The sequence below is a fragment of the Pseudomonas sp. 32A genome, assembly GCF_052682255.1.
Genome location: NZ_JBQYLY010000001.1, coordinates 2,975,925 through 3,033,595, shown reverse-complemented (window position 1 = coordinate 3,033,595; position 57,671 = coordinate 2,975,925). Strand labels below are relative to the sequence as shown.

The 57,671-nt window shown below is 60.9% G+C and carries 47 protein-coding genes (2 of these 47 cut by a window edge); 26 read left to right on the top strand and 21 right to left on the bottom strand.

Features of this window, described 5'->3' with window-relative positions:
• From tssH to ACUN0G_RS13700, 5 genes are all read left to right on the top strand, one after another.
• Positions 1-109 carry the end of a type VI secretion system ATPase TssH gene (tssH, locus tag ACUN0G_RS13720; RefSeq protein ID WP_421523259.1) on the top strand. 2,564 nt of this gene lie to the left of the window's left edge, so 109 of the gene's 2,673 nt are visible here — the last part of the coding sequence; its start codon lies off the left edge, out of view; the stop codon is at positions 107-109.
• A gap of 158 nt (positions 110-267) precedes the next feature.
• Positions 268-2,214, top strand: a complete 1,947-nt coding sequence (locus ACUN0G_RS13715; RefSeq protein WP_445573665.1) for a type VI secretion system Vgr family protein — start codon at positions 268-270, stop codon at positions 2,212-2,214.
• 15 nt (positions 2,215-2,229) lie between these two features.
• Positions 2,230-2,664, top strand: a complete 435-nt coding sequence (locus ACUN0G_RS13710) for a DcrB-related protein (protein ID WP_017476738.1) — start codon at positions 2,230-2,232, stop codon at positions 2,662-2,664.
• A 14-nt stretch (positions 2,665-2,678) separates the two neighbouring features.
• On the top strand, positions 2,679-7,037 hold the full coding sequence (locus tag ACUN0G_RS13705; protein ID WP_445573664.1) for an RHS repeat-associated core domain-containing protein: 4,359 nt from the start codon (positions 2,679-2,681) through the stop codon (positions 7,035-7,037).
• A gap of 24 nt (positions 7,038-7,061) precedes the next feature.
• Positions 7,062-7,508: a hypothetical protein gene (locus ACUN0G_RS13700; RefSeq protein WP_445573663.1), complete on the top strand. Its 447-nt coding sequence runs from the start codon at positions 7,062-7,064 to the stop codon at positions 7,506-7,508.
• 614 nt (positions 7,509-8,122) lie between these two features.
• Here ACUN0G_RS13700 and ACUN0G_RS13695 read toward each other — a convergent pair.
• The 3 genes from ACUN0G_RS13695 to ACUN0G_RS13685 all read right to left on the bottom strand — a co-directional run bounded on the left by ACUN0G_RS13695 (position 8,123) and on the right by ACUN0G_RS13685 (position 9,954).
• A complete protein-coding gene (locus ACUN0G_RS13695; RefSeq protein ID WP_003213368.1) occupies positions 8,123-8,398 on the bottom strand; it encodes an HU family DNA-binding protein in 276 nt (91 codons plus the stop codon).
• Positions 8,399-8,589: 191 nt separating this feature from the next.
• Entirely contained in the window at positions 8,590-9,738 is a 1,149-nt protein-coding gene (locus ACUN0G_RS13690; RefSeq protein ID WP_017476745.1) for an NAD(P)/FAD-dependent oxidoreductase, read from the bottom strand.
• Between the two features lie 48 nt (positions 9,739-9,786).
• On the bottom strand, positions 9,787-9,954 hold the full coding sequence (locus tag ACUN0G_RS13685; protein WP_003213373.1) for a rubredoxin: 168 nt from the start codon (positions 9,952-9,954) through the stop codon (positions 9,787-9,789).
• Between the two features lie 196 nt (positions 9,955-10,150).
• Between ACUN0G_RS13685 and ACUN0G_RS13680 the strand changes: the two genes are divergently transcribed.
• Positions 10,151-10,714, top strand: coding sequence for a chorismate--pyruvate lyase family protein (locus tag ACUN0G_RS13680; RefSeq protein WP_421523254.1), 564 nt, complete (start codon positions 10,151-10,153; stop codon positions 10,712-10,714).
• Positions 10,714-11,604, top strand: a complete 891-nt coding sequence (gene ubiA / locus ACUN0G_RS13675; RefSeq protein ID WP_445573662.1) for a 4-hydroxybenzoate octaprenyltransferase — start codon at positions 10,714-10,716, stop codon at positions 11,602-11,604. The genes ACUN0G_RS13680 and ubiA overlap by 1 nt, the downstream gene beginning before the upstream one ends.
• A gap of 38 nt (positions 11,605-11,642) precedes the next feature.
• On the opposite strand, the gene ACUN0G_RS13670 is transcribed toward ubiA, so the two are convergent.
• Positions 11,643-12,023 (bottom strand): COG4315 family predicted lipoprotein, encoded by a 381-nt coding sequence (locus ACUN0G_RS13670; protein ID WP_445573661.1) that lies wholly within the window; start codon positions 12,021-12,023, stop codon positions 11,643-11,645.
• Between the two features lie 152 nt (positions 12,024-12,175).
• Between ACUN0G_RS13670 and phoB the strand changes: the two genes are divergently transcribed.
• From phoB to ACUN0G_RS13655, 3 genes are all read left to right on the top strand, one after another.
• Entirely contained in the window at positions 12,176-12,865 is a 690-nt protein-coding gene (phoB, locus tag ACUN0G_RS13665; RefSeq protein ID WP_003195617.1) for a phosphate regulon transcriptional regulator PhoB, read from the top strand.
• Positions 12,866-12,908: 43 nt separating this feature from the next.
• Positions 12,909-14,231: a phosphate regulon sensor histidine kinase PhoR gene (gene phoR / locus ACUN0G_RS13660; RefSeq protein ID WP_375378882.1), complete on the top strand. Its 1,323-nt coding sequence runs from the start codon at positions 12,909-12,911 to the stop codon at positions 14,229-14,231.
• Positions 14,232-14,355: 124 nt separating this feature from the next.
• The gene (locus ACUN0G_RS13655; protein WP_076013189.1) at positions 14,356-15,696 is read left to right on the top strand and encodes a hemolysin family protein; all 1,341 of its coding nucleotides are present in this window, start codon (positions 14,356-14,358) and stop codon (positions 15,694-15,696) included.
• A gap of 117 nt (positions 15,697-15,813) precedes the next feature.
• Here the strand turns inward: ACUN0G_RS13655 and ACUN0G_RS13650 are convergent, their stop codons facing one another.
• From ACUN0G_RS13650 to ACUN0G_RS13615, 8 genes are all read right to left on the bottom strand, one after another.
• Entirely contained in the window at positions 15,814-16,464 is a 651-nt protein-coding gene (locus tag ACUN0G_RS13650) for a M23 family metallopeptidase (RefSeq protein WP_445573660.1), read from the bottom strand.
• 236 nt (positions 16,465-16,700) lie between these two features.
• Positions 16,701-17,600, bottom strand: coding sequence for a response regulator (locus tag ACUN0G_RS13645; protein ID WP_258342868.1), 900 nt, complete (start codon positions 17,598-17,600; stop codon positions 16,701-16,703).
• Between the two features lie 124 nt (positions 17,601-17,724).
• Positions 17,725-18,486, bottom strand: coding sequence for a phosphate signaling complex protein PhoU (gene phoU, locus ACUN0G_RS13640; RefSeq protein WP_063033814.1), 762 nt, complete (start codon positions 18,484-18,486; stop codon positions 17,725-17,727).
• A 72-nt stretch (positions 18,487-18,558) separates the two neighbouring features.
• Positions 18,559-19,392, bottom strand: a complete 834-nt coding sequence (gene pstB / locus ACUN0G_RS13635) for a phosphate ABC transporter ATP-binding protein PstB (protein WP_076013195.1) — start codon at positions 19,390-19,392, stop codon at positions 18,559-18,561.
• A 139-nt stretch (positions 19,393-19,531) separates the two neighbouring features.
• Entirely contained in the window at positions 19,532-21,202 is a 1,671-nt protein-coding gene (pstA, locus tag ACUN0G_RS13630; RefSeq protein WP_258342869.1) for a phosphate ABC transporter permease PstA, read from the bottom strand.
• Between the two features lie 15 nt (positions 21,203-21,217).
• Positions 21,218-23,251, bottom strand: a complete 2,034-nt coding sequence (locus ACUN0G_RS13625) for an ABC transporter permease subunit (RefSeq protein ID WP_258348678.1) — start codon at positions 23,249-23,251, stop codon at positions 21,218-21,220.
• Between the two features lie 430 nt (positions 23,252-23,681).
• Positions 23,682-24,671, bottom strand: a complete 990-nt coding sequence (locus ACUN0G_RS13620; RefSeq protein ID WP_076013198.1) for a phosphate ABC transporter substrate-binding protein PstS — start codon at positions 24,669-24,671, stop codon at positions 23,682-23,684.
• 330 nt (positions 24,672-25,001) lie between these two features.
• A complete protein-coding gene (locus tag ACUN0G_RS13615) occupies positions 25,002-26,291 on the bottom strand; it encodes an MFS transporter (RefSeq protein ID WP_258342870.1) in 1,290 nt (429 codons plus the stop codon).
• A 456-nt stretch (positions 26,292-26,747) separates the two neighbouring features.
• On the opposite strand from ACUN0G_RS13615, the gene ACUN0G_RS13610 reads away from it, so the two are divergent.
• Both ACUN0G_RS13610 and ACUN0G_RS13605 read left to right on the top strand, forming a co-directional pair.
• Complete coding sequence (locus ACUN0G_RS13610; RefSeq protein WP_003176975.1) at positions 26,748-27,152, top strand: acyl-CoA thioesterase; 405 nt, start codon at positions 26,748-26,750, stop codon at positions 27,150-27,152.
• Positions 27,153-27,210: 58 nt separating this feature from the next.
• Positions 27,211-28,110, top strand: coding sequence for a D-hexose-6-phosphate mutarotase (locus tag ACUN0G_RS13605; protein WP_445573659.1), 900 nt, complete (start codon positions 27,211-27,213; stop codon positions 28,108-28,110).
• A 120-nt stretch (positions 28,111-28,230) separates the two neighbouring features.
• On the opposite strand, the gene ACUN0G_RS13600 is transcribed toward ACUN0G_RS13605, so the two are convergent.
• The 5 genes from ACUN0G_RS13600 to ACUN0G_RS13580 form a co-directional block, all read right to left on the bottom strand.
• A complete protein-coding gene (locus ACUN0G_RS13600) occupies positions 28,231-28,764 on the bottom strand; it encodes a DUF3299 domain-containing protein (protein WP_201140735.1) in 534 nt (177 codons plus the stop codon).
• A 78-nt stretch (positions 28,765-28,842) separates the two neighbouring features.
• The gene (locus tag ACUN0G_RS13595) at positions 28,843-29,088 is read right to left on the bottom strand and encodes a GlsB/YeaQ/YmgE family stress response membrane protein (protein ID WP_445573658.1); all 246 of its coding nucleotides are present in this window, start codon (positions 29,086-29,088) and stop codon (positions 28,843-28,845) included.
• A gap of 103 nt (positions 29,089-29,191) precedes the next feature.
• Positions 29,192-30,277 carry a 5-(carboxyamino)imidazole ribonucleotide synthase gene (locus ACUN0G_RS13590; protein WP_445573657.1) on the bottom strand — a complete coding sequence of 362 codons (1,086 nt, stop codon included), beginning with the start codon at positions 30,275-30,277 and terminating at the stop codon, positions 29,192-29,194.
• 12 nt (positions 30,278-30,289) lie between these two features.
• Positions 30,290-30,781 (bottom strand): 5-(carboxyamino)imidazole ribonucleotide mutase, encoded by a 492-nt coding sequence (purE, locus tag ACUN0G_RS13585; protein WP_003195648.1) that lies wholly within the window; start codon positions 30,779-30,781, stop codon positions 30,290-30,292.
• Between the two features lie 331 nt (positions 30,782-31,112).
• Positions 31,113-32,021 carry a LysR substrate-binding domain-containing protein gene (locus ACUN0G_RS13580; RefSeq protein ID WP_003213413.1) on the bottom strand — a complete coding sequence of 303 codons (909 nt, stop codon included), beginning with the start codon at positions 32,019-32,021 and terminating at the stop codon, positions 31,113-31,115.
• A gap of 181 nt (positions 32,022-32,202) precedes the next feature.
• On the opposite strand from ACUN0G_RS13580, the gene aspA reads away from it, so the two are divergent.
• The 7 genes from aspA (at position 32,203) to ACUN0G_RS13545 (ending at position 44,515) form a co-directional block, all read left to right on the top strand.
• Positions 32,203-33,627, top strand: coding sequence for an aspartate ammonia-lyase (aspA, locus tag ACUN0G_RS13575; RefSeq protein WP_003213415.1), 1,425 nt, complete (start codon positions 32,203-32,205; stop codon positions 33,625-33,627).
• A 392-nt stretch (positions 33,628-34,019) separates the two neighbouring features.
• Positions 34,020-35,471 (top strand): alanine/glycine:cation symporter family protein, encoded by a 1,452-nt coding sequence (locus ACUN0G_RS13570; protein ID WP_258342877.1) that lies wholly within the window; start codon positions 34,020-34,022, stop codon positions 35,469-35,471.
• Positions 35,472-35,548: 77 nt separating this feature from the next.
• Positions 35,549-36,526, top strand: a complete 978-nt coding sequence (locus tag ACUN0G_RS13565) for an asparaginase (protein ID WP_445573656.1) — start codon at positions 35,549-35,551, stop codon at positions 36,524-36,526.
• 75 nt (positions 36,527-36,601) lie between these two features.
• On the top strand, positions 36,602-41,194 hold the full coding sequence (locus tag ACUN0G_RS13560; RefSeq protein WP_445573655.1) for a hypothetical protein: 4,593 nt from the start codon (positions 36,602-36,604) through the stop codon (positions 41,192-41,194).
• A gap of 53 nt (positions 41,195-41,247) precedes the next feature.
• Positions 41,248-42,240 (top strand): AraC family transcriptional regulator, encoded by a 993-nt coding sequence (locus ACUN0G_RS13555; RefSeq protein ID WP_445573654.1) that lies wholly within the window; start codon positions 41,248-41,250, stop codon positions 42,238-42,240.
• Between the two features lie 152 nt (positions 42,241-42,392).
• Positions 42,393-43,427 (top strand): histone deacetylase family protein, encoded by a 1,035-nt coding sequence (locus tag ACUN0G_RS13550; RefSeq protein WP_445573653.1) that lies wholly within the window; start codon positions 42,393-42,395, stop codon positions 43,425-43,427.
• On the top strand, positions 43,424-44,515 hold the full coding sequence (locus ACUN0G_RS13545) for a polyamine ABC transporter substrate-binding protein (protein WP_093203570.1): 1,092 nt from the start codon (positions 43,424-43,426) through the stop codon (positions 44,513-44,515). Before ACUN0G_RS13550 ends, ACUN0G_RS13545 begins: the two co-directional genes overlap by 4 nt.
• Before the next feature lie 21 nt (positions 44,516-44,536).
• Here ACUN0G_RS13545 and pdxR read toward each other — a convergent pair whose 3' ends face one another.
• A complete protein-coding gene (gene pdxR, locus ACUN0G_RS13540) occupies positions 44,537-46,096 on the bottom strand; it encodes a MocR-like pyridoxine biosynthesis transcription factor PdxR (protein ID WP_445573652.1) in 1,560 nt (519 codons plus the stop codon).
• Positions 46,097-46,186: 90 nt separating this feature from the next.
• Here pdxR and ACUN0G_RS13535 point away from each other — a divergent pair, with 90 nt between their 5' ends.
• From ACUN0G_RS13535 to ACUN0G_RS13525, 3 genes are read left to right on the top strand one after another with little or no spacing between them, the layout of a single operon-like run.
• The gene (locus ACUN0G_RS13535; RefSeq protein ID WP_258342895.1) at positions 46,187-46,822 is read left to right on the top strand and encodes an FMN-binding negative transcriptional regulator; all 636 of its coding nucleotides are present in this window, start codon (positions 46,187-46,189) and stop codon (positions 46,820-46,822) included.
• Complete coding sequence (locus ACUN0G_RS13530) at positions 46,819-47,265, top strand: GNAT family N-acetyltransferase (protein WP_177048318.1); 447 nt, start codon at positions 46,819-46,821, stop codon at positions 47,263-47,265. Before ACUN0G_RS13535 ends, ACUN0G_RS13530 begins: the two co-directional genes overlap by 4 nt.
• Before the next feature lie 13 nt (positions 47,266-47,278).
• Positions 47,279-47,950: a GNAT family N-acetyltransferase gene (locus ACUN0G_RS13525; protein ID WP_445573651.1), complete on the top strand. Its 672-nt coding sequence runs from the start codon at positions 47,279-47,281 to the stop codon at positions 47,948-47,950.
• 218 nt (positions 47,951-48,168) lie between these two features.
• On the opposite strand, the gene ACUN0G_RS13520 is transcribed toward ACUN0G_RS13525, so the two are convergent.
• Positions 48,169-48,444 carry a helix-turn-helix domain-containing protein gene (locus ACUN0G_RS13520; protein ID WP_087694596.1) on the bottom strand — a complete coding sequence of 92 codons (276 nt, stop codon included), beginning with the start codon at positions 48,442-48,444 and terminating at the stop codon, positions 48,169-48,171.
• 87 nt (positions 48,445-48,531) lie between these two features.
• On the opposite strand from ACUN0G_RS13520, the gene ACUN0G_RS13515 reads away from it, so the two are divergent.
• The 3 genes from ACUN0G_RS13515 (at position 48,532) to ACUN0G_RS13505 (ending at position 54,055) form a co-directional block, all read left to right on the top strand.
• Positions 48,532-51,504 (top strand): autotransporter outer membrane beta-barrel domain-containing protein, encoded by a 2,973-nt coding sequence (locus ACUN0G_RS13515; RefSeq protein ID WP_445573650.1) that lies wholly within the window; start codon positions 48,532-48,534, stop codon positions 51,502-51,504.
• A 109-nt stretch (positions 51,505-51,613) separates the two neighbouring features.
• Positions 51,614-52,870, top strand: coding sequence for an autotransporter outer membrane beta-barrel domain-containing protein (locus ACUN0G_RS13510; protein ID WP_445573649.1), 1,257 nt, complete (start codon positions 51,614-51,616; stop codon positions 52,868-52,870).
• 111 nt (positions 52,871-52,981) lie between these two features.
• Positions 52,982-54,055: a hypothetical protein gene (locus ACUN0G_RS13505; protein ID WP_445573648.1), complete on the top strand. Its 1,074-nt coding sequence runs from the start codon at positions 52,982-52,984 to the stop codon at positions 54,053-54,055.
• Positions 54,056-54,129: 74 nt separating this feature from the next.
• Here ACUN0G_RS13505 and oadA read toward each other — a convergent pair whose 3' ends face one another.
• Together oadA and ACUN0G_RS13495 are read right to left on the bottom strand one after the other, a co-directional pair.
• Entirely contained in the window at positions 54,130-55,938 is a 1,809-nt protein-coding gene (gene oadA, locus ACUN0G_RS13500) for a sodium-extruding oxaloacetate decarboxylase subunit alpha (protein ID WP_445573647.1), read from the bottom strand.
• An 11-nt stretch (positions 55,939-55,949) separates the two neighbouring features.
• Positions 55,950-57,365 carry an acetyl-CoA carboxylase biotin carboxylase subunit gene (locus ACUN0G_RS13495; protein ID WP_003213442.1) on the bottom strand — a complete coding sequence of 472 codons (1,416 nt, stop codon included), beginning with the start codon at positions 57,363-57,365 and terminating at the stop codon, positions 55,950-55,952.
• Between the two features lie 196 nt (positions 57,366-57,561).
• Here ACUN0G_RS13495 and ACUN0G_RS13490 point away from each other — a divergent pair, with 196 nt between their 5' ends.
• On the top strand, positions 57,562-57,671 hold the 5' portion of the coding sequence (locus tag ACUN0G_RS13490; protein WP_445573646.1) for a LysR family transcriptional regulator. Its footprint extends 865 nt past the window's final position; only the first 110 of its 975 coding nucleotides appear in the window; its start codon is at positions 57,562-57,564; the stop codon falls past the right edge of the window.

The following is a 57,671-nucleotide window of genomic DNA, read 5'->3' as shown; positions in this document are numbered from 1 at the left end:
GCCGGACATGAGTCGCGAATTCCTCACCCGCATGCTCGAAGGCAAGGCGCTGGCGGGGGTTCGGATCAGCACGCGGGATAACGAATTGCACTACGACTTCAACGATTGACCTGACGGAATGCGATCAAAACTGTGGGAGCGGGCTTGCTCGCGAACGCGGCGTATCAGTTGATGCATCCGGTGACTGATTCACCGCGTTCGCGAGCAAGCCCGCTCCCACAGTTGGAGCCGGTTCCTACAGTTATTACGCAATTTACGGGTTAACCGATGTTATTCAACCAATCGTCACGCCTGGCCAAGATCACCAGCCCACTGGGGCCGGATGTGCTGCTGCTCAATGAAATGGGCGGCGGTGAAGAGCTGGGCCGCCTGTTCAACTATGAGCTGCAACTGACGTCCCTGGACGCCAACATCGACCTCAACCAGTTGCTGGGCAAGCCCATGAGCGTGGGTCTGCAACTGGCGGACGGCGGCGAGCGGCATTTCCACGGCATCGTCGCGCGCTGCAGCCAGAACATCGATCAGGGCCAGTTCGCCAGTTACCAGGTGACGTTGCGCCCCTGGCTGTGGCTGCTCAGCCGTACGTCCGACTGCCGGATTTTCCAGAACCTGAGCATCCCGCAGATCATCAAGCAGGTGTTCCGCGACCTGGGCTTTTCCGACTTCGAAGACGCTCTGAGCCGGCCGTACCGCGAGTGGGAATACTGCGTGCAGTACCGCGAGACCAGCTTCGACTTCGTCAGTCGCCTGATGGAACAGGAAGGCATCTACTACTTCTTCCGCCACGAACAGGACCGCCACGTGCTGGTGCTGGCCGATGCCTACGGTGCCCACGCCAACGTACCCGGCTACGCCTCGGTGCCTTACTACCCCAAGGACGAGCAGCAACGCGAACGCGACCATATGCACAACTGGCACCTGGCGCAGGAAGTGCAACCGGGCTCCCTTGAACTCAACGACTACGACTTCCAGCGCCCCAGCGCCAGCATCGACGTACGCTCGGCCATGCCGCGCCCGCACACCGCCGGCGACTACCCGCTGTACGACTACCCCGGCACCTACGTTAAAAGCGAAGACGGCGAACACTACGCCCGCACCCGCATCGAAGCCCTGCAAACCCTGCATGAACAAGTGGAGTTCAGCGGGAATGCGCGGGGCCTGGGTTCCGGCCACCTGTTCAGCCTCACCGGCTTCAGCCGCCGCGACCAGAACCGCGAATACCTGATCGTCGGCGCCCGCTACTACATCTCCCAGGAAAGCCTCGAAAGCGGCGGTGGCGCGCCTTCGGCCCAGTTCGAAAGCACCCTCACCTGCATCGACGCGCAACAGAGTTTCCGCCCACTGGCCAACACCTACCGGCCCATCGTCAAAGGCCCGCAGACGGCGCTGGTGGTGGGGCCCAAGGGCGAAGAAATCTGGACCGACCAATATGGCCGGGTCAAGGTGCATTTCTATTGGGACCGCCACGACCAGTCCAACGAAAACAGCTCGTGCTGGATTCGCGTGTCGCAATCCTGGGCCGGAAAAAACTGGGGCTCGATGCAGATTCCACGGATCGGCCAGGAAGTGATCGTGAGCTTCCTGGAAGGTGATCCCGACCGGCCGATCATCACCGGGCGGGTGTACAACGCCGAACAGACCGTGCCTTACGACTTGCCGGAAAACGCCACCCAAAGCGGGATGAAAAGCCGCTCCAGCAAAGGCGGCACACCAGCCAACTTCAATGAAATCCGCATGGAGGACAAGAAGGGGTTGGAGCAGTTGTACATCCATGCCGAGCGTAATCAGGACATCGTGGTGGAGGTGGATGAAAGTCATTCGGTGGGGCATGACCGGAACAAGAGTATTGGGCATAACGAGACGGTGACGATTGGCAGTAACCGCCTGCGGGTTGTGCGCAACAACGACACCGTGATTGTGGGCGGGGCCAAGTCTGACAGTGCCGCCACGACCTACACCGTCGAGGCTGGCGACAGTATTCGCCTGGTGTGCGGCGCCAGTGTGATTGAGCTCAAGGCCGGTGGAGACATCAACCTGACCTGTGGCTCGTTCAACCTGTTTTCCACCGGCAGCAGCAAGATCCAGACGAAGGGCAAACTGGATATCAACCTGGGCAGTGACAAGGGCACGGTGCCCGGTGCCCAAGGCGTGCAAAGCACGATCAAGTCCGCCGTCGAATCAAAATTCCCTGGCAAGCCCGGCGCTGGTCAATAACGAGATTTATCCACCATGAATTACCTGATCAACGAAGCCCAATTCACCCTGCCCGATGCAGAGGTGCAGGACACCTCGATCAACATTCTCAAGTTCGCCAAGCTGGGCACCACCCTGGTGGTGAGTCGCAGCCCCTTGGCAGATGGCGAGACCTTGCAAAACAACTTCGAGGGCCAGCTGAAAAAGCTCGAACAGCAGGTCAAGGACCTTCGTTATTCGCCGGCGCAAGCCATCAAGGTGGGGCCAGCGCAGGACATCGACGCCTTTGAAGTCCAGAACCGTTTCAACAAAGGCAGCGACAATATTTACCAATATCAGTTGGCAATGCAGATACCCGGCACACGCAACCTGATCGCCTTGAGCTACGTCAAGACTCAGCCCCTGGGGCCTGCCGAGGCGGCACATTGGGCAACGCTCAAGAACACGCTCAACTTTGCCGTCACCCCCTGAGCAGAGTCTGAACAATGAGTGAAGACCTCTGGGCTGCCCGCGAAGGCGACGCGCTGCTGCACACCTCGGTGATGGCCGATATTCTCGGCGGCGTGCTGGAAGTGGCCGCCTATGCCGCACTCACTACTGTGGGCTGCCTGGCCGTTGCAGGGGCGGTTTTCCTCGCGACCGGTGCGACCATCGCCACAGGCGGCGTTGCATTGGTTTTGGTAGTGGGGGCAGTCATTGGGATCACTGCGGGGCTTACAGGGGCCGACCTGAAAATATCCAGTTGGTGCGAGTCCGCCGCCAACTGGGTGTTCCCGCCGGTGATTGATGCCTTCATCACCAGCGGTTCGGACGACGTCTTCATCAATGGCAAAAAAGCTGCCCGCGCTGCCGGCAAGATGACTGCTGTTCCGGTCGCACCCAGCGAGCCGCCGGCCCCCAGCTTCCTGGACATGGCAGGCGAGTTTTTCTCGCAGATGTGGCGCCCGACTGTCGCCTCGCCTGCGCCCGGCACCGAACCTTGTCAGCTGGATACCGTGGCATGCAACAAGCATCCACCCACGCCGCTGCAGTTCATTGCCGAGGGTTCCAGTTCGGTATTCATCAATGGTCAGCCGGCGGCACGCAGCGGGGATCGCAGTACCTGCGATGCGAAGATTGGGACGGCTGAGGGCCTGATTTCGCCGGATGTGCGCATTGGTGGCGAGACCATCGTGGTGCAGGAGATTCGTAGCGGGAAAACGCCAGGAGTGGGGCTGGCGATTGCCGTGGTGATGGCGTTGCGGGGCAATGTGAAGTGTTTTTGGACCAAGCTGCCGTGCATGATCGGAAGTGCGCTGGTGGGGGGAGCGATCTCTTATGGAACTGCCAAGGTCACCTCCGCCCTCAAGAGCGCCATGAATGGCTCGCCCAACCCGGTGCACAGCGCGACGGGGGCCAAGGTACTGGGCGAAGAGGAGGAGCTGGATTTTGTTCTGCCCGGCCTGCTCCCTATCGATTGGCAACGTTTTTATAACAGTCTCGATACACGCTGCGACGGCCTCTTCGGCGCTGGCTGGAGCGTCGACTATGAGGTGTCGGTCGAAATAGATGCCGACGAAAACCTGTTCTATATCGATGAGCAGGGACGCCGCCTGGAGATCGGTTATATCCCGTTGTCCGGTGGATCGTTCGATCCGGGCGAAGGCCTCGCGGTGAGACGCAGCGGTGAAGGCGCGGTATTGATCGAGAGCATCGACGGTCTGTATCGGCTGTTCGAAATCGACCCACAGAACAACTCACGGATGCGCTTGCACCTGCTGGGTGATCGCAATGAAGGGCGGATCTTTCTCGATTACGATGCCCAGGGAAGGCTTCACCGCTTGCGTGACACCCATGATTTCATGCACGTCGAGTTGAGTTATACAACCCAGCATCCGCGTCGTGTGAGCCACATCGAGCGGCGATACCTGCGCCAGGACCATTTCGATGCACGCAGCGATGTACTCGTCAGTTATCGCTATGACAGCAATGGCGATCTTGCCGAGGTCTTGGACGCACAAGGCACAACCCTTCGACGCTTTGCCTACGACAGCGGCAGGCGCATGGCCGAGCACCAATTGCCGAGCGGTTTGCGCTGCTTCTACCAATGGGCTGAAGTACCTGGGCCAGGCGGCGCGGAATGGCGCGTCAGTCGTCACTGGACAGATGCTGGCGATGAATACAGCTTCGATTACGACCTCGATGCCGGTATTACCCGCGTGACCGACGGCCTGATGCGGGTCAGCACGCGGCATTGGAACCCGCAGTACCAGATCAGTCGTTACATCGATAACCTGGGCCATACGTGGCAGTTTGAGTGGAGCGAAGATCGCCAGTTGCTCGGCGCAATTGACCCGCAAAACGGACGGTGGCGCTTCAATTATGACGCGTCCGGCAACTTGAGCGCCGTCATCGATCCGCTGTCCAGAACCCGTGGCACGCAGTGGCTGGCAAATTGGGCATTGCCCCAAGTGGAAACCGATCCGGCGGGCAACAGTTGGCATTATCGCTACGACCAGCGTGGCAATTGCATCGAAGAAATCGACCCCTTGGGAAACCGTACGCGGTACGTCTATGACGGTTTCGGTCAACCGGTGCAAATCATCGACGCCACGGAAAAGACCAAAACGTTGCATTGGAACGAATGGAGCCAACTGGTCGAAGAAGTGGATTGCTCGGGTTATCCGACCCGGTATCAGTACGACGCCTTTGGCAATCTGGTGGTGCAGACCAATGCGGAAGGTGAGTCGGTGCGCTACCGATACGGACCTCAGGGACTATTGCTGGAATGCCAGCTTCCGGATGGCCGCGTGGAACAGTTCCAGCGCAGCGCCAGCGGTTACCTGACGGCCCATGTCGACCCGGCCGGTAGCACCACGCGCTATGCTTATGACTTGCGTGGTCTAGTCAAACAGCGCTGGGATGCGCACAACCGCACGGTCATGTTCGACCATGACGCCTATGGCCGACTGCGCAGGCTGACCAATGAGAACGGTGAAAGCTATCGCTTTGAGTGGGATGCAGCAGATCGCTTGGTGCAGCAGCAGGACCTGGATCAAAGCCGGCGCAGGTACACCTACGATCCGCTGGACGACGTTATCGCCGTAGACTACCTGCCGGGAGTCGAAGGCGAGCCAGTTGCCCCACTGTTACACCAGTTTCAGCGAGATGCAGTTGGGCGCCTGGTCAGCAAAATAACTGCGGACGGTACCACCATCTACGAGCACGACCTCAACGACCAACTGGTCGGTGTTACTTTCACGGCGCCTGATGGTAGTGAGCAATCACTTGGCTTCAGCTATGACGCCATGGGGCAGCTCCTTGAGGAGAAAAGCTCGGCAGGGTCTGTGCAGCATCGTTACGACGAACTGGGAAATCTGATTCAAACCGGCTTGCCCGACGGTCGATGGCTGAACCGCCTGTATTACGGCAGTGGCCACCTGCATCAGTTGAATCTCGATGGAAAGGTTATCAGCGACTTCGAGCGTGATCGCTTGCATCGCGAAGTGCAGCGTACTCAGGGTCAACTCAAGACGAGTAGTGCTTACGACCGGACCGGAAGGGTTCGGTCCCGACAGCGTCGCAGCATCGACCAACCATGGCAGCTACCACCATTGGTAGAGACCGACTATAGCTACGATCCCAGCGACAACGTGATTGGACGTCATCGCGTCGATCGCGGGCACGATCATCAAGAGCATCTGGGTTACGACAGTACCGAACGGATTCTTGTCAGCCACCAGGCAGGACGGAGCGAAACCTGCGCCTATGATGCCGCAGCCAACCTGCTCGATAGTTCACATCAGGGTGGCCTGGTAAAACATAACCGGCTGCTGACCTATCAAGATAAGCGTTACCGGTACGACGCCTTGGGTCGCATGGTCGAAAAGCGCAGTGCCTCTCGCGGTTTACAGCGCTTTGTCTACGATGCGGAAAGTCGTCTGGTTGAAGTACGAAATGATAGCGGCAACAGGATAAGGATGACCTATGACCCCCTGGGGCGTCGCATTGAAAAAGCCGAGTATGGCAGCGATGGCTATCAGTTGGGGATGACACGCTTCCTCTGGGACGAGCTGCGTCTCTTGCAGGAATCCAAGCATAGTCAGTCCAGCCTTTATATCTATGAAGATGAAGGCTACAAGCCCGTAGCCCGGGTCGACGGCACGGGGCCTCTGCAAAAAATCCGTCACTACCATAACGACCTCAATAGCCAGCCGGAGCAGCTAACCGAAGAAGGCGGCGAAGTCATCTGGCGGACCAGTTATCGAATGTGGGGCGGTACGGTGGAGGAAGTGCGCGAGCCTACCTACATCGAAGAGCAGAACTTACGGTTTCAGGGGCAATATCTAGATCGAGAAACCGGACTGCATTTTAATACATTCCGGTTTTACGACCCGGATATCGGGCGGTTTACCACACCGGATCCTCTTGGGTTGGCGGGAGGGATCAATCTCTATCAATATGGGCCGAACCCGATCACCTGGATCGACCCGTGGGGCTGGAAATGTTGGAGCACAGCAAGGAAAGGCGTTTGGAAAGCCGAGGCTGCCAATGCCCGGCCAGGTCAGTACTCAACTAGAAACCTGGCTCGAATGGCCCTAGGCAAAGCACCGCGGATGAAAATAGAGGTTCGTTATCGTAATACTCCGAGAAGCCGACTAAAGGGACGTGTTGGCACGACCAAGGAAATCACAGTGTCGATGGAACTGAATCATCAATACATTCCACAACGCGCCGGATCAAAAGTGGCTCATGAAGATTGGAACTTGACCAAGGCGACGCCTTGGGGACATGAGTCAATGGACAAGTATCGCCATACCGGCTGGGATTTGGTGAGGATTGTAAAAACCACAGGGCAATGGTAAAGAACCCTTTCAGGAGCAGCAGACATGAGTGAGTTGACTGATTTTCACGTTTTCTGGGGCACGGCAATGACTGTCGCGGAAAAAAAATCCGCCTCGATGGAAGACGAAAGCGCGGAGGATTTTGCTCACAAGCTTTACGAAGAGTATGTAGCGCAAGGCTCACCAAAAAATAAAAAAAAATGGCTAACGGAGCGACTCGATAACGAATACCTTTGCATGAAGGATAAACCCGTGTGGGTAGGAGAACCTGCCTGGCTTTATCATCAGGGTCACCCTATGGTCTTTTTGCATCAATTCTTGGTACCCCCTACAGCGCAGCACATCAAAGAAAAGATATCTCTAGGTGAAACTGTTTATGTATTTGGTGCAAAACACCTTATTAAAAGGCCAACAGGGGATATATGCACCGATATCTATCGGATGACTGTCCAAACTTACGAGGGGGAAACAACGACGGAAATCTTCAAGTAACCTCAAGGTTTTATTTCTACGCCAGTAAGACGCGCCTGTATATTTTGCTCCTCCGTCGCGGCAAGATCTACAGTGCCCGTCGTGCCGTCTGATTTCTTTACTTCTGTTCCAGGCATCGTTGCCTGTGCTTCAATCCTTTCCTCTAGACCTTTGGACACGAAATGCTGCCCCCCGGTAAAACCGCTGTTGACCAAATTACCGGTACCTGAGCTTAGAAGCGCATCACGTATGATAACCGCCACCGACGGCGACTTGATCTCCGTCGTTTTTTGGTGGGCTAACGGTGTGAGCAATGGAACACTGGGCTAATCGAAGACTTGCATATATACGCCTCTAAAAATTAGTTTAGAGCGCGCGCCCTGATGCCCCATGCCATATATGTCACATGTGCACCGACATAGTTCCACATCAACTATATAATTCGATTTATTTCAATAAAAACTCACTACAACTCAGCTTCCACCTCAACCATTAAGAATTCTGCAAGAGACAACTACTTATATTCCCCACTACCATTTTTTCATCCCCAACAAAAATGGGCACCCGACCCAGTCGGCGTGCCCATTTTTTATCCCGCGCTCGCACTCGCATGTGCGTAGCGCAGGCTTCTTTACTTACGGATTGACGCTGTCTTTAAGCGACTTGCCTGGCTTGAACGCAACGGTGTTGCTCGCCTTGATTTTCACCGGCTCGCCGGTTTGCGGGTTTTTGCCGGTGCGGGCGCCGCGGTGGCGCTGCAGGAAGGTGCCGAAGCCCACCAGGGTGACGCTGTCCTTGCGATGCAGCGCGCCGGTGATTTCTTCGAGTACGGCGTTGAGTACGCGGTTGGCCTGTTCTTTGGTCAGGTCTGCTTTTTCAGCAATAGCGGCTGCGAGTTCTGGTTTACGCATAAGTGAAGCCTCTTTGACGGTTTTTTGTTGTTATGTCCGTGCTGCTCTCTTTCGGAGCAGCGCCCAAGGCGCCGCAGGCTCTACTCTGCGGCAGACGGGAGTGAGGATGGCATGCCATCGGGGCCTGCGCCAGTCTCACGGCGACCTTTCTACGGTCAAAATGATGCTTATTCCGACAGAACGACCAGCATTTACGCCAGCAGCGGCGGAAGTTCTTTGTTAAGGGCCAGTTTTTCCATCACGGCCGTGCCGGTCAGGGCGTAACCCAGCAGGCGGCCGCTGGCGTCGCGGCACAGGGCCTTGATGTCGCCGCCCTGCCCTTCGACGCTCCACACACCTTCGGTGCCCCGTGGCGGTGGCGAGACGACCAGCGGGCAGACCGGGGTTTTTACTGTGACAGGCATCGGCCCGTAGCTGACAGCGGTCGCGTTGCCCGCCAGCGTCTGCGCCAGGGCGCGGGCGCAGTTCATCAGCGGCATCACGTACAACAGGTTCAGGCCATCGACCTCGGCGCAGTCGCCCAGGGCGTAGATATTGGCATGGGAGGTCTTGAGGTGGCGGTCGACCATGATCCCACGGTTGATCTGCAAGCCGGCGGCGGCGGCCAGATCGACACGGGGGCGCAGGCCGATGGCAGACACCACCAGGTCGCACTGGATCACTTCGCCATCAGACAGGTGGGCTTCCAGGCCGTCAGCGTTGCGCTGCAGGCGATTGAGCACCGGGCCCAAGTGGAAACGCGCCCCCAGGCCTTCGAGGCCGGCCTGCACCGCTGCGGCGGCTGCCGGGTGCAGCAGGGTCGGCATGACTTGCTCGCACGGCGCCACCAGGTCGATCTCGTAGCCGCCGAGGATCAGGTCGTTGGCGAACTCGCAGCCGATCAGCCCGGCACCCAGCAAAAGCACCCGGCGTTTTCCGGCCGCAGCGGCACGAAAGCGTGCGTAGTCTTCGAGGTCGTTGATCGGGAAAATCAGCTCGGCGGCGTCGCCCTGTACCGGCACCCGCACGGTTTCTGCGCCCCAGGCCAGGATCAGGTCGCGGTAGATCACCGCTTCCTCACCGATCCACAGGCGCTTGTGGCCCGGGTCGATGCCGCTGATGCGGGTGTGGGTACGCACTTCGGCCTTCAATTGCTCGGCCATGGCGCCCGGTTCAGCCATGCTCAGGCCATCGGCTTCCTTGTTCTTGCCAAAACCGGTGGAGAGCATGGGCTTGGAGTAGGAGCGCCCGTCATCTGCGGTGATCAGCAACAGCGGGGTTTCGCTATCGAGCTTGCGAAACTCCCGAGCCAGGTTGTAACCGGCCAAACCCGTGCCGACGATCACGACAGGTGCGTTCATTCCTTTCTCCTTGTAGTACGTTTCTTGAATTGCGATTTAAATCAGCAATCAGCCGATTTCGATCATTTCGAAATCCATTTTGCCCACGCCGCAGTCCGGGCACAGCCAGTCTTCGGGGACGTCCTGCCACAGGGTGCCCGGGGCGATGCCGTCATCCGGCCATCCATCTTTCTCGTCGTAGATCAGCCCACAGACGACACATTGCCACTTCTTCATCACTTGCTTCCTCAGGGTCCAGGCGTACTGGCCGACGGTCGATAGATTCAGCCTTGCCGTGCGGCTCAGGGCGTTTTGTACTGATCAGCAGGCGCAGATGCAAGCTTGATCGACGCATGGGCCTGGCGCGCTCCGGCAAAAGTCCAGGGCACCATGGTAAGCTCGCCGCCTCATTAACTGCCAATAATGACCCTCCGTGCCGCATTCAAACGCCCTTCCCGATGCTTGCCGATGGCTGAGCCAGAGCCTTCTGAGCCCACTGCCCGCGCCGCTGACACTCAACTGGCTGTTCGATGAAGGTTCCCTGACCCGGCGCCTTACACGGCTGTCCAGTGATGGCTTCAGCGTGACGCCGCTGTTCGAAGGCTGGCAACCACTGCGAGACGACGAATGTGCCACCCTGGAGTTGCCCGCCGCCAGTATCGGCTGGGTACGCGAGGTGTATTTGCGTGGCCATGGCCAGCCGTGGGTGTTTGCCCGCAGCGTGGCGGCCCGCAGCGCCTTGCAGGGCGACGGTTTGCACATGGATGAGTTGGGCAGCCGGTCACTGGGGGAATTGCTGTTTTGTGACCATGCCTTCACGCGCCAGGCCATCGAGGTGTGCCGCTATCCACGGGAATGGCTGCCCACCGCCGATCAGGCCGATAACCTGTGGGCGCGTCGCTCGCGCTTTGATCGCGGGCCGCTGAGCGTGCTGGTGGCGGAAATTTTCCTGCCGACCCTGTGGCAAGCCGTGCACGACCATCCGGAGAATTGCTGATGTACCAGCGCCTGCTCAAGTCCATGAATCGCTTGAACCCCAGGGCCTGGGACTTCATCCAGTTGACCCGCATGGACAAGCCCATCGGCATCTATTTGCTGCTATGGCCCACGCTGTGGGCGTTGTGGATTGCCGGCAAGGGTTCGCCATCGCTGCTCAATATCGCGATCTTCGTGCTCGGGGTGATACTCACCCGGGCCGGTGGTTGCGTCATCAATGACTGGGCTGATCGCAAGGTCGACGGTCACGTGAAGCGCACCGAACAGCGGCCGCTGGTGAGCGGCAAGATCAGCTCGAAGGAGGCGCTGGTGTTCTTCGCGGTGCTGATGTTCATCAGTTTCCTGCTGGTGCTGCTGACCAATTCCATGACGATCTGGCTGTCCCTGGGCGGCCTCGCGCTGGCGGCCAGCTACCCGTTCATGAAGCGCTACACCTATTACCCGCAGGTGGTATTGGGCGCGGCGTTTTCCTGGGGCATGCCGATGGCGTTCACCGCCGAGACGGGCAGCCTGCCCGCCGCTGCCTGGCTGCTGTACATCGCCAACCTGTTGTGGACGGTGGGTTACGACACGTACTACGCCATGACCGATCGCGATGACGACCTGAAAATCGGGGTCAAATCCACCGCCATTCTGTTTGGCGAGGCCGACCGGGTGATCATCCTGACGTTGCAGGGCCTGGCGTTGGCTTGCCTTTGGCTGGCGGGGATGCGCTTTGAGTTGGGTGGCTGGTTCCACCTGGGCTTGCTGGCGGCGGCCGGGTGTTTTGCCTGGGAGTTCTGGTACACACGGGACAAGGACCGGCTCAAATGCTTCAAGGCGTTTTTGCACAACCACTGGGCCGGGTTGGCGATTTTTGTCGGGATTGTGGCGGACTACGCCTTCAAGTGATCAAGGGCGAGGGGCACGTCCCCTCGCCACCGCCGTGATCAGGGTTTGATGACGTGCCAGACGTCGCCTTTACCGTCTCCAGACTTGTCGCCTGCCGCTTTGTCATTCTTGAAGGTATAAACCGGCTTGCCTTCATACGCCCACTGACTGGTCTGATCCTCACGGGTGATGACCTTCCATTTGCCGGCCGGTTTATCCGTGGATTCCGCCTTCAGGGGCGGCCAGTTGGTTTCGCAGGGGTCTCCGTTGCAGTTGGACTTGCCATCCTTGTCTTTGTCGAAGGTGTAAAGGGTCATGCCCTTGTGGTCCACCAGCATCCCGCCCTTCGCCATCCCGGGCTCCGCCGCAACCGCCAGTGTCGGCAGCGTCAACGCGGCCGTTACCAGCAGGGCTTTCCAGGAAAAAGTACTGTGAGTCATGGGAACCTTCCTTTTGTGGTTGTCAGGATTCGGACCCAAAGCGTAGTCCAGAGAGGCGCCGATTGCCCGAGCGACTAAATTACTGTCACACGACTGCAATAATTCCGTTATCTAATGCGGCGCAAGACAGTTAAATGACAAGAGGATTTAGCATGGTTGGCAGGAGCATTCTGATCGTTGACGACGAAGCGCCCATTCGCGAAATGATCGCCGTTGCGTTGGAAATGGCCGGCTATGACTGCCTGGAGGCGGAGAACTCCCAGCAGGCCCATGCCATTATCGTCGACCGCAAGCCGGACCTGATCCTGCTGGACTGGATGCTGCCCGGCACCTCTGGTATCGAATTGGCCCGCCGTCTCAAGCGTGACGAGCTGACCGGGGATATCCCGATCATCATGCTCACCGCCAAGGGCGAAGAGGACAACAAGATCCAGGGCCTGGAAGTCGGCGCCGATGACTACATCACCAAGCCCTTTTCCCCACGGGAACTGGTCGCCCGTCTGAAAGCCGTTCTGCGCCGTGCCGGCCCAACCGATGGCGAAGCGCCTATCGAAGTCGACGGCCTGATTCTGGACCCGATCAGCCACCGTGTGACCATCGACGGCAAACCCGCCGAGATGGGCCCCACCGAATACCGCCTGCTGCAATTCTTCATGACCCACCAGGAGCGCGCCTACACCCGCGGCCAACTGCTGGACCAGGTCTGGGGCGGCAATGTGTATGTGGAAGAGCGCACCGTCGACGTGCATATCCGCCGCCTGCGCAAAGCCTTGGGCGACGCTTACGAGAATCTGGTACAAACCGTGCGCGGCACCGGCTACCGGTTTTCCACCAAAGGCTAAGCCAGCCCGAACTGCCCAGACAGCTGAAAGGACGCGTGTTTAAGTGAACCAAAACTGGTATGGCACCCTGATCCGCCACATGCTCCTGTTGATCACTGGCTGCCTGCTGGTGGGCCTGGTCAGCGGCTATTACGGCTGGAGCCTGGCCGTCGGCCTGGGCGTTTACCTGGGCTGGACCCTCAAGCAATTGCTGCGCCTTCACGAGTGGCTGCGCCAGCACAAACCTGATGAAGCACCACCCGACGGTTACGGCCTGTGGGGCGAGGTGTTCGACAGCATCTACCACCTGCAACGCCGCGACCAACGCGTACGCGGGCGGCTTCAGGCAGTAATCGATCGGGTCCAGGAGTCCACCGCTGCGCTGAAAGACGCCGTCATCATGCTCGACAGCGACGGCAACCTGGAATGGTGGAACCGCGCCGCAGAAACCCTGCTGGGCCTCAAGACGCCCCAGGACAGCGGCCAGCCGGTGACCAACCTGGTGCGCCACCCGCGTTTCAAGGAGTACTTCGAGCAGGACAACTTTGAAGAAGCCCTGGAAATTCCGTCGCCTACCAACGACCGCGTGCGCATCCAGCTGTACCTGACGCGCTACGGCAATAACGAACATTTGATGCTGGTGCGCGATGTCACGCGCATCCATCAGCTGGAACAGATGCGCAAGGACTTCGTCGCCAACGTCTCCCACGAACTGCGCACGCCGCTGACGGTGATCTGCGGTTATCTTGAAACGCTGCTCGATAACGTTGAAGACGTGAACCCGCGCTGGACCCGTGCCCTGCAACAGATGCAGCAGCAAGGCGGGCGCATGCAAACTCTGCTCAACGACCTGCTGTTGCTGGCCAAGCTGGAAGCCACCGATTACCCCTCGGACAACCATCCGGTGCCGGTGCAAAGCCTGTTGCAGACCATCAAGAGCGACGCCCAGGCATTGTCCGGGCAGCGTGAGCAGCAGATTACCCTCGAAGCCGACCCGTCGATCCTGCTCAAGGGCAGCGAGGGCGAGCTGCGCAGCGCGTTTTCCAACCTGGTGTTCAACGCCGTCAAATACACCCAGGACAAGGGCAACATCCGCATCCGCTGGTGGGCCGATGACCAGGGCGCGCACCTCAGCGTGCAGGACTCCGGGATGGGCATCGACGCCAAGCACTTGCCGCGCCTCACCGAGCGCTTCTATCGCGTCGACTCCAGCCGCAACTCCAACACCGGCGGCACCGGGCTCGGCCTGGCCATCGTCAAGCATGTGTTGCTGCGCCATCGCGCGCGGCTGGAAATCAGCAGTGTGTTGGGCCATGGCAGTACCTTTACCTGCCATTTCCCGCCGGCACAGATGACACGTTCACGGGTCATTCATCAGGACGAGTGACCCTCCACCCGGCAGCCGCCACTAGGCAAGCGCCCCGTCAGCCGCTACATTGGCGGACTTGCGCCTGCCTTTCAGGCCCACCTGCTCACCCTTTTTGATTAGACGGAACCCGCAAAACCCCATCATGGACCCTTCCCCTGGCATCACCCTCGCGACACTCTTCGCCGACTTCGGCATGATTCTTTTTGCACTGATCCTGGTACTGCTCAACGGCTTTTTCGTTGCGGCGGAGTTTGCCATGGTCAAACTGCGCTCGACCCGGGTCGAGGCCATTGCCCACAAAAACGGCTGGCGCGGGCAGATCCTGCGCACCGTACACAGCCAGCTCGACGCGTATCTGTCGGCCTGTCAGTTGGGTATCACCCTCGCCTCCCTGGGCCTGGGCTGGGTCGGTGAGCCGGCCTTCGCGCACATCCTCGAGCCGTTGCTGGGCGCGATCGGCGTGCAATCGCCGGAAGTGATCAAGGGCGTGTCGTTCTTTGCCGCCTTCTTCGTCATCTCGTACCTGCACATCGTGGTCGGCGAGCTGGCGCCCAAGTCCTGGGCCATTCGCAAGCCTGAGTTGCTGTCGCTGTGGACCGCCGTTCCGCTGTACCTGTTCTACTGGGCCATGTACCCGGCGATCTACCTGCTCAACGCCAGCGCCAACGCCATTCTGCGCATCGCCGGCCAGGGAGAGCCTGGCCCGCACCACGAGCACCATTACAGCCGTGAAGAACTGAAACTGATCCTGCACTCCAGCCGTGGCCAGGACCCGAGCGACCAAGGCATGCGTGTATTGGCCTCCGCCGTGGAAATGGGCGAGCTGGAAGTGGTCGACTGGGCCAACTCCCGGGAAGACCTGGTGACCCTGGACTTCAACGCCCCCCTCAAGGAAATCCTGGCGCTGTTCCGTCGCCACAAGTTCAGCCGCTACCCGGTGTACGACGCGGTGCGCAACGAGTTTGTCGGCCTGCTGCACATCAAGGACCTGCTGCTGGAGCTGGCGGCCCTCGACCACATTCCCGAGTCGTTCAACCTGGCCGAGCTGACCCGCCCGCTGGAGCGCGTATCGCGCCATATGCCGCTGTCGCAATTGCTCGAGCAGTTCCGTAAAGGCGGCGCGCACTTCGCCCTGGTGGAAGAAGCCGACGGCAAGATCATCGGCTACCTGACCATGGAAGACGTGCTGGAAGTGCTGGTAGGTGACATCCAGGACGAACACCGCAAGGCCGAGCGCGGCATCCTCGCTTACCAGCCGGGCAAACTCCTGGTGCGTGGCGACACGCCACTGTTCAAGGTGGAGCGCCTGCTGGGTGTCGACCTAGACCACATCGAGGCCGAAACCCTGGCCGGGCTGATCTACGACACCCTGAAACGGGTGCCGGAAGAGGAAGAAGTGCTGGAAGTCGAAGGCCTGCGGATCATCATCAAGAAGATGAAAGGGCCGAAGATCGTGTTGGCCAAGGTGCTGTTGCTCGACTAGGGCACACCCCCTGTAGGAACGAGCTTGCTCGCGAAGGACGTTAACGATAACGCTGGGACCCTGACACCCGGCAGCGCCCTCAGGTTTTTCGCGAGCAAGCTCGCTCCTACAAAAGCCTTATCGCGTGCCCAATGCAAAATTGGGCAACGCCTGCACCGGCTGGCTGAATTCATAGGGAATCGACACCAGCCCCAACGCCGTCGTGCGTTGCACCACAAAATGCAGATGTGGCCCGCTGCTGTTGCCGGTATTGCCCGACAACGCCAGCGGGCTGCCCACCGCCACTCGCTGCCCTTCCCTGACGCTGACCGAACCTTGCTTGAGGTGCAGGTACACGCCTTGCGTGCCGTCATCGTGCTGGACCCGCACGAAATTGCCCGATGGGTCACTGCCGCGCCCGGATTGGGTGTTCTCGGTTTTCAGCACCACACCTGCGCGTGCCGCAATGATCGGTGTGCCTTCGGGCATGGCGATGTCCATCGCGTAGCGGCTTTTGATCTCGGAGTGGCTGAAGGTGCCATTGGGGCCTTGGGTGAGACGGAACGGGCCGCCACGCCAGGGCAAGGGATAACGATATGAAGTGGGTTGCGACGGATATACAGGCTTGGGAATCACCCGATCCTGATACACAAACGCCTGCGCCCCGGGCGTGTACCGGTCGCTGAAGACCACAGCGCCGTCCGGGTCGATGGATTTGTAGAGGGTCATGGACATCGCCGGCATGACGACGGCGAACAGTCCACAGAACAGCAGTAAGCGCACGAGCATCGGGTTGGCCTGCCAGGGACGACTGGATGGCAGGCTAACAAGGGATCATGACAGTGCTATGTGAACCAAACACTAACCCTGTGGCGAGGGGGCTTGTCCCCCGTTGGGCTGCGCAGCGGCCCCAGTAGAGTTATCGCGCAGGGTCAGGCAGAACTCAATTACAGGGTTTGGGGCCGCTACGCAGCCCAACGGGGGACAAGCCCCCTCGCCACAGGTTTTTTGGAGACCCCATCAAGTCACGCACCCGGCACAAAATGCTTCTGTGCAGTCCCGCGGGCGATCAGCCGCGAAATGTAGTCGAGCTTCTGCGCATCCTGGTCGATAAACCGGAAGGTCAGCTGCAGCCAGTCACTGTCAGGCTTGGGCTCGTAGGCCACGACGGCGTGCAGGTAGCCATTGAGACGGGCCACCTCGGCATTTTCGCCCTGCTCCAGGTCGAGCACTGCGCTTTCCAGTACCTGAGGCAGGATTTCACCGCGACGCACCACCAGCAGCGCCTCCTTGATGCTCAGGGCCTTGATCACGCATTGCTGGGTGCCGCTGGACAGGCGTAACTGGCCCTGGCCACGACCACCGGCTGGCGATGCCGTCGCAGCAGCCTGCACCGGCTGGCTGTTGAGCAGGCCTTTGCTCGGTGCGGCCACCGGAGCCGGCTTGAGCGCTTCAGGCTTGCCGCCGGTCAGGGCGCTCAGGGAGTCATTGCCGAACGCCGAGTTCATCTTGGTCGGCGCGCTGGCGATCAGCGCGTCGAGGCGGCCGATCTTGTTCAGCGCCTGCTTGACCTTGTTCAGCAACTGCTCGTTGGTAAAGGGCTTGCTGACGTAGCCGGAAACCCCGGCCTGGATCGCCTGCACCACGTTTTCCTTGTCGCCACGGCTGGTCACCATGACAAACGGCATGGCTTTGAGATGAGGCTGCTCACGGCACCAGGTCAACAGTTCCAGGCCGGACATTTCCGGCATTTCCCAGTCGCACAGCACCATGTCGAAGGTTTCGCGCATCAGGATGGCCTGGGCCTTTTTGCCGTTCACCGCGTCTTCGATCTTGATACCCGGGAAGTAGTTACGCAGGCACTTCTTCACCAGGTCGCGAATAAACGAGGCGTCATCCACCACCAATACACTGACTTTGCTCATCGACCCTTCATCCTATAAAAACCCCGGCAAGCATAACGCTTCGCTGATGGCGTTTTGCCAAAAATTCCAACGCCACAAACGAAAACGCCCGACCAAAGGCCGGGCGTTTATTTCTCGGGCAATCTTACTTATCGTCAGGAACGCCCGGAACATTAGGGATTTGATCGGTTGTGCCTTCAACTTCTGCTTTCATGCGCTTGAGGCCCATGTGCCGCACGTCGGTACCACGGACCAGGTAGATCACCAGTTCCGAGATATTGCGCGCGTGATCACCGATACGCTCCAGCGAACGCAGCACCCAGATGATGCTCAATACCCGCGAGATAGAACGCGGGTCTTCCATCATGTAGGTCGCCAGCTCGCGCAGGGCGGTCTTGTACTCACGGTCGATGATCTTGTCGTACTGGGCCACCGACAACGCCAGCTCGGCGTCAAAGCGGGCAAACGCGTCGAGGGCATCGCGGACCATGTTGCGCACCTGGTCACCGATGTGGCGCACTTCGACATAACCACGCGGCGCTTCGCCTTCTTCGCACAACTGGATGGCCCGGCGGGCGATCTTGGTGGCTTCATCGCCGATGCGCTCCAGGTCGATCACTGACTTGGAAATGCTGATGATCAAACGCAGGTCGGACGCCGCCGGCTGACGACGGGCCAGGATGCGCAGGCATTCTTCGTCGATGTTGCGCTCCATCTGGTTGATCTGGTCATCGATCTCGCGCACTTGCTGGGCCAGGCCGGAGTCGGCCTCGATCAGCGCGGTGACCGCGTCGTTGACTTGCTTCTCCACCAGACCGCCCATGGCCAGGAGGTGGCTGCGCACTTCCTCAAGCTCGGCGTTGAACTGCGCGGAGATGTGATGGGTAAGGCCTTCTTTGCTAATCATGTTGGCGTCCTTGGAACGTCCAGTAAGGTGCGGTCGACCGCAGCATCAGTTCAGTGAGCAACCAGCCACCTGCTAGCCGTAGCGACCGGTGATGTAGTCTTCGGTCTGCTTCTTCGCCGGGTTGGTGAACAGGGTATCGGTGTCGCCAAATTCCACCAGTTTGCCCATGTACATGAACGCGGTGTAATCGGAAACCCGCGCCGCCTGTTGCATGTTGTGGGTCACGATGACGATGGTGAACTTGGACTTGAGTTCGTAGATCAGCTCTTCGACTTTCAGCGTGGAGATGGGGTCGAGTGCCGAGCAGGGTTCGTCGAGCAGCAGCACTTCCGGCTCCACGGCGATGGTGCGGGCGATCACCAGACGTTGCTGCTGGCCACCGGACAAACCGAGGGCCGACTCGTGCAGGCGGTCCTTGACCTCGTCCCACAGTGCCGCGCCTTTCAAAGCCCATTCAACGGCTTCGTCGAGGATGCGCTTCTTGTTGATGCCCTGGATGCGCAGGCCGTAGACCACGTTTTCATAGATGGTCTTGGGAAACGGGTTGGGCTTCTGGAACACCATGCCCACCCGGCGACGCAGCTCGGCCACGTCTTCGCCCTTACGGTAGATGTTGGTACCGTACAGATTGATCGCGCCCTCGACGCGGCAGCCGTCCACCAGATCGTTCATCCGGTTGAAGGTGCGCAGCAGGGTCGACTTGCCGCAACCGGACGGGCCGATGAAGGCGGTCACGCGCTGCTTCGGGATGTTCATGCTGACGTCGAACAGCGCCTGCTTGTCGCCGTAGTACAGGCTCAGGCTCGGGACTTCGATCGCCACGGTTTCCTGGGCCAGGCTCAGGCTCTGCTTGTCGCGACCCAGGGCTGACATGTTGATGCCGTGGGAATGGGTTTCATGTTGCATGGGATGCTCCCTGTGCTACCAATTCGTTTTGTGGGAGCGGGCTTGCTCGCGAAGGCGTCAGGTCAGTTGACCCATGTATGACTGATACACCGCATTCGCGAGCAAGCCCGCTCCCACATTTAGTCCGCGTTCACTTCAATTAACTGTCCAACGCTTTGTATTTTTCGCGCAGGTGGTTACGAATCCACACCGCCGACAAGTTGAGCGTGGCGATCACCAGCACCAGCAGCAAGGCAGTGGCGTACACCAGCGGCCGTGCGGCTTCGACGTTAGGGCTCTGGAAGCCGACGTCATAAATATGGAAGCCCAGGTGCATGATCTTCTGGTCCAGGTGCAGGTACGGGTAGTTGCCATCCACCGGCAGCGACGGCGCCAGTTTCACCACACCTACCAGCATCAGCGGCGCCACTTCACCGGCGGCGCGGGCCACGGCGAGGATCATGCCGGTCATCATCGCCGGGCTGGCCATCGGCAGGACGATCTTCCACAGCGTTTCCGCCTTGGTCGCGCCCAGTGCCAAAGAACCTTCACGTACGGTGCGAGGGATCCGCGCCAGGCCTTCTTCGGTGGCTACGATCACTACCGGTACCGCCAGCAGCGCCAGGGTCAGGGACGCCCAAAGCAGGCCGGGCGTACCGAAGGTCGGTGCCGGCAAGGCTTCGGCGAAGAACAGCCGGTCGACCGAGCCGCCCAGCACGTAGACAAAGAAGCCGAGGCCGAACACGCCGTAAACGATGGCGGGTACACCGGCCAGGTTGTTCACCGCGATGCGGATGATCCGCGTCAGGGTGTTCTGCTTGGCGTATTCACGCAGGTACACCGCCGCCAGCACACCGAACGGGGTCACGATCATCGCCATGATCAGGGTCATCATCACGGTGCCGAAGATCGCCGGGAAAATCCCGCCTTCGGTGTTGGCTTCCCGTGGGTCGTCGCTGAGGAACTCCCAGATCTTGCTGAAGTAGAAGCCGATCTTGGTCATGTAACCCATCGCGTTCGGCTGGTAGGCATGCACCACCTTGCCGATGCCGATTTCGATTTCTTTGCCGTTGGCATCGCGGGCGGTGAGGCTGTCGCGGTTGAACTGGGTGTGCAGGTCCGCCAGGCGGGCTTCGATGTCCTTGTAGCGGTTGTTCAGTTCGGCGCGACCGCTGTCCATATCGGCTTGAGCGGTGGCGTCCAGCTTGCCTTCCAGCTCCAGCTTGCGACCGTGCAGGCGGATGCGTTCGAGGCCGGCGTTGATGGCGCCGATATCGGTTTTCTCAAGGGTCTTGAGCTGGGCCGCGAGCTTGTTGACGCGGTCGACGCGGGCTTGCAGTTCCGGCCAGGCCGCCTCGCCTTCAGCGATGACCTTGCCGTCCTGCTTGACGTTGACCAGGGTGCCGTAGAAGTTGCCCCACTCACGACGTTCGATGGCCATCAGTTCGACCGGCTTGGTCTGGTTGGTCAGCCACTCGCCGACGATCCAGGTGAAGTCGTTGCCGTTCAAGTCACGGTTGCCGACCTTGATCAGCTCGCGGGTCATGAACTCCGGGCCTTGGTCCGGCACCGGCAAGCCAGCGCTTTTCAGACGCTCGCGGGGCACCTCTTCTTTCTGCACCACTTCGCCGACGACGATATGGTTTTCCTGGCCCGGCACGTTGTAGCTGGCCTGGATCAGGTCGGCCGGCCAGAAGTGGCCCAAACCACGCACGGCAATCACGGCCAACAAACCAATGGTCATGATGACCGCGATGGACACCGCGCCACCGCTGATCCAGACGCCCGGGGCGCCGCTCTTGAACCATCCATTCAGGGAGTTCTGTTTCACAGACTTCTACCTTTCTTAAAGCGACGAGTATTTCTTGCGCAGACGCTGACGAATCAGCTCGGCGAGGGTGTTCATGACGAAGGTGAAGAGCAGCAGCACCAGCGCCGAGAGGAACAGCACGCGGTAGTGGCTGCCGCCGACTTCCGATTCGGGCATTTCCACCGCGACGTTCGCTGCCAGGGTGCGCAGGCCCTCAAACAGGTTCATCTCCATCACCGGCGTGTTACCAGTGGCCATCAGCACGATCATGGTTTCACCGACCGCGCGGCCCATGCCGATCATCAGTGCCGAGAAGATGCCCGGGCTGGCGGTCAGGATCACTACGCGCGTCATGGTCTGCCATGGCGTGGCACCCAGGGCCAGGGAGCCCAGGGTCAGGCCGCGCGGCACGCTGAATACGGCGTCTTCGGCGATGGAGTAGATGTTCGGGATCACCGCGAAACCCATGGCCAGGCCGACTACCAGGGCGTTGCGCTGGTCGTAGGTGATGCCCAGGTCGTGGGAGATCCACATGCGCATGTCGCCGCCGAAGAACCAGGTTTCCAGGTACGGGCTCATGTACAGCGAGAGCCAACCCACAAACAGGATCACCGGGATCAGGATCGCGCTCTCCCAGCCATCCGGGACCCGCAGGCGGATCGACTCAGGCAGGCGACTGAAGATGAAGCCGGCCACCAGGATGCCAATCGGCAGCAGCATCAGCAGGCTGAAGATCCCCGGCAAATGCCCTTCGACATACGGCGCCAGGAACAGGCCGGCGAAAAAGCCGAGGATTACCGTCGGCATCGCTTCCATCAACTCGATCACCGGCTTGACCTTGCGGCGCAGGCTCGGGGCCATGAAGTAGGCGGTGTAGATTGCAGCGGCGACGGCCAGTGGCGCGGCCAGCAGCATGGCGTAGAACGCGGCCTTCAGAGTACCGAAGGTCAGGGGCGCCAGGCTCATCTTGGGTTCGAAGTCGGTGTTGGCGGCGGTCGATTGCCAGACGTATTTAGGCTCGTCGTAGTTTTCGTACCAGACCTTGCTCCACAACGCGCTCCAGGAGACTTCCGGGTGCGGGTTGTCCAGCAGCAGCGGTTGCAGCTTGCCACCGGCTTCGACGATCACCCGGTTGGCCCGTGGCGACATGCCGAAGATACCGGTGCCATCGACCACCTGGTCCACCAGCAACGTGCGGTGGGCGGTGCTGTGGAACACGCCGAACTTGCCGGAGGCGTCGAGGGCAGTGAAGCCTTTGCGACGTTCTTCGGCGGTGATTTCAACGATAGGCGCGGTGCCCATCTGGAAAGTACGAATCTGCTTCAGGCGTTGTTCGCCGTCCGGGTCGCGGGCCATGAACCACTGCGCCAGGCCACCGCTGGAGTTACCGATGATCAGCGAGATGCCGCCCACCAGCTGGGTGCTGGCCGTGACTTGCGCCACGCCGTCGTCCAACAATTTGTAGCGACCGTTGAGGCTCTTGTCCCGCAGGCTGAACACATCGGCCTGGGCGCGGCCGTTGATCACGTACAGCCACTGTTGGCGCGGATCAACGAAGATGGCCTTCACCGGCTCGGCCATTTGCGGCAGTTCGATGCGCTTCTGCTCGGTGGTGACTTCCTCGGTCATCATGTTTTCTTCACGGCTGATGGACAGCACGTTCAGATGAGCTCCGCTGGAACCGGCCACCACCAGCGTCGAGTCGGTCGCGTTCAACGCGACGTGCTCAAGGGAGCGGCCTTGTTCGTCGAGGACGATCGGCGTTTCGCCATAAGGGTATTCGACGGCGGGCGAGATGGTCTTCTTGCCGTCCGGGTACGACACTTTATAAGTGTGGCGGAACACCAGCGACTGGCCGTTGGACAGGCCGAGGACCACCAGCGGGCTGCCGGGCTGGTCTTCACCGATGGAGGCGACGGTCACACCGGCCGGCAATGGCAGGTCAACGCGCTTGAGTTCGGCACCCGTGTCAACGTTGAAGAACAGCGCCTGGCCCTTGTCGGAAACCCGCATGGCGACCTGGTTCTGTTCTTCCATGGAGATCATCAGCGGTTTGCCGGCGTCCTGCAGCCAGGCAGGCGCGAGGGCGTCTTCCTTGGTCAGGTTGGCGCCGTGGAACAGCGGGGCGACCACGTAGGCGAGAAAGAAGAAGATCAAGGTGATAGCGCCCAGGACGGCAAGGCCGCCCACCAGCACGTACCAACGGGTCAGGCGGTCCTTGAGCGCGCGGATGCGGCGCTTGCGTTGCAGCTCAGGCGTATTGAAATCAATGCGCTTGGGGGGAGAAGTCGTCGTCATGGTGGAATTGGCCAGATCATTCATGCGCACACCCTAGCGATCCTGTATGACAGAAAGATGACAATGCAGTGACGCAAGAAATCCGCCGCGTAGCAGGGCTGGCAGCGGATTAAAAAATGGGAGGCGAGGTCCAGGTCTTACAGACCCCGCCCAGGCCTTGAACCGTGGGTAAACCCCGGTTCAAGGCAGGTTTACCGGAGGCTTATTTGCCACCTTCTTTCAAGCCCAGGTCAGCCAGTGCCTTGGCGGCAACTTTGGCTGGCAGCGGGATGTAGCCGTCTTTCACTACAACTTCCTGGCCCTGTTTGGACAGAACCAGCTTCACGAACTCGGCTTCCAGCGGGGCCAGAGGCTTGTTCGGGGCTTTGTTGACGTAGACGTAGAGGAAGCGCGACAGCGGGTATTTGCCGTTCAGGGCGTTTTCTTCGGTGTCTTCGATGAAGTCAGTGCTGCCTTTCTTGGCCAGGGCCACGGTCTTCACGCTGGCGGTTTTGTAACCGATGCCCGAGTAACCGATACCGTTCAGCGAGGAGCTGATGGACTGCACAACCGACGCCGAACCGGGTTGTTCGTTCACGTTAGGTTTGTAGTCGCCTTTGCACAGGGCTTCTTCTTTGAAGTAGCCGTAGGTGCCGGATACCGAGTTACGGCCGAACAGTTGCACTGGCTTGTTGGCCAGGTCGCCGGTCACGCCCAGGTCGCCCCAGGTTTTGACGTCAGCTTTGGCACCGCACAGGCGAGTCGAGGAGAAGATCGCGTCGACTTGCTCCATGGTCAGGTGCTGGATCGGGTTGTCCTTGTGCACGAACACGGCCAGGGCGTCCACGGCAACCGGGATAGCGGTTGGTTTGTAGCCGTACTTCTGCTCGAAGGCAGCCAGTTCGGTGTCCTTCATCTTGCGGCTCATCGGGCCCAGGTTGGAGGTGCCTTCAGTCAGCGCAGGAGGAGCAGTGGCGGAGCCGGCGGCCTGAATCTGGATGTTGACGTTCGGGTATTCCTTTTTGTAACCCTCAGCCCACAGGGTCATCAGGTTTGCCAGGGTATCGGAACCAACGCTGGACAGGTTGCCCGACACACCAGTGGTCTTCACGTAAGCCGGAATTGCCGGGTCAACACCAGCGGCTACCGCGTTAGCGGTCGCAACGCCAGCAGCGACAAAAGTCATTGCCGCCATCAAACGTTTCAGTTTCATGCCTTGCTCCTAGCAGATAGGGATAGTTGGATCGGGGCCAAGTATCGGTAGGCCGTGTGAACACTCTATGTCTGGAATATGACAATTAGATGAAAGGCCAGCATTTATGAAAAAGCTGACAGGAAGGAGAAACGTCAATAAATCCGGGGCTTGCGAGGAAGTTGGAGCGATTTCGTGGAAACAATCTGTAATCGTTGTAAGGCAAAATCTGTGGCGAGGGCGCTAGCTCCCGTTGGGTCGCGTAGCGACCCTCAAAATGGAACTGCTGCGCAGTTCAGCGGGAGCAAGCTCCCTCGCCACGAGGTTATCCGTCAGTTTTCAAAAAAAGTGTCAGCGCCCACGCTTCCACAGATACGCACCCACGGCCATCCCCATCACGCACAGGACAGCCACGTAGTAAGCAGGGCCCATCGGGCTTTCCTTCATCAGCAACGACACCGCCAAGGGTGTCAGGCCACCGAATACGGCATAGGCGACGTTGTAGGAAAACGACAAACCACTGAAACGCACCACTGGCGGGAACGCTTTCACCATGACATAGGGCACCACACCGATGGTGCCTACAAACAGGCCGGTCAAGGCGTACAACGGGAACAGCCAATCCGGGTGAGCCATCAGGCTGTGATAGAGCGTCCAGGACGTTGCCAGCAACAGCGCGCAACCGATGATCAGCACACGCCCGGCACCGAATCGGTCGGCCAGGGCCCCGGAGGCAATACACCCCAGGCTCAGGGTGACGATGGCCAGGCTATTGGCCTGCAGCGCCACCGTAGGGCTGAAGTGGTAGACGGTTTGCAGCACGGTCGGCGTCATCAGGATAACGACGACCACACCGGCCGAGAGCAACCAGGTCAGCAACATCGACAACACGATGGCGCCACGGTGGTCACGCAACACGGCGCGCAATGGCAGCTCGGCCGCCAGGGTCTTGCGCTGTTGCATCTCGGCGAAGATCGGGGTTTCGTGCAGCCAGCGACGCAGGTACACCGACAACAGGCCGAACACACCGCCCAGCAGGAACGGAATCCGCCAGGCGTAATCCGACACCTGCTCCGGGCTATAAAGGGTGTTGATGGCCGTGGCCACCAGCGAACCCAACAGAATGCCCGCCGTCAGGCCGCTGGTCAGGGTGCCACAGGCATAACCGATGTGACGGGGCGGCACGTGCTCGGAAACGAATACCCACGCGCCTGGCACTTCACCGCCAATCGCCGCGCCCTGAATCACGCGCATCAGCAGCAACAGGATCGGCGCCCACAGGCCGATCTGTGCATAGGTCGGCAGCAGGCCCATGATCAGGGTCGGCACGGCCATCATGAAGATGCTCAGGGTGAACATCTTCTTGCGCCCCAGCAGGTCGCCGAAGTGCGCCATGATGATCCCGCCCAGCGGCCGCGCCAGGTAGCCGGCGGCGAAAATACCGAAGGTCTGCATCATGCGCAGCCATTCGGGCATCTCGGCTGGGAAAAACAGTTTCCCGACCACCGTGGCGAAAAACACGAAAATGATGAAGTCGTAGAACTCCAGCGCCCCGCCCAAGGCAGACAGCGACAGGGTTTTGTAGTCGTTGCGGGTCAGCGGGCGCGAAGGTTGCGCACTGCTTGCGGGCACGGAGGACATGGCAAGGCTTCTCTTATAGTAGTCAGGACGGCAAGCCCGGGACTTGCGGCAGGCTTGGCAAGATAGCAAATCGCTTGAAAAAGCACAGCGTTGGGCCGTTAACAGTTCAGATAAGCGAAATATTCCCGTAGCAGAAGCGCAATTAGCATGAGCAGGAGCACAGTTGCCGGAAAAAGCCGCGATACAGCGTCTATTTACCGACCAAATGAGCGACGGGAGGTCGTCGTGGCGCCGACGGCTCGATATACTCGCCCATTGCAAGCGCCAGACCCGCATCCTTGAGGGGCTGCTGTGCCAAAACGCCGTTGGTGTCCCTCCAGCCGATTTGGCAGAGTTTCCCTTTAGTACGCCTTACGAGAAACGCATCGAGCGGTGTATGTTGGTGCTGAAACGTTTTTCCAGAGACGGCTATCCACTTGAAATACCCATAAAGCGTCACGGGTCAGAGGCACCGGCATGATCGAACTCGAACAAGAAGATCCTATCCCGCAAGGCGATCTCGCCCTGCAAATTACCGCACTCCCGCGTGAAACCAACGGTTTCGGCGACATCTTCGGCGGCTGGCTGGTCGCGCAGATGGACCTGGCCGGCACGGCCATGGCGAGCAAGGTTGCCGGTGGCCGCGTCGCGACCGTGGCGATTGATCGCATGGCATTCCTGGTGCCCGTGGCCGTCGGCGCACAGTTGTCTTTCTATACCCAGGCCCTGGAAATCGGCCGCAGCTCGATCCAGATGATGGTCGAAGTGTGGAGCGACGACCCGCTGTCCAGCGAATGGCGCAAAGTCACCGAAGCTGTGTTTGTGTTCGTTGCCATCGATGGCAGCGGTCGCACCCGGTCGGTTCCGTCGCGGGCGCGTTAAACATCGCGACGTTTTGACGGTCCATTGCCCCATTGTCTGCCATTGAGAGCGCGCGCCTATGTCTACGCCCAACGTTGAAACCGTAAAACTGGATGAGCTGAACGCTTGGCGCATCCACTATAACGGGGCCGAATTGGTAGTGGCCCAGCAAGGCGCGCATATCGTCAGCTACCAGCGCGCTGGCGAGAAGCCAATCATCTGGCCCAACGATCAGGTGGTGTTCAAGAAAGGCAAAGGCATTCGTACCGGCGTGCCGGTGTGCTGGCCATGGTTTGGCGTGTTCGACCGCAATCCGCAAAGCGTCAAGGCCATGTACCAGGGCGACGAGCCGGCTGGGGCGCATGGTTTCGTACGGACCGCCGACTGGACGTTGGCTGGTGTTGAAGCTGAAGGCACGGCGTTGCGGGTTGAACTGGAACTGCCGGTGCCTGAAGGCGGCTTCCCGGGTTGGCCGCATCCAGTTGACCTGACGATGAGCATCCTGCTGGATGATCAACTGCACATCCGCCTGACCAGCCACAACCGTGGCACCGAGACCGTCAGCCTCAGCCAGGCGCTGCACAGTTATTTTGCGGTCAGTGATGTGCGCAACGTGCAGGTCGACGGCCTGGACGGGCGGGCCTATATCGATACCGCCGACGGCTGGACCCACAAGCAGCAATCCGGGCTGCTGCACTTCACCGCCGAGACCGACCGCATCTACCTCGACACGCCGGCGCAACTGAACATTGTCGATAAAGACTGGCAGCGTCGCGTTCAACTCACCAGCACAGGCTCGCATTCGACGGTGATCTGGAACCCGTGGACCGAACGCGCCAAGGCTTTCGCCGACATGGCCGACGACGGCTGGCAGGGGATGTTGTGCATCGAGACCGCAAACGTGCTGGATGATGCAGTGACACTGGCGCCGGGTGAAAGCCATACCTTGGGCGTGAGCATCGCCGGTATTGCCCTGTAAACCCGATCAAAAATGTGGGAGCGGGCTTGCTCGCGAATGCGGTTTTCCAGTTAGTGCATGTGCTGACTGACACACCGCTTTCGCGAGCAAGCCCGCTCCCACATTAGGTGCTGTGTCAGATCAGAGATCCGACTCTTTGACCGCCCGCACTTTCCCCGCATCCAGCGCATACGCCGCATCGGCCAGGTCATTGTTGACCTTTTCCACCTTCAGCGTGCCCGTCACCCACAGCGGCGTATAGATGTCATCCAGCTTCAAACCCTTGGGATAACGCACCAGCACCAACTGGTTGGGCGGCGGTGGCGGCACGTGAATGCAGGCGCCCGGGTAAGGCACCAGGAAGAACAGCGTGCTGCGGCCCTTCGCGTCGGTTTCCAGCGGCACAGGGTAGCCGCCGATGCGGATGTTCTTGCCGTTCATGGCAGCCACGGTCTTGGTGGAATACATCACCGCCGGCAAGCCCTTGCTCTGCTTCAGGCCACCCTTTTCGGTGAACGTGCCTTGGGCTTCCGGGGAGTTGTGGTCGATTTCCGGCATTTCTTCGAGGGCTTTCTGGTCCGACTTGGGCATCAGTTCCAGCCAGTCGGTTTCCGGCAGTTCGCCAGCGTGGGCCAACCCGGTGCATAGAAGAAGGGATAACAGAAGACGGCGCATGGAGAGGCTCGGCATGGATTACAGTGCCGGCATTCTAGCCCTCTGCGCCTGCGCAGCGCAGAGGGCTTGGTCGCTAAATTACTTCTTTTTCAGCAGACCGTAGATCACCAGCAGCACCACCGCACCCACCAGCGCACCAAGGAAGCCTGCGCCTTGGCCCGCCTGATAGATGCCCAGTGCCTGGCCACCATAGGTCGCAACCAGCGAACCGGCGATACCCAGCAGGATGGTCATGATCCAGCCCATGCTGTCGTCGCCTGGCTTCAGGAAACGCGCCAGCAGGCCGACGATCAAACCGATAAAGATGGTCCCAATGATACCCATGGCATTTCCCTCTGATTGAAGTGAGCTAAGTCAAAGCCTAGTCAGACTTTGGCTTCCTGCAATCAGAGGGTGGCGGGTACCAATGGTTCCGCCCGGCCTTGGGTTATTGCTCGGCGATCAGCGCTTCGACCTTGAGGATCTGCGCTTGCAGCGTCGCGCGGTCCTTGCAGCACAGGTTGGCGTGGCCGACCTTGCGCCCGGCCTTGAACGCCTTGCCGTAGTGATGCAGATGGCAGTCATCAATCGCGATCACGCGATCAACCGGCGGCACCACGCCGATGAAGTTGAGCATGGCGCTCTCGCCGACCTTGGCCGTGGAACCCAACGGCAAGCCCGCCACCGCCCGCAGGTGGTTTTCGAACTGGCTGCACTCGGCGCCTTCGGTGGTCCAGTGCCCGGAGTTGTGCACCCGCGGAGCGATTTCGTTGGCCTTGAGGCCGCCGTCGACTTCAAAGAACTCGAACGCCATCACGCCGACGTAATCCAGTTGCTTCAGCACACGGCTCGAATAATCTTCGGCCAGGGCTTGCAGCGGGTGGTCGGTGCTGGCCACGGACAGCTTGAGGATGCCGCTGTCGTGGGTGTTGTGTACCAGCGGGTAGAAACGGGTTTCACCATCCCGCGCGCGCACGGCAATCAGCGAGACTTCACCGGTGAACGGCACGAAGCCTTCCAGCAGGCAGGCAACGCTGCCCAGTTCGGCGAAGGTACCAACCACGTCATCAGCGGTGCGCAGGACTTTCTGGCCCTTGCCGTCGTACCCCAGGGTGCGGGTCTTCAGCACGGCCGGCAGGCCGATGGAGGCGACTGCGGCGTCCAGGTCAGCCTGGGACTGGATGTCGGCGAAGGCCGGCGTCGGGATGCCCAGGTCCTTGAACATGCTCTTCTCGAACCAGCGGTCACGCGCGATGCGCAAGGCTTCGGCGCTCGGGTACACCGGCACGAACTGCGACAGGAAGGCCACGGTTTCAGCCGGGACACTTTCGAACTCGAAGGTCACCAGGTCGACTTCATCGGCCAGTTGGCGCAGGTGATCCGGGTCGCTGTAATCAGCCCGCAGATGTTCACCCAACGCAGCCGCACAGGCGTCCGGCGCCGGGTCCAGGAAAGCGAAGTTCATCCCCAGCGGCGTACCCGCCAGGGCCAGCATGCGGCCCAGTTGGCCGCCACCGATTACACCGATTTTCATCAATCAACAACCTCAGGCAATGCGTGGGTCTGGATTGTCCAGGACGCTGTCTGTCTGTTCAGCACGGAATTTTTTCAGCACCGCGTGGAACTGCGGGTGCTTGGCGCCGAGAATGCTGGCGGACAGCAAGGCTGCGTTGATCGCGCCGGCCTTGCCGATCGCCAGGGTGGCCACCGGAATACCGGCGGGCATCTGCACGATGGACAACAGCGAATCCACGCCCGAGAGCATCGACGACTGCACCGGTACGCCAAGCACTGGCAGGTGAGTCTTGGCGGCACACATGCCTGGCAAGTGAGCTGCACCGCCGGCACCGGCGATAATCACCTCGATGCCACGGGATTCTGCCTCATCGGCATACTGGAACAGCAAATCCGGAGTGCGGTGGGCGGAAACCACCTTCACTTCATAGGGAATGCCGAGTTTTTCCAGCATATCGGCGGTGTGGCTAAGGGTGGACCAATCGGACTTGGAGCCCATGATCACGCCAACCAATGCACTCATCGTCGTGCCTCTTCTCTCTGGGCGCCCGCAGGCGCGTCAAAAAACAACAAGCCACGCGGGAAATCCAGCGTGGCTTGTTGTACGAATTAAGGCCGGTTGGACCGGCCGAAGGCCGCGCAGTATACCGTAATAACGCAGATAAACAGCCCCTGGAATGACCATCTGTCTTACACCTCAACAGGCGGTTTTATTGACTTCCAGGTCAGCGAACACACCAGAAAACTAATGTGGGAGCGGGCTTGCTCGCGAAGGCGGTGGATCAGCCACAGATGGGTTGACTGACACTACGCTTTCGCGAGCAAGCCCGCTCCCACATTTGATCTGTGTGGGCTCAGGTATTCTGCGCCGCACCACCTTCCAGCTTGCGCCACAACAACCGCACGTTCGCCTTGCGCACCAACGCGCAGCGATACAACCGGATTTCCAGCGGCACATGCCATTGCGGGCCGCCGCACACCACCAGTTCGCCCCGGGCCAACTCGGCGCGCACGCTCAACTGCGGCACCCAGGCGATGCCCAAGCCTTCGAGGGCCATGCTTTTCAAGCTGTCGGCCATGGCGGTTTCATAAATCGTGGTAAAGCGCAGCGCCCGCTGACGCAGCAGCAGGTTTACCGAGCGCCCCAGGAAAGCCCCGGCGCTGTAGGCCAGCAGCGGCACGCTGCCCTCGCCTTCCAGGTCGAACAGCGGCTTACCGTCAGCATCGGCGGCGCACACCGGCAGCATCTCGGTGTTGCCCAGGTGCAGCGACGGGAAGATCTCCGGGTCCATCTGCATCGCCGCATCCGGGTCGTAGAACGCCAGCATCAAATCGCAACCGCCTTCGCGCAGCGCATGCACTGCGTCGCCCACGTTGGTGGCGACCAACCGCGTGGCGATGTTCAGCCCTTCGTTGCGCAACTGCGCGATCCAGCGCGGGAAGAAGCCCAACGCCAGGGAGTGCGCCGCCGCGACTTGCATGACTTCGCCCTGCCCGCCTTCCAGGTGATGGAGGTGGCGGAGCACTTCACCCAGTTGCTCGACCACGGTACGCGCGGTGACCAGGAATAACTGCCCCGCCGCCGTCAGTTCGACCGGCGTGCGCGAACGATTGACCAGGGTCAGCCCCAGCGCGGCCTCCAGGCTGCGGATGCGCCGACTGAACGCCGGCTGGGTGACAAAGCGCCGCTCCGCCGCCTGGGAGAAGCTGCGGGTGGCAGCCAGGGCGCTAAAGTCTTCCAGCCATTTGCTTTCAAGGTTCATCACATCCTCCCGGGGCATGCACCATTTTGGCACACACGACCGTTATGGTAACGGGGTCACACCGACATTATGCCGTTTATGCATAGGCCAGTGTTTAACAGCATTGGCCCTAAATCTCCTGCAAGCCTAGCATTCACAGCGTTCCGGCCTAGCCCGGGTCCATATCGAGATGATTTCCGTCATGTCCTCCGCTGCATCTTTCCGCACAGAAAAAGACCTGCTTGGCGTACTCGAAGTACCCGCTCAAGCGTACTACGGCATCCAGACCCTGCGAGCGGTGAATAACTTCCGTCTCTCGGGCGTTCCGATTTCGCATTACCCGAAATTGGTGGTCGGCCTGGCAATGGTCAAGCAGGCAGCTGCTGACGCCAACCGTGAGTTGGGCCAGCTCAGCGAAGCCAAGCACGCTGCCATCAGCGAAGCCTGTGCCCGTCTGATCCGCGGCGATTTCCACGAAGAGTTCGTGGTGGACATGATTCAAGGCGGCGCTGGCACTTCAACCAACATGAATGCCAACGAAGTCATCGCCAACATCGCGCTGGAGGCCATGGGCCACAGCAAGGGCGAATACCAATACCTGCACCCGAACAACGACGTGAACATGGCGCAGTCGACCAACGACGCCTACCCGACCGCGATCCGCCTGGGTCTGCTGCTGGGCCACGACGCTCTGCTGGCCAGCCTCGACAGCCTGATCCAGGCGTTCGCCGCCAAAGGTGAAGAGTTCAGCCACGTCTTGAAGATGGGCCGTACCCAGCTGCAAGACGCCGTGCCGATGACCCTCGGCCAGGAATTCCGTGCCTTCGCCACCACCCTCGGTGAAGACCTGGCTCGCTTGAAGACCCTGGCGCCTGAGCTGCTGACTGAAGTGAACCTGGGCGGCACCGCCATCGGTACCGGCATCAACGCCGACCCGCGTTACCAGGCCCTGGCCGTTCAACGCCTGGCCACCATCAGCGGCCAGCCGCTGGTACCGGCTGCCGACCTGATCGAAGCCACCTCCGACATGGGCGCCTTCGTGTTGTTCTCCGGCATGCTCAAGCGTACCGCGGTGAAGCTGTCGAAGATCTGCAACGACTTGCGCCTGCTGTCCAGCGGCCCACGCACCGGCATCAACGAAATCAACCTGCCAGCGCGTCAGCCAGGCAGCTCGATCATGCCCGGCAAGGTCAACCCGGTCATCCCGGAAGCCGTGAACCAGGTCGCGTTCCAGATCATCGGTAACGACTTGGCACTGACCATCGCGGCCGAAGGCGGCCAGCTGCAACTGAACGTGATGGAGCCGCTGATCGCCTACAAGATCTTCGACTCGATCCGCCTGCTGCAACGCGCCATGGACATGCTGCGCGAGCACTGCATCGTCGGCATCACCGCCAACGAAGCCCGCTGCCGCGAACTGGTGGAGCACTCCATCGGCCTGGTCACCGCGCTGAACCCGTACATCGGCTATGAAAACGCCACCCGCATCGCCCGTATTGCCCTTGAAAGCGGCCGCGGCGTGCTGGAACTGGTGCGCGAAGAAGGCTTGCTCGACGACGCCATGCTCGACGACATCCTGCGCCCCGAAAACATGATCGCTCCACGTTTGGTCCCGTTGAAGGCCTAAGCGTTTGTTGCACCGCTCACCAGGTTGAGGGACTAGACACCTCTCACCTTTTGAGGGCCTGAAGGCTCGTTCTTCAGGCCCTTTTTTTTGCCTTACGGTTGCGAAATGATGCCTATAAAAACTCCAAGATCGCCCCACAAACCCGCCTTGCCCGTAACGCCTTGGCTGAAACCTTTAATCGCCTCGTGCAGACGGATCACACACTCCTAGGTATAGTGCCGCCCCTCTTCGCGTCAGCGGTCGTCGGTAACGAGACCCTGGGAAGCGCGAAACCGCATGAATAACAACACCCGCAAAAGGATTGGGGTCGAAGCGTCGTGCACTGCCTGGTGCCGAGCGATGCGCCGGACCGTCCTGCGTTTGCCATTAGAAAAATCAGCGAGGAACACTCCATGCTAGAAGTCATCAACGACTTCCTCTCAGGGAAAGTATTGATCGTGCTCATTGTCGGGCTAGGTGGTTACTTCACGATCCGCTCGCGTTTCGTTCAGTTGCGTCACTTTTTCCACATGTTTTCGGTGTTTCGCGACAGCCTGAAAAGCAGCGCCGGCCAACTCAGTTCGTTCCAGGCGCTGATGCTCAGCCTCGCCGGGCGCGTGGGTGCCGGCAACATCGCAGGCGTCGGCATTGCCGTGACCCTGGGTGGCCCGGGCGCCGTATTCTGGATGTGGGTCACCGCACTGGTGGGCATGTCTTCGAGCTTTATCGAATGCTCCCTTGGCCAGCTCTACAAACGCACCGACGCTGAAGGCACCTACCGTGGCGGCCCGGCGTATTACATCCAGCACGGCCTGCACAAGCGCTGGTTGGGCATGGTGATGGCGTTCCTGCTGCTGGTGACCTTCGGTTTCGCCTTCAACGGTCTGCAAGCCCACGCCGTCACCCACTCGCTGAACAACGCGTTTGGCCTCGACACCACCTACACCGGCCTCGCCCTGGCGGTGCTGCTGGGCCTGGTGTTCATCGGTGGGATCAAGCGTATCGCCTCGATCGCCGACCTGCTGGTGCCGGTCAAGACCCTGGTCTACATCGCGGTGACCCTGTATGTGATCGTGCTGCAATTCGACCACGTGCCGGCCATGCTCGCGACCATCGTCAAGAGCGCCTTCGGCCTCGACCAAGCCTTCGGCGGCCTGGTGGGCAGCGCGATCATCATGGGCGTGAAACGCGGCGTGTTCGCCAACGAAGCCGGCCTGGGCAGTGCGCCTAACGTGGCGGCAGTCGCGTCGGTAGAGCACCCGATCGCCCAAGGCGTGGTGCAAGCGTTCAGCGTGTTCCTCGACACCTTCGTGATTTGCACCTGCACCGCGTTGCTGATCCTGCTCTCGGGTTTCTACACCCCAGGCTTCGAAGGCGACGGCATTGCCCTGACCCAGAACTCCCTGGCGGCAGTCGTGGGTGACTGGGGCCGGATGTTCATCTCGGTGGCCCTGGCGTTGTTCGTGTTCACCTCGATCATGTACAACTACTACCTCGGCGAGAGCAACCTGCGCTTCATCGTGGGCGATAACCGCAAGGTCCTGATGGGCTACCGCGCGCTGGTACTGGTGCTGATTTTCTGGGGTTCCATCGAGAACCTGAGCACCGTGTTCGCCTTCGCCGACATCACCATGACCATGCTGGCGTTCGTCAACCTGTTCGCCCTGGCGTTCCTGTTCAAGATCGCCATGCGCATCCTGAATGACTACGACGGCCAGCGTGCCGCAGGTATCAAGACTCCGGTGTTTGATTCCAGCAAGTTCCCGGACCTGGACCTGGACCGCAAGGCGTGGCCGGCGAATCCGGTGAAGCCTGAGCCAACCGCTCAAGCATCGGCTGAACTGAGCGCTCAAACGCAACGCTAAACCTAGATAGATGACACGCCGCCCGGCCTTGGGCATGCTCTGGGCCCGGCGGCGTTTTTCGTTCAGGAGATTCTTCAATGCAACCAGCCAACAACGTCATGGTGCTCTACACCGGCGGCACCATCGGCATGCAGGCCAGTGCCAATGGCCTGGCCCCCGCTTCGGGTTTTGAAGCGCGCATGCGCGAGCAACTTGCCCACCTGCAAGCACCCGCCTGGCGTTTCCGGGAAATGTCCCCACTGATCGACAGCGCCAACATGACCCCCGCCTACTGGCAGCGCCTGCGCGCCGCCGTGATCGAGGCAGTGGACGAGGGTTGCGACGCCGTACTGGTGCTGCACGGCACCGACACGCTGGCCTACAGCGCGGCCGCCATGAGTTTCCAACTGCTGGGCCTGCCCGCGCCGGTGCTGTTTACCGGCTCGATGCTACCGGCCGGTGTGCCCGACAGCGATGCCTGGGAAAACGTCAGCGGTGCGCTGGTAGCCCTGAGCCAAGGCCTGGCGCCGGGCGTGCAACTGTACTTCCACGGTGCACTGATGGCCCCGACCCGCTGCGCGAAAATCCGCAGTTTTGGTCGCCACCCGTTTGCCGCGTTGCAGCGTAACGGCGGCGTCGCCCAAGCTGAGCTGGTTCCGGCGGCGCTGCATTACCGCCAGGCCAAGGCGCTGGCCAATGTGGGCGTGCTGCCACTGGTGCCGGGCATCGCCGCCGCGCAATTGGACGGGTTGATCGACAGCGGCATCCAGGCGCTGATACTGGAATGCTTCGGCAGCGGCACCGGGCCGAGCGACAACCCGCAGTTCCTCGCCAGCCTCCAGCGTGCGCAGGATAACGGCGTGGTGGTAGTGGCAATCACCCAATGCCATGAAGGCGGTGTGGAGCTGGATGTGTACGAAGCCGGTAGCCGCTTGCGTGGCGTGGGCGTGTTGTCAGGTGGCGGGATGACCCGCGAAGCTGCGTTCGGCAAGCTCAATGCGCTGTTGGGTGGCGGCCTGCCCGTGGCAGAAGTGCGTCGCCTGGTAGAACTCGACCTGTGTGGCGAGCTGAGCTGACCTACATATCCACCGCTCTCCCTGGCGTGCCGCTCCCTAGCATGAGGCCTGTTTCCATGCACGCCAGGCCTCCCCATGAGTTCACCCGCCGCACAGCCCAACGCCAATACCGCCACCCAAGCCCTGCTCGCACAACTATGCCTGGGCCCTTCGTTCCTGGAGGTCGCAGCCGCGTTGCTGCGCCCGGAACTACGTCGTTTGTACCCTGCGTTGGATATCGACCCGGACATCGCCATGGTCTGCACCCCAGGCTGGGTGCTGACCGACGACCAGATCCAGGCCACCACGCCGCAGTACCAAACACTCACCGGCATTCTCGCCCGGCAGGCGGTGCTTGAAGTGCCTCGCCTGTACATTGAAGGCGAACACTTCCTGACCCAGCAGCCGCTCACCACGACGCCCATTCACCTGCCGGTGCGTATCGCCGAAATCGCCCAGGTTATTAATGTGCTGGCGCCAGTCATGCTCAGCGCCTATCAGGAACAGCAAATCGCTTTCTGGAACGGCGACAACAAGGACGGCCCGCAATGGCATACCCTGTCCAACCACCTGCGAACGCTGTGGAATGTCCAAGGGGTAACCGGGTGGAGCGCGGTAGATTGCGCCATGGCGCGCCAGCTCTATAACGCACCCGACCTGAAGAGCCGGCAGACCGAGCCTCTGCTTAACGGCAAGGCCTACCTGATCGACATCAGCCTGATGAAAGGTGAAGCCGTCACCCCGCTGAGCCTGATGCCCATCGCCGTGCTGGTGGGCACCCATGAATCGCGCACGGTGATCCTGGTGCACTCGCTGCTCAACGGTTATGAAAAGTTCACGTCCTTGCAGCAGCTCGGCGCCTCCCTGCCCGGGCACCTGAACCCCGGCCTGTCTTACACGGGCCTGCACTGGCGCTTGCTGGAACCCGAAGGCGATTTTTTTGACCAGCAAGCCTGCTCGCTGATTACCCTCCAGATCAACGCCATCGGTGCCATTGATTTCTCCGCGCTCAAGCACAAGGATGCCAACCCGGCCGCGCTCGGCTCACCACCGGCAATAGCCAGCTTCGTCGCGGACCAGGGGCCCGACCTGAGCCAGTATCAGGACGCTATGCCCGCCTGGCTGAACACGGCATCCAGCAGCGACCTGAGCCTCTATTCCCGTCACCTCAAAGACCTGGCGGCCTTGCACAGCCTTAACGCCGGCAAGGGTTACCAGGACGGGATTGCGCCCATCCGCGAGTACACCCTCAAAACCCTCAAGGATTTGATGGTCGCCGACCACGCCGAAGCCGCCACACTGCATCTGGACGATATCGAAATACGCGTCGCCAGCCAGGTGGTATGGGGCACATTCCCCGTGCCCGGCAAAATCGAAATGAGCACCTTCAATCTGGTCGACCTGGCGCTGCAAAACCTGATCGCGCTGCCCCTGGGAGACAAGAGCCTGCGCCTGCGCAATGCCCGGGCGCTGCCCGCCTGGCTGACCGTGAGCTATGTGGAGACGCTGGTCCAGCAAGCCGACATCGGTCGCCAATATCCGGCACTGGTTAAGGCCAAACTACTGGACGACCCACAGGAATCGCTGCGCCGACAACAACTGTACAGCCAGCACCTGCGCATCCAGCTGCCGCTGCTGGCCCTGCAATACAAAATTCGTCAGCAGGCCGGCATCGACGAGCGTGGCTACCGCTACATCGTGGCAGTGCTGGAGCCACAGGCCGGCAACCGTCAGGTAGATGGGCAAACCATCGTGTTACGCCCCCTGGCCTTCGTCCCCCTGCGACGTGCGGGCGGTGCGGCCGATGAGGTGGCCAATATGTTCTTGATCGGCCCCCAGAATCCTTCCGCCGGGCCTTGCCTGTTGTATCGCCCATTGTTCGACCAACCGCTGACCCAATATCCGTCGCCCGCCAACGTGCTGTATGCCCTGCAAGAGGACGCCGACCTGCGTGACTCGGTACTGGCCTGGCTGCCCGACGCAGTGCGCAGCGACTATAGCAACTATGTGTTTCCCGGCGCGCTGCCTTCGCCCTGGGCCATCATGCGGTTTATCGTCGAACCCAGCAAACTCTGGGCCATGTGCGGCCCTATGCGCCTTGGCGGCGAGGCCATCAACGATGACCTGGCGGCCCACCTTTTCAAGGCCAACGCCAACGCCGTGGTGGAGTTGGCGGACCGCCAGTCGGTGTCCAATCGTGAGAACCGCTGGGCCACGTTCAAGCAAGCCGGATGGCTGATCTTCAATGCTGCACTGCCCTTTCTCGGGCGCGGTGTGGGGGTTGCCGCCTGGATCTGGCAAATTCTCGATCAGCTGCAGCAAGCCGCCGAGGCACACCGGCGCAACCATTCACAACAGGAGTGGGCAGCGCTCACCGACGTACTGCTGAACCTGGCAATGGCCATTACCTTGCACTTGGCCAGCCGCAATCAGCCGGCCAGTCGTCGACTGCCCGGCTACCAAGCGGAAAAAAAACCTGCGCCGCCCACCTCAACGCCCACGGCGCCAGCCATCCAGCAAGGCCCGACCATCCTTCCCCACGAATTGCCGCCAGAGTTGCCGCAATCGGTGTATTCCCTAGGTGCCGTGGCCCGCAAACCCGAGACCCTGGCAACCGTGCTGGAACGCTTCAAACTCCCCAGGCCCTCCGGCCTGGGCAACGTTGTCACGCCAGTGGGGCCCCACCAATACCTCTACCCTCTGGGTGAAAAATGGTACGCACCGGTGGGTGAGCGTTGGTTCGAAGTACAGGTAGGTGAAGACGACGCGGTGGTGATTGTCGACCCCAGCCTACCCACCCGCACCGGCCCGCTGCTGCTACACAACCTCAAGGGTGAATGGTTCGTCGATACCCGCCTGCGCTTGCGCGGTGGCGGGCCCAAGGTTGTGAAAAACAAAGCTCAGAAGGAAGCAACCCGCAAGGCCGCCGAGGTACGCGCGCGCCTGGAGCAGTTCGAAAACGACAAACAGCGAGCCCAGCTCGAACTGCAGCAGGCCCGCCAAGCCCTGAGTGACGCGCCGGGCACCTCGGCGCAAGCCGCGCGCCAACTCTACCTGGACAAACTCGTAAGCCAGCGCAACGACTACGAAACCGCCCTGCAACAGCTCAAAACCCTGAACCTGTATGCGCCCATGAGCAATTACCAACCCAAGGCCCTGAGCTACCTTAAAGCACAGCTGGACCTCACCCAGGCCGGCATTGCAGAAGTCCAGACACGCTTCACACCCAAGCTTCGGACCGTACTCGACCAGATCGAACGCCAGGCGACGGCTCCTCAGGAGCGCCATATTGAAGACGCGCGGCAAATGACCGAGTTGAGCCAGGACATGCTGACTCGCCTGGACTACGCCCAGTCACGCTTCACTGAACTGAAGGCCCTGGCCCGGGATGGGTTGCGCCTGATCCAGAGCACCCGGCACCTGCTGCCCTCCTACAGCAGCGATGATCTCAAGGCATTGCAGGTAACGATGGCTCGCAACCTGTGCCTGTCTGAAACCAGCCAGCAAACCCATCCCCAGGCCTGGAGCACTCTCGACCGGATCGTCGACGCCGCCGACCTGGCGGTGCAAACCCTGCGCGACACCCTGCACGAACGCAGCGAATCACGGCTCGATGAGCGCATCGACAGCCTCGGCAGCCTGATCGACCAGTTCAAGGTGGTCGATGAGCGTTTGCAGGACTTTTCCGCTGACTTTTCCGAGCACGCCCTTGGCGAACCACTAAGCCAATTACGCGCGCAAATCCGCAGCTATTTGCAACGGACGCTGAACAGCCTGGCGCTGCTGCATGCCGAGCGCGACCTCATCAGAACCCGTCCCACCCCTCCGCCGACTCCGCCACGCCCGCTGAAGAAGTTCATCAGCACCCGCTTCAACGGCGTGCTCATCGGTGAACCGCGACTGACCGAAGCCGGGCTGGAAACAAACATGGTGGATATTCGCTCTCCCCTGACCCATAACGTCCTGGCCACCTTCCATGAGAAGCAACCGGGGATCTGGGTCCAGCACGTCAAGGCCAGTGTGCCAGCGCCAGCGCCCGACCTTGAAACCAGCCTGCATGCCGGCGAGACCCTGCTCCTGGAACTGCCGGCGTTCAACCGGCGCGCTGCGGAGCAAGTAAAAAAGGCCGACCGGACCGTCATCGGCATCGAGCAGATGTTTCATCAGCACGCCATGCTGCTGGAGCAGGCCGAGCAAGACCTGGAGAGGGCACTGACAAACGCCAACGTCACTGACAGCGATTCAAACTCGGCCGCCAGCCTCTCGAGCCAGCTCAACACCGCCGCCCAAAGCCTTTACCTACAGGCGAAGAATCACCGGATACAAACGACCAAGCAACGCCCGCCGACTATCGACGGGGTTGAATGGCTAAAAACCCACAACGAAATCACGGTACGCAAAACCATCACCCGCCGTCGCCTGAAGGCGGCTCAACCGGATTATCTCGACGAATACACCATCAGCGAGCAATCCAGCGGCAAGGTGCTCTGGTACGCGCACTTCCACTACTCCACCAGTTGGACGCCGCCCAAGGCATTTATCTCGGCCCGCCTGAAAACCCCCGAGGAGGCGCGCCGCGGCTCGGCAGCCGACAGCACCGGAGGCTTGAACGAGCAGCAATTGACGGACTTCTACCGCAGTGAATTTGGCCTGGAGCAAGCCCGGCGAGTGTTCTTAGACGCCGGCTGAAACCGGCGGCACACAACTTGCTCGGCTCCTGTCCACCACGGTTGGAGCCGCCCATGCTGCATTCGCACCTCACCACCCTCAACGCCGTGTCACTGGTGTTGAGCACGTTCCGCGCCAAAGGCCTGCCGAGTGCCGCGCTGCTCGCCGGCAGCGGCATTTGCGCGGCGGACTTGAGCCGCACCGACACGCGCATCACCACTCACCAGGAGATGCGCGTGTGTGCAAATGCCGTGGCCTTGCAGTGCGATATCGGCCTGGAACTGGGCCAGCGCATGCATGTTTCGTCCTACGGCATGTTGGGCTATGCGTTACTGACCAGTGCCACCTTCGGTGACGCTTTGCGCCTGGCCCTGCGTTATCCGGCGCTGCTGGGAACACTCTTTGAACTGAGCCTGGTGCAGGACGGTGAGCGTATCTGGTTCACCGCCAGCGATTACCGCGAGAGCGCCGCGCTGACCCTGTTTAATGTCGAGCTGTGTCTGGTGTCGTTGAAAGTCATCTGTGACGACTTGCTCGGCCACCCCCTTCCTCTGCTGGGCGCACGCTTTGAACACGGTGCGCCGGCTTACCAGAGGCGTTACACCGAACGTTTCGACTGCCCCTTACAGTTTCAGGCCACAACCAATGCATTCGCGTTTGACCCACGCTGGCTCGAACAACCATTACCCTTGGCGGACGCCGTGACGCACCAGGCCATGGCCGAACGCTGCCGTAAACAGAACACCGAATTCACCGGGCGTGAAGCCTGGCTGGGGCGTATCCGTCAGTTACTCGCGGCGCAACTGCACGCCGCTCCCGGGCTGGATGGCCTGGCGCAGCAAATGAACTGTTCAGCCCGCACCTTGCGCCGGCACTTGCAGAACCTGGGGTGCAGCTACCAGGAACTGCTCGACGAGCTACGCTTCGAGCGGGCCAAGCAGTTGCTGGGGGAAGATGCACTGCCGATCCATCGGATTGCCGAGCAGTTGGGTTTCAGCGAGACCGCCAGTTTCCGCCATGCATTTGTACGCTGGAGCGGCGTGGCGCCCAGCCAGTTCCGGCCTTGATCCATTCAAGGGCATGGCTGCGCCATTGAGGGGCGAATTGCGGACAGACAATTTGGCCATATCGATCCCCTTTTGGCCGCTCCTGCCATTTTCATAAATCCCACCCGCCGCAAGACTGGACCTCACCGATTCAGCCTGCGGAGAACAACAATATGCTGACGATCTACTCGGACGATCACCACCTGCACCATGGCCGGTGCGAGTTGATGGACGGGCAACTGATGCCCTGTTTTGAAATGCCCTCCCGCGCCGACCACGTGCTGCAACGGGTCAAGGAGCGCGAACTGGGACCGGTGCAAGCGCCCAACGATTTTGGCCTGGCGCCGCTGCAACGCATTCACAGCCCCGCCTATCTGGACTTCTTTAAAGGCGCCTGGGAGCGCTGGACCGCGTTCGGCCAGGATGGAGATCTGCTGCCCTACACCTGGCCCGCACGCACTTTGCGCCGGGTCATCCCCACCAGCCTGCACGGCCAGCTCGGCTATTACAGCTTCGACGGCGGCGCGCCGATCACCTCCGGTACCTGGCAAGCGGCCTACAGCGCAGCGCAAGTGGCGCTGACGGCGCAACAGGCGATCCAGCAAGGCGCCCGCAGTGCCTTCGCCCTGTGCCGTCCGCCCGGGCACCATGCCGCCAGCGACTTGATGGGCGGTTATTGCTACCTGAACAACGCGGCCATCGCAGCCCAGGCATTTCTCGACCAAGGCCACATGAAGGTCGCCATCCTCGACGTGGACTACCACCACGGCAACGGTACCCAGTCGATTTTCTACGAGCGCAGCGATGTGCTGTTCACCTCGATCCACGGCCATCCGGAGGCGGAATTTCCGTTCTTCCTGGGCTACGCCGACGAGTCGGGCGAAGGCGCCGGTGAAGGTTTCAACTTCAACTATCCCTTGCCCGCCGGCTCTGGCTGGGACCGCTGGAGCGCCGCCCTGGAGCAGGCGTGTGAAGAGATTGAACGCTATGGCGCCGACATCATTGTGGTCTCGCTGGGCGTGGACACCTTCAAGGACGACCCGATCTCCCAGTTCAAGCTCGACAGCCCCGACTACCTGGCGATGGGTGCGCGAATCGCCCGCCTCGGCAAACCGACGCTGTTTGTGATGGAAGGCGGCTACGCCGTGGAAGAAATCGGCATCAATGCCGTCAACGTTCTCGAAGGTTTTGAGGGATTCGCCCAATGAACATGCTCAAGCATCTCGTCCTCTGCGCCGCCGTGCTGAGCGGGGCCGCGCACGCCGAAGAAAGAACCCTGCGGGTCTACAACTGGTTCGACTACATCACCCCCAAGGCCCTGGAAGATTTCAAGGCCCAGAACCCCAGCGTCAAGCTGGTCTACGACATCTTCGACACCAATGAAGCCCTGGAGGCCAAGCTGCTGACCGGCAACTCCGGCTATGACGTGGTGGTGCCGTCCAACGTGTTCCTGGCCAAGCAGATCGAAGCCTCGGTGTTCCAGCCGCTGGACCGCAGCAAACTGCCCAACTGGAACCACCTCGATCCCAAGTTGATGAAGCTGATCGAGGCCAACGACCCCGGCAATAAATTCGCCGTGCCCTACATGTACGGCACCATCCTGATCGGCTTCAACCCGGACAAGGTCAAGGCCGCGCTGGGGGCCAACGCGCCCGTGGACAGCTGGGACCTGATCTTCAACGTCGAAAACATCAGCAAGCTCAAACAATGCGGCGTGGCGCTGCTGGATTCACCGTCGGAGATCCTGCCGCTGGCCTTGCAGCACCTGGGCCTGGACCCCAACAGCAGCAACCCGGCGGACTATGTCAAAGCCGAAGCACTGCTGATGAAGATCCGTCCGTACATCACCTATTTCCACTCGTCCAAGTACATGGCCGACATTGCCAACGGTGACATCTGCGTGGCGGTCGGCTATTCAGGCAGCTTTTCCCAGGCCGCCAACCGTGCCAAGGAAGCCAAGAACGGCGTGACCGTGGACATGCGCCTGCCGAAAGAAGGTGCGCCGATCTGGTTCGACATGCTCGCCATCCCCAAAGGCGCCAAGGACCCGGAAGACGCCTACGCCTTTATCAACTACCTGCTGCAACCCGGGGTGATCGCACCGATCAGTGACTTTGTCGGCTACCCCAACCCCAACAAGGACGCCACCGGGTTGGTAGACCCGGCGATTCGCAACAACCCCAACCTGTACCCGACCGAGGCGGCCATGGCCACGCTGTATACCCTCAAGCCCCTGGGACGTGACGCCGAACGAGCCAGGACCCGCGCCTGGACCAAGATCAAGTCAGGCACCTGATCGGTTGCCGCCGGTTGCGTCTCAGCACGTAACCGGCGCGCGCCAAACCTGGCCCAGGCGCTTCAACGCCTGACTGATCTGCGCCTCGGGCACGGCAGCAAACCCCAACACCATTCCGGCACGCTGATCCAGCGGCGTGAGTGAGTCCGGCAGCCAATAGCTGCTCAGGCCATTGACCTCCACACCCACTGCCGCCGCCTGTTGGATCAGCGCCTGTTCCCGCGCCAGGCTGTCGACCCGCACGGTCAAGTGCAGCCCGGCCGCCACTGACGGGAGGCGGCCAACACCGTCGATACCGGCGGGCCATTCGGCCACCAGCGCATTGAGCCGGCTCTGCGCGGCTCGGCGCATACGGCGTACATGGCGTTGGAAATGCCCGGTCGCCATGAACTCCGCCATCACCGCCTGGGTGCTGACCTCCGAGTGGCGCACGTCCACCGCGCGGCGACGGGCAAAGGCCTGGACCAGGCCGACCGGCAACACCAGGTAGCCCAGGCGCAGCGCCGGAAAAGCCACCTTGCCGAAGGTCCCGACATACAGCACCCGGCCAGTCCGATCCAGGGCCGCCAGCGGAGCCAGGGGCGCGCCGCTGTAGCGGTACTCACCGTCATAGTCGTCCTCGACGATCCAGCCGCCCGTACGCTCGGCCCAGGCCAGCAGTTCCAGGCGCCGGGCCAGGCTCATCACCACGCCGGTGGGGTATTGATGCGACGGGGTGACGTAGGCCAGGCGGCAACTGCCGAGGCCGTTCAACGCGGCGCAGTCGATGCCCTCGCTGTCCACCGTCACGCCGTGCAATTGGCCACCCGCCACCGCGAACGCATGGCCCGCCGCCCGATACCCCGGATTTTCGATGGCAACCGCATCGCCGGGCTCCACCAGCAACTGTGCACAAAGGCTGATTGCCTGCTGCGCGCCACTGGTGATCACTATTTGCTCAGCCGTGCACTGCATGCCGCGAGAGCTGCGCAAATAGGCAGCAATCAATCCACGCAGGCGCGCGTCGCCCGCCGGGTCGCCATAACACAGTTGCTGCAAGTCCGGCTTGCGCCAGAAAGCCGCACTCAGCTTGGCCCACACGTCAAAGGGGAACAGATCAAACGCCGGTACGCCCACCCTGAAAGCCCTCGGCGGACCGCTGGGTGGAAGTGCCAAATGATTGTTTTCTACCCTCGTCAACGCGCCACTGTGGATAACTTGACTGGACGAAACCCCAGGCAAATCCGGCCGTTTTGTGGATAAACCTGGGGGTAAGCCTGTTGATAACCCTGTGGACACTTTTGTGGATAGTTTTTTTGCGGGCGTCGGCGTCTGCGGCAATTGCGCCACGTAGGTGCCATCCCCCACGCGGCCTTCGATAAATCCTTCGGCATACAGCTGGTCGTAGCGGACCACGCTGTTGCGAGAGATCGACAGCGCGGCCGCCAGGTCGCGGCTGGCCGGGAGCCGGGTGCCACTGACCAATCGGCCATCCAATACCCGCTGGCGCAAGGCCTGATAGAGCTGGCGCGTGAGGCCCTGGCGGCGGTCCAACTCGATACCTGCCGGGTTAAACGAGAGCGGTGGTTCTAACGCAGGCATGGAATTGGACCTATGAAATTGACTGGAGATGGCTCTTACAACGAACCATTAGCCTGCCTAGGATGCAGGCATTCGCCAAGGAAAATCTTCATGTACACACCACGTGCCTTTGCCCTCGATGACTTGCCTGAAATCCAGCAACTGATCCAGCACACGCGCTTGGCGCAACTGGTGACCTTTGGTGAACAAGGCCTGCAAGCCAGCCACCTGCCGTTGCTGCTCAACCCCGATGAAGGGCCAAACGGCACCCTGTACGGGCACATGGCCAAGGCCAACAGCCAATGGCAGGCGCTGCAAAATGGCGGCGAGGCCCTGGTGATTTTTGCCGGGGCCGAGGCCTACGTCAGCCCGTCGTTCTACCCGGCCAAAGCCGAACACGGCAAAGTGGTGCCGACCTGGAATTACATCGCGGTACACGCCTATGGCACCGGCGAAGTGTTCACCGATGCCGAGCGCCTGCTCGAGCTGGTCAGCGCCCTCACCGACCGCCATGAAGGCAAGCGCGCCCAGCCCTGGAACGTCAGCGACGCCCCGGCCGACTACATCGACGGCATGCTCAAGGCCATCGTCGGCTTTGCCCTGCCGATCCAACGCCTGGAAGGCAAACGAAAACTCAGCCAGAACCGCAGCCCGGCGGACATCGCCGGCGTTCGTGAGGGCCTCGCGGCCAGCACCGACGTACGCGACCAGACCCTCGCCCGCTTTATTCCCAAGGAGCCAACATGAGCCAGATCGAAATCCGCCAGGTCAGCGCCGCCGACCACGCCGCGTGGCTGCCCCTGTGGCAAGCCTACCTGCGCTTCTACAACACCGAGTTGCCGGACGCCGTCAGCCAGAACACCTGGCAACGCCTGATCGACGCCCATGAGCCGACCCATTCGGCCCTGGCCTGGCAGGACGGCAAGGCCGTAGGCATGGTCAACTTCATCTACCATCGGTCCAACTGGAGCATCGAAAACTCCTGCTACCTGCAGGATTTGCTGGTAGACCCGGCCCAACGTGGCACCGGCGTCGGCCGCAAACTGATCGAGTTCGTCTACGCCACCGCCAAGGCCGACGGCTGCTGCAAGGTCCACTGGCTGACCCACGAGACCAACGCCACCGCCATCCAACTGTACGAACGCATCGCCGAACGCCCCGGCTTTATCCAGTTTCGCAAAGGTCTTTAAGGAGAAGCACAGCATGACGACATCATTGGCCGACTGGAAAGGCGTCCCGGCGCCTATCGTCACCGTTATCGAAGGGCGCTTCATCCGCCTGGAAAAACTCGACCCGGCCCGCCATGGCGATGACCTGTTCAACGCCCTGCAAGGCCCCGGCGCGGATCCGACGTTATGGGATTATTTGCCTTACGGCCCGTTCCCCGAGCGCGCCGCCTTCGACGCATGGCTGAACAACCACGCGTCCCACAGCGACCCGTACTTCTTCAGCGTGATCGACAAAGCCAGCGGCGACGTACAAGGCATCCTCAGCCTGATGTCCATCGTGCCCGAGCAAGGCCGCATCGAAATCGGCCACGTGACCTTCGGCGCACCGATGCAGCGCTCACCGAAAAGCACCGAGGCGGTGTACCTGCTGGCCAAGCACTCGTTTGAGCTGGGCAATCGTCGCCTGGAATGGAAGTGCAACAACGCCAACGCCCGCTCCAAAAATGCGGCCGAGCGGTTGGGATTCAGTTTTGAAGGGGTGTTTCGCCAGCACACCGTGGTCAAGGGCCGGAACCGGGATACGGCGTGGTATTCGATCCTGGATGGAGAATGGCCGGCGATTGGGGCGGGCTTTGAGCGGTGGCTGTCAGATGCCAACCAGACGGGTTCGGGACAGTTGAAAACGCTGGTGGAATGCCGTACCTAATCCACCCTGCCACCCCCTGACAAATGTGGGAGCGGGCTTGCTCGCGAAAGCGGTGTATCAGTCACAAATGTATTAACTGACCCACCGTCATCGCGGGCAAGCCCGGCTCCCACATTGTATCTTCAGCGTATCCGGGCCTTGTGCTCAGCCGAGGCGAATAGGCGAGCATCTATACCTTGAAATACTTGCTCACGCTCAAACACCACGGCATCGCCTTCCTACAAGCTTCTGCGAACCTTCACCACTCCCATCTTCAACCCAAACGGCCTGAACACTGCGTTCAACGACTTCAGCGTCTGATTGCCCTCGCCATGTTCGATATGCACCAGCGTGCGTACGGAGATTTTGCACATCTTGGCAAACTGGCTCTGATGCAGCCCAGTGACTTCCGTTCGCAGCCGGCGTACCGCCTCGGCTATTTCCAGCGTTCCCTCGGCCAATGCATCCTGAATGCTTTCGATCAACCGGGTTCGTTCTTCAACCGTCAGGCTCATTTCAATCCCCGTCACCTCCCCGCCATCATTCTGTAAAAAACCTCCGCTATACAGGTCGACTCTTTTCCAAAAACAAGGTCGCCCGCCATGCCCCCTTCGCCCCAGCGCCTTGCGCTCACTCTCGGCCTGCTGGTCAGCAGCGGTTTTGCCGATGCGGCGCCCACGCCAACCAAGACGCTGCAGATCGACACGCCCACCACCACCGGGCAAACCCTGGGCGGCAGCGACTCGTTGACGATTTCGGCACCGGGCAGTATCACCACCTCCAAAGTCGCGGTGACCTTGAAGGACGGCACCACCGGTAATGGCGTGGTGATCGACAACTCCGGCAGCATTACCTCCACGGGTGGCCGGGCCATCGACAGCAGCGGCAGCCTCACCGGTACGCGCAACTACAGCATCTACAACCGAGCCGGCGGCGTGATCCAGGGCGCCAACGACGCGCTGCGTATCGATAGCAATTTCGCCAGCGGCAGCCTGTTGATCGACAACAGCGGCACCATTCGCTCTGCTACCGGCCAAGGTCTGGACCTGGATGCGATCCGCAGCTCCAACGTCACCACCACTATCATCAACCGCCAGGGCGGGCTGATTCGCGGTGACGCCAGCGACGGCATGAAGACCGGCGGCAACGCCAGCATCACCAACTATGGCGAGATTTCCACCGGCGACACTCACTCGCGCGATGACAAATTCGACGGCGTCGACATCGACTCCGCCACCGGCGTGACCGTCACCAACTACGGCCTCATCTCCGGCGGGCGCCACGGCATCACCACCGACCTGGGCGCCACGCTGACCAACTACGGCACGGTGATCGGCCGCAACGGCTCGGGCTTTGGCTCCGACGGCGACGGCACGGTGATCAACCACGGCACCATCACTGGCGCATTCTCCGGATTGCAGCCGGATGGCGACGGCGACGGCGTGGACATCGACAAGATTGCCCACATCGAAAACTACGGAGTCATCCAGGGCGTAGGCGCCGGTGGCGTCGACAAGAACGGCTTTGCCAACGGCAGCGAAGGCATCGCCCTTGGCGGTGGCTATGTGTTCAACGGTGTCGGCGCGCTGGTGAGCGGCGCCAATAACGCGGTGCTGGTGGACGACGGCAGCGACGGCCCGGGACTGGCAGCCACGACCCTGATCAACCACGGCACCATCCAGGGTCTGGACGGCTTCGGCGTGAAGTTCGTCGGCGAGTTTGCCGACACGGTGGTCAACGCTGGCTTGATCAGCGGCAGCAACGGCCTGGCCCTGGATTTGGGCGGCGGCGATGACAAGCTGACCCTGCTCGGCGGCAGCCGTTTTGTCGGCGTGGTGGATGGCGGCACGGGATATGACCGCGTGATCATGGACGACGCCGCCGGCGGCACTTTCGGCGACAGCCGCAACTTTGAATGGCTGGACGTGAAGCAAGGCATCTGGACCCTCACCGGCAGCGGTGACTTCAGCGATGGCGGCGAGATTTTCAGCGGCGCCAAGCTGATCAACCAGGGCGGGATCGCCGGCAACGTGACTGTCGATGAAGGCGGTATTTATGCCGGTGGCGGCAGCGTCGGCAGCCTGTTGGTCAAAGGCACCTTGCAGACCAACACTGCACTTGGCACCGCCAGCATTACTCGCGACCTGACCATGACCAGTGGCTCGACCCTGGCCTATGGCGTGAATGCCGACGGCAGCAGCGCACCGGTCCAGGTCGGTGGCACTGCGTATCTGAATGGCGCGACCCTGGCGGTCAATCCCGGCACCGGCACCTACCCGTGGCAAAGCCATTACACGGTGCTGCAGGCCGGCAGCATCAATGGCACATTCGGCAAGGTCACCAGCGACTATGCCTTCCTCACCCCCACCCTGGATTACAGCTCTACCCAGGTTGGCCTGACCTATACCCGCAACGACGTGGCCTTCAATCAGTTCGCCAACACCGGCAACGGCGCCAGCGCCGCCAACGCCCTGGCGAGCCTGGGCAACAATAACCCGCTGTATAACGCCCTGCTCAACACCACCAACAACAGCGCCGGTGCCGCCATCGAGCAACTGGCGGGCAGCAGCACTGCCAACCTGACCAGCGCCACCCTCGGCGCCAGCGCCCAGGTCGGCAACAGCATGCTGAGCGCCATGCATCAACTGGGCGGCGGTGCCGGATTGCTGGTGGGCCTCGATCAGAAAGACACCCCCGTACTGGCCGCCACCGGCGTACCCGCCGAAGCCGGCAACCTCAACGACCCCAATGCCCGTGGCCGCCTGTGGCTGCAAGGCATCGGCAGCTACGGCAAGCTCGACGGCGACCACGGCAGCAATGGCCTGACCCAGCGCACCAAAGGCAGCGTCCTGGGTGCCGACTGGGCACTCGATTCGGACTGGCGGGTGGGCGTACTGGGCGGATATTCGAAGACCGACCTGGACACCACTGGCGTCGATGGCAGCGTCGACAGCTGGCACGCAGGTGTCTACGCCATGCGCCAGAGCGGCCCATTGGCCTTGCGCCTGGGCGCCGCCTACAGCGGGCACCAGGGCGACAGCAAACGCACTGTGGCCTTCGACGGTTTCAACGATCGCCCCAAAGGTGACTACGACGCCAACAGCCAACAAGCCTTCGCCGAACTGGGTTATGCCATGGGCAGCGGGCGTCTGAGCGCCGAGCCGTTCGCCAACCTCGGCTACCAGCGCTATCACCGCGACAGCTACAACGAAAAAGGCGGCGCTGCCGCCCTGCGAGTCGATGGGCAAACCCAGGACAATTTCAGCAGCACGTTCGGCCTGCGCCTGGCGCACCTGAGCCAGCTCGACAATGGCATCAGCCTCACGCCACGGGTCAGCGCCGGCTGGAAACACACCTACGGCGATGTCGACAGCAGCACTCGCCAGGCCTTCCTGATGGGCGGCACCGCGTTTAACGTCGAAGGCAGCGCACTGGACCGTGACAGCCTGATGCTGGAAGCCGGGTTGGATGTTGGCTTGTCGGCCCGCCACACGCTGGGTGTGGGCTACAGCGGCGAAATAGGCAGTAACAGCCGCAATCACGGGTTGATCGGGCAATGGCAGATGAGTTTTTAATCGCAGTTCACTAGAGACATTCCCCGCAAGCACGAGGGGCGCGGCCTGACAGTGGTCGCCCCCCCTACCTCGCTAAATTCCCGGCCTCACATTCATAGGTTGGGATTTCATGCCATTTACCAAACAACGACTCATCTTCGCCATTGCGCTCGCCCTCGGCGCCTCCAGCATCCAACACGCCTGTGCGCAGGATGACCTTGGCCTCGGCTCTCAGCACCCAGCCCCCCCTGACGCTTCCTTCGCTAACCATGCAACCACCGCCAATGGTCGCCAGGTCGGCAAAATACTGGATGGCGCCATCCAGTCAGCGATGGAAAACAGGAACATGTCGCCTGAACACAGGAGGGCTCTGTTTGACCTCCAGGACGAACTCCTCCGGAACCCGAACGCTGCCAGTGAGGCCCTGGAGCAACTGGCAGGCAGTCAAAACGCCAACCTGGCCGCCGCCACCCAGAACGGTACCGAGCAGATAACCGCCCACCTGCTTTCAGCCATGCGCGCCATCCCCACCGACTCGGTAGGTGACGATAACGGCCGCCTGTGGCTTCAGGGTCTGGGCGCCTCCGGCCGCCTCCACAGCCAGGGTGGCAGCGCCGGCCTGAAACAAGGCACTCAAGGCCTGCTGATGGGTGCCGATTGGGCTGTCGACCCTGCATGGCGCGCAGGTGTGATGGGCGGTAAAACCACCAGCGACTTCGACGCCAAGCGCTTCGACGCTGCGCTGGACAGCTGGCACTTGGGCGCCTATGCCGTGCGCCTGGACGGGCCGCTGGCACTGCGCCTGGGTGCGATCTACAGCAGCCACGACGGCAATAACAAACGCAACGTCGATGTCTTTGGCGAAAAAAATCAGCTCAAGGGCACGTACAACGCCCAGAGCCAGACAGCGTTCGGTGAAGTGGGCTACCAGGTAGGCCAAGGTACCTTCAGCGTCGAACCATTCGCCGGCATCGGTTATCAACGCTACCACCGCGACAGCTTCAAGGAAAAAGGCGGCGATGCGGCCCTCAACGTCGGCGCACAAACCCAGGAAAACCTCAGCAGCACCTTCGGCATTCGCCTGGCCAGCCTGCATACGCTGGATAACCAGATGAGCCTGACTCCACACCTGAGCTCCAGCTGGAAACACCTCTACGGCGATGTCGGCAGCCAGGTTCGCCAATCCTCTCGCCGGATAAGCAAGATGGACCTCAATGGCAATTTCACCACCCAGGGTACATCCCTTGACCGTGATAGCCTGGCAATACGGGCGGGCCTGGATCTGGCCCTCTCGGAGTACCAGACGGTGGGCCTGACTTACAACGTTGAGACCGGCAACAACAGCCATCAACAAGGACTGACGGGCAATTGGCAGATGGCGTTCTAACCTCGGTGAATTGAGGAACAATCCCGCAAGCATCGGCCCCCTGCACTGACAGTCGGCGCCCTGGGTTCCTCGCTACATTCCGGTCTCTTTCACCCAAGAGGCCGGAACATTATGTCGTCGACAATCCCGTACCTTCCTTCCCTAGGCTCCCTGCTGGCCTACGGCACTCGGTCACTCGCCGAGGCCGTCGCACCTCGCCCACCTTCAGCCGCCCCCGTCGGCGGTAACTTCACCTCCGTCTCCGTTACCCTCAACAATGGGGCAGGACTGGACATCGATAATGTCAGCCAGCTGATTTCCCCCTATGCCAAAACCGGCCCTCGCACTTCACTGCGAGGCATCGAAATCAACAACTCGCCTACCGCCACGACCCAGGGCCTTTCAAGCGCCGGACAGCACCCCGTCTGGCTGGAAAACCAGGGCCTTATTGAAAACAAAAAGGGCACCGGGGTAAAACTCGCGGGCAATCAGGCGGACGAGGTGGTGAACGCCGGCATGATCAAAGGCAGCAACGGCATGGCCCTGGACATGGGCGGCGGCGATGACCTGTTGATTGCGCGCAGCAGCAGCGGTTTCGACGGCGCAGTCGACGGAGGCAGCGGCACCAACCAGTTGCTGCTGGACAGCGCCAAGGGTGGCACCTTTGACGGCGCCAGCCAGATGCAACACCTGTGGGTGGGCAGCGGCGCCTGGACCTTGACCGGCCCTGTGCCCGCCAACCAGAAGGGTGAGGTCTACGCCAACGCAACCCTGATCAATAAAAGCCAGATCGGCGGGGAGATGCACATCCGCCCGGGTGGTACTTACACCGGAGGCTCCGTTGGTAGCCTGAACGTCGCGGGCACCCTGCTGCTCGACCCGGCCACGAAGTCGCAGACCAGGGTCAAGGACACCTTGCACCTTGAACAGGGTTCCACACTGGCCTTCAAGGTCGGCACGGATGAAGCCCACAGCACGTTGAAAGTCGAGAACCGCGCCGTCTTGAACAATGCCACGCTGGACATCGACGTCACGGCCGAGAATGACCAGCTTCTGGAGCGCCAGCTACGGGTGGTTGACGCCCAGCAGGTTGACGGCCAGTTCGGCACGGTCACCAGCAACCTGAAGGCCTACACCCCCGAGCTGATCTACACCCCAACCGGGGCTTTTGTGGCGTTCAAACCCAAGGAAGCCGTGGCGGCCTGAAGGCAAATTCCAGGCGAAAAAAAAGGGGGCACATGCCCCCCCGAGGTTTAAGCGGTAGTCTCGAAGGCTGTTGATCAGCCTTCGATTTCAATCAGGATTTCACCCGGGTTGACCCGGTCGCCCTTGGCCACGTGAACGGCGGTGACCTTGCCGGCGATAGCCGCCTGTACTTCGGTCTCCATCTTCATCGCTTCAGTGATCAACACGGCCTGGCCGGCTTTCACCACATCGCCTTCCTTGACCAGCACGTCGACGATGTTGCCCGGCATTGCCGTGCTGACATGGCCCGGCGCGGTAGCGTGCTTGCGCTTGCTGCCGCCGCTGCTGACAAATTCGTTGAGCGGTTCGAACACCACTTCTTCGGGCATGCCGTCGATGGACAGATAGAAGTGGCGCTTGCCTTCTGCCTTGACGCCGACACCGGTGATATCCACGCGGTAGCTTTCGCCGTGCACGTCGATCACGAACTCGGTCGGCACGCCTTCACCACCGACACGGGCCACGCCGCCGGCTTCAGGGATCGGCAACAGCACTTCAGGGCTCAAGGTGCCGGCATCACGCTCTTCGAGGAACTTGCGCCCGATGTCCGGGAACATGGCGTAGGTCAGCACGTCTTCTTCGGACTTGGCCAACGCGCCGATTTCGCCGCGCAGCTTGGTCATTTCCGGCTTGAGCAGATCGGCCGGACGGACGTCGATCACCTCTTCGCTGCCGATGGCCTGGCGCCGCAATTTTTCATTCACGGTACCCGGCGCCTTGCCGTAGCCGCCTTGCAGGTACAGCTTCACTTCGTTGGTGATGGTCTTGTAGCGCTCGCCGGCCAGCACGTTGAAGAACGCCTGGGTGCCGACGATCTGCGAAGTCGGGGTAACCAGCGGCGGGAAGCCGAGGTCTTCACGCACCCGCGGGATTTCAGCCAGCACTTCGCTCATGCGGTTCAGCGCGCCCTGCTCTTTCAACTGGTTGGCCAGGTTGGAAATCATCCCGCCCGGTACCTGGTTGATTTGCACACGGGTGTCGACGGCGGTGAATTCGCTTTCGAACTGGTGGTACTTCTTGCGCACGGCGTAGAAGTACAGGCCGATTTCCTGCAGCAGTTCCAGGCTCAGGCCGGTGTCGAACTCGCTGCCTTTGAGGGCGGCGACCATCGACTCGGTGCCCGGGTGGCTGGTGCCCCAGGCGAAGCTGGAGATGGCGGTGTCGATATGGTCGGCGCCGTTTTCGATCGCCTTGAGTTGGCACATCGCGGCCAGGCCGGCGGTGTCGTGGGAGTGGATGAAGATCGGCAGGCTTTGCTCGGCTTTCAGCGCCTTGACCAGTTCGCCGGTGGCGTAAGGCGTCAGCAGGCCGGCCATGTCCTTGATCGCGATCGAGTCGCAACCCATGGATTCCAACTGCTTGGCCTGGGCCACGAATGCCTCGACGGTGTGCACCGGGCTGGTGGTGTAGGCGATGGTGCCCTGGGCATGTTTGCCGGCCGCTTTCACCGCTTCGATGGCCACCCGCAGGTTACGCACGTCGTTCATCGCGTCAAAGATGCGGAACACGTCGATACCGTTGACGGCAGCTTTAGCGACGAAGGCTTTGACCACGTCGTCGCTGTAGTGGCGGTAGCCCAGCAGGTTCTGGCCACGCAAGAGCATTTGCAGGCGCGTGTTGGGCAAGGCCGCACGCAGTTTGCGCAGGCGCTCCCACGGGTCTTCTTTCAGGAAGCGTACGCAGGCGTCGAAGGTCGCGCCGCCCCAGACTTCCAGGGACCAGTAGCCGACTTTGTCGAGCTTGTCGCAGATCGGCAGCATGTCGTCGGTGCGCATGCGGGTCGCCAGCAACGATTGGTGAGCGTCGCGCAGGATGGTGTCGGTGACAAAGATTTTCTTGGACATTGTTGTATTCCTCACAGGCCTGCGTGGGCGGCAATGGCGGCGGCGATGGCCAGGGCCAGCTCTTCGGGTTTGCGCTTGATCGAGTAGTTGGTCAGCTCAGGGTGGCTTTCCACGAAACTGGTGTTGAACTGGCCGCTGCGGAATTCCGGGTTGCGCAGGATTTCCTGGTAATAAGCGGCGGTGGTCTTCACGCCTTGCAGGCGCATGTCGTCCAGGGCGCGCAGGCCGCGGTCCATGGCTTCTTCCCAGGTCAACGCCCACACCACCAGCTTCAGGCACATGGAGTCGTAGAACGGCGGGATGGTGTAGCCGGTGTAGATCGCCGTGTCGGTACGCACGCCGGGGCCGCCGGGCGCGTAATAACGGGTGATCTTGCCGAAGCTTGGCAGGAAGTTATTCTTCGGGTCTTCGGCGTTGATCCGGAACTGCAACGCGAAACCCCGGTGCTGAATGTCTTCCTGCTTGACCGACAGCGGCAGGCCCGACGCAATGCGGATCTGCTCACGCACGATGTCGATACCGGTGATCTCTTCGGTGATGGTGTGTTCCACCTGCACCCGGGTGTTCATCTCCATGAAGTACACCTCGCCCTCGGCGAGCAGGAACTCCACGGTGCCGGCGTTCTCATAGCCCACGGCTTTGGCGGCACGCACCGACAGGTCGCCGATGTAGGCACGCTGTTCAGGGGTCAGCTGGGGGCTCGGGGCGATTTCAATCAGCTTCTGGTTGCGGCGCTGGATCGAGCAATCGCGCTCGAACAAATGCACCACGTTGCCGAAGCTGTCACCGAGGATCTGCGCCTCGATGTGCTTGGGATTGACGATGCATTTTTCCAGAAACACTTCCGCCGAACCGAACGCCTTGGTGGCTTCGGAAATCACGCGAGGGAAGGCTTGTTCGAGTTCTTCACGGCTGTTGCAGCGACGAATGCCGCGACCGCCACCACCGGAAGTGGCCTTGAGCATCACCGGGTAACCGATACGGTCGCCTTCGGTGAGGGCTTCGGCGATGTCGGCAACGTTGCCTTCGGTGCCCGGGGTGACCGGCACGCCGGCCTTGATCATGCTGCGGCGGGCTTCGGTCTTGTCGCCCATGCGGCGAATCACTTCGGCCGATGGGCCGATGAATTTGATCCCGCGTTCGGCGCAAATATCTGCCAGCTCGGCGTTTTCCGAGAGGAAGCCGTATCCGGGGTGCAGCGCGTCGCAACCGGTTTCCACCGCCAGGTTCACCAGCTTGCGCGGGTTCAGGTAACCGGCCAATGGCTCGGCACCGATGCTGTGGGCTTCGTCTGCACGCTTTACATGCAGGGCATGGCGATCGGCATCGGAATAGACCGCGACCGAACGAATACCCATCTCGGCGCAAGCACGCACGATACGTACGGCAATCTCACCACGGTTGGCGATCAGGATCTTTTTTATCACTTGGAAATTCCCTTGAGCCGATTGCTAGCTACTTCGACCCACTGGAGCCGGGTCGGCGCGTGACCAAATGTTTCAAGCCAGTCGCGAGACACACACTATGCCCCTGCAGGGATTAACAAAAATCAATAATAATTGGGTTGTGTATAAGTAAAGACTTATAGTCAGCGCATCAGGGGTTGGCGGGGAGGTTTGAGTAATGCGTAAGTCATTGATGCGTATGACATTGCGTCAGTTGCAGATTTTCAATGAGGTCTGTGATTTGCGCTCCTACAGCCGCGCGGCCGAGGAAATGTCTCTCACGCAGCC

Coding starts and splice junctions, on each gene's coding strand:
- ACUN0G_RS13535 (WP_258342895.1), top strand. CDS start 46,187: ATGTACACACCACGTGCCTTTGCCCTCGATGACTTGCCTGAAATCCAG.
- ACUN0G_RS13645 (WP_258342868.1), bottom strand. CDS start 17,600: ATGAGCAAAGTCAGTGTATTGGTGGTGGATGACGCCTCGTTTATTCGC.
- ACUN0G_RS13515 (WP_445573650.1), top strand. CDS start 48,532: ATGCCCCCTTCGCCCCAGCGCCTTGCGCTCACTCTCGGCCTGCTGGTC.
- ACUN0G_RS13560 (WP_445573655.1), top strand. CDS start 36,602: ATGAGTTCACCCGCCGCACAGCCCAACGCCAATACCGCCACCCAAGCC.
- ACUN0G_RS13605 (WP_445573659.1), top strand. CDS start 27,211: ATGTCTACGCCCAACGTTGAAACCGTAAAACTGGATGAGCTGAACGCT.
- ACUN0G_RS13670 (WP_445573661.1), bottom strand. CDS start 12,023: ATGACTCACAGTACTTTTTCCTGGAAAGCCCTGCTGGTAACGGCCGCG.
- ACUN0G_RS13700 (WP_445573663.1), top strand. CDS start 7,062: ATGAGTGAGTTGACTGATTTTCACGTTTTCTGGGGCACGGCAATGACT.
- aspA (WP_003213415.1), top strand. CDS start 32,203: ATGTCCTCCGCTGCATCTTTCCGCACAGAAAAAGACCTGCTTGGCGTA.
- ACUN0G_RS13610 (WP_003176975.1), top strand. CDS start 26,748: ATGATCGAACTCGAACAAGAAGATCCTATCCCGCAAGGCGATCTCGCC.
- ACUN0G_RS13710 (WP_017476738.1), top strand. CDS start 2,230: ATGAATTACCTGATCAACGAAGCCCAATTCACCCTGCCCGATGCAGAG.
- ACUN0G_RS13555 (WP_445573654.1), top strand. CDS start 41,248: ATGCTGCATTCGCACCTCACCACCCTCAACGCCGTGTCACTGGTGTTG.
- ACUN0G_RS13615 (WP_258342870.1), bottom strand. CDS start 26,291: ATGTCCTCCGTGCCCGCAAGCAGTGCGCAACCTTCGCGCCCGCTGACC.
- phoB (WP_003195617.1), top strand. CDS start 12,176: ATGGTTGGCAGGAGCATTCTGATCGTTGACGACGAAGCGCCCATTCGC.
- ACUN0G_RS13685 (WP_003213373.1), bottom strand. CDS start 9,954: ATGAAGAAGTGGCAATGTGTCGTCTGTGGGCTGATCTACGACGAGAAA.
- ACUN0G_RS13530 (WP_177048318.1), top strand. CDS start 46,819: ATGAGCCAGATCGAAATCCGCCAGGTCAGCGCCGCCGACCACGCCGCG.
- ACUN0G_RS13590 (WP_445573657.1), bottom strand. CDS start 30,277: ATGAAAATCGGTGTAATCGGTGGCGGCCAACTGGGCCGCATGCTGGCC.
- oadA (WP_445573647.1), bottom strand. CDS start 55,938: ATGTCCAAGAAAATCTTTGTCACCGACACCATCCTGCGCGACGCTCAC.
- ACUN0G_RS13580 (WP_003213413.1), bottom strand. CDS start 32,021: ATGAACCTTGAAAGCAAATGGCTGGAAGACTTTAGCGCCCTGGCTGCC.
- ACUN0G_RS13715 (WP_445573665.1), top strand. CDS start 268: ATGTTATTCAACCAATCGTCACGCCTGGCCAAGATCACCAGCCCACTG.
- ACUN0G_RS13695 (WP_003213368.1), bottom strand. CDS start 8,398: ATGCGTAAACCAGAACTCGCAGCCGCTATTGCTGAAAAAGCAGACCTG.
- ACUN0G_RS13655 (WP_076013189.1), top strand. CDS start 14,356: ATGGACCCTTCCCCTGGCATCACCCTCGCGACACTCTTCGCCGACTTC.
- ACUN0G_RS13520 (WP_087694596.1), bottom strand. CDS start 48,444: ATGAGCCTGACGGTTGAAGAACGAACCCGGTTGATCGAAAGCATTCAG.
- ACUN0G_RS13545 (WP_093203570.1), top strand. CDS start 43,424: ATGAACATGCTCAAGCATCTCGTCCTCTGCGCCGCCGTGCTGAGCGGG.
- ubiA (WP_445573662.1), top strand. CDS start 10,714: ATGTACCAGCGCCTGCTCAAGTCCATGAATCGCTTGAACCCCAGGGCC.
- ACUN0G_RS13565 (WP_445573656.1), top strand. CDS start 35,549: ATGCAACCAGCCAACAACGTCATGGTGCTCTACACCGGCGGCACCATC.
- ACUN0G_RS13505 (WP_445573648.1), top strand. CDS start 52,982: ATGTCGTCGACAATCCCGTACCTTCCTTCCCTAGGCTCCCTGCTGGCC.
- pstB (WP_076013195.1), bottom strand. CDS start 19,392: ATGCAACATGAAACCCATTCCCACGGCATCAACATGTCAGCCCTGGGT.
- ACUN0G_RS13595 (WP_445573658.1), bottom strand. CDS start 29,088: ATGGGTATCATTGGGACCATCTTTATCGGTTTGATCGTCGGCCTGCTG.
- ACUN0G_RS13570 (WP_258342877.1), top strand. CDS start 34,020: ATGCTAGAAGTCATCAACGACTTCCTCTCAGGGAAAGTATTGATCGTG.
- ACUN0G_RS13510 (WP_445573649.1), top strand. CDS start 51,614: ATGCCATTTACCAAACAACGACTCATCTTCGCCATTGCGCTCGCCCTC.
- purE (WP_003195648.1), bottom strand. CDS start 30,781: ATGAGTGCATTGGTTGGCGTGATCATGGGCTCCAAGTCCGATTGGTCC.
- ACUN0G_RS13525 (WP_445573651.1), top strand. CDS start 47,279: ATGACGACATCATTGGCCGACTGGAAAGGCGTCCCGGCGCCTATCGTC.
- ACUN0G_RS13550 (WP_445573653.1), top strand. CDS start 42,393: ATGCTGACGATCTACTCGGACGATCACCACCTGCACCATGGCCGGTGC.
- phoU (WP_063033814.1), bottom strand. CDS start 18,486: ATGATTAGCAAAGAAGGCCTTACCCATCACATCTCCGCGCAGTTCAAC.
- ACUN0G_RS13690 (WP_017476745.1), bottom strand. CDS start 9,738: ATGAACGCACCTGTCGTGATCGTCGGCACGGGTTTGGCCGGTTACAAC.
- ACUN0G_RS13705 (WP_445573664.1), top strand. CDS start 2,679: ATGAGTGAAGACCTCTGGGCTGCCCGCGAAGGCGACGCGCTGCTGCAC.
- ACUN0G_RS13650 (WP_445573660.1), bottom strand. CDS start 16,464: ATGCTCGTGCGCTTACTGCTGTTCTGTGGACTGTTCGCCGTCGTCATG.
- ACUN0G_RS13600 (WP_201140735.1), bottom strand. CDS start 28,764: ATGCGCCGTCTTCTGTTATCCCTTCTTCTATGCACCGGGTTGGCCCAC.
- ACUN0G_RS13620 (WP_076013198.1), bottom strand. CDS start 24,671: ATGAAACTGAAACGTTTGATGGCGGCAATGACTTTTGTCGCTGCTGGC.
- pdxR (WP_445573652.1), bottom strand. CDS start 46,096: ATGCCTGCGTTAGAACCACCGCTCTCGTTTAACCCGGCAGGTATCGAG.